This window comes from Phyllobacterium sp. 22552, assembly GCF_052044585.1.
Lineage (GTDB): Bacteria > Pseudomonadota > Alphaproteobacteria > Rhizobiales > Rhizobiaceae > Phyllobacterium > Phyllobacterium ifriqiyense.
On record NZ_JBQENG010000004.1, the window covers coordinates 342,679 to 399,029 of the forward strand.

Below are 56,351 nucleotides of genomic sequence, written 5' to 3' on the forward strand. Positions count from 1 at the left end.
AAATGCGGTGTCCGGTGGCGCATGATAATCGCCTCTGGCATGTCCAACTGCCGAAGAGTTGCCGCTTCAAACTGTATGGGGTCCTCTGGAGGGGTGCCATCGGCATGGAATGCCATATCAATCAAGGCAGACGACGTGAATTCGACCGTTTTGAAACCAGCATTAAAAGTATCCGCGGCCAATACCTTGTCGAGCAGAGCTTTCGGCATAGGCTCGCCAGTACGGTAATGGATTGCGTATTTTTCAAGGATTGCTGGCACAGTCAGCCAGTGCTCATAAAGCTGGGAGGGTAGCTCCACAAAGTCCCGTGACACTGATGTGCCTGAAACTGCAGGCCAGGTAACGTCTGACAGCAGCCCGTGCAAAGCATGGCCAAATTCGTGGAATAGGGTACGTGCGCCGTCAAGCGAAAGCAGGGCCGGCTCCCCTTTTGGCGGCTTGGCGAAGTTCATCACATTATAGATGATCGGCTTTTGCACGCTGCCAAGTTTGTGTTGTGACTGCAATGCACTCATCCATGCGCCGGAATGCTTTGACTGGCGGTTGAAGTAATCGCCAAGAAATACCCCGCATTCTGTTCCATCCGGATTGAAGACTTCCCAGACCCGCACATCCGGATGCCAGGCAGCTATGCCGGTTTTTTCCTTGAACGTAATACCGAACAGACGCGTTGCCACATCGAAACAGGCTTCAATAATTTTCTCGAGCTGCAAATATGGCTTCAACTCGGCTTCATCGAACGCAAAGCGTTCGCTGCGCAGCTTTTCCGTGTAAAACCGCCAGTCCCAGGGGGCTACCTTGTGGTTGCGGCCCTCATTGGAGATCAATTGTTGCACATCACTTTCTTCTTCGCTGGCACGTGTCTTTGCCTTTTGCCAAACGGGCTCCAGCAGATCCATAACTGCCTTTGGCGTTTTTGCCATGGTGTTGTCGAGCTTGTACGCGGCAAAGCTTTTATACCCGAGTAGCTTTGCCTTTTCAGATCTGAGAGCTACCGTCTGGGCAACTATGGCAACATTGTCCGTATCGCCGCCATTTTCGCCCCGTGCCGCCCAAGCCTGGAAGGCTTTTTCCCGCAAATCCCGGTTCTCGGCAAATGAGAGAAAGGGTTCGATGATTTCACGCGACAATGTAACGGCCCAGGTGCCTGTACGATTACGCTCCTCGGCAGCTCCTTGCATCGCATCGCGCACAAAATTCGGCAATCCTGCAAGATCTGCCTCGTCTGTGATGAACAAAGCCCAGTCCGACTCATCCTTGAGAACATTTTGATCAAACTGCGCACCGAGACTGGCGAGCGTCTCATTGATATCTGCAAGACGTGCCTTGCCCTTTTCATCCAGTCGCGCGCCGCTGCGCACAAAGCTTTTCCAGATCTTTTCCAGAACGCGGTCTGTTTCGGCATCAAGGCCGAGAAGATCACGCTGTTCGTAAAGTGAGTCTATGCGGGCAAACAGGTGCGGATCATCATGATGGACGATGAATGGCGCGACAGTTTTGGCGCAATGGACCGTTCTAATGCCTGTATCGCGTCGTTGGTATTTGCCCCGGCCAGCGTCCAGAAAATGGAAGACACCCGATCCAGCGACTCGCCGGAAAGCTGCAGCGCTTTGAGGGTATTTTCGATGGTGGGCGCTTCAGGATGGCCGATAATCGCATCAATGTCGGCAAGATCATCCGCTAGGGCCATATCAAATGCCGCGGGGAAATCCTGATCGCTAAAAGCTGTAAAGTCCGGCAGACCAAGAGGCCCTGTCCAGTTCGTCAATGCAGTGTTGATGGCCGGTTTGGCAGACGACATGGGAACTCCATCGTATGAATTGGGTCGTTAATATCTAAGATACCGATGCAAGGGTCACAAGCGGCGAAAATGAAAACGGCGGGACCAGCCCGCCGTTTATTGTCTTTAGCTGTTCCGTTTACGGGCAGCCAAGGTGCGTAACCGCAAGGCATTCAGGCGGATAAAGCCTGCCGCATCCTTCTGATCATATGCGCCACGATCATCTTCAAATGTTACGAGTGCGTCGGAATAAAGCGATTTTTTCGACTTACGGCCTGAAACCATGACATTGCCCTTATAGAGTTTCAGGCGAACAGTGCCTTCCACGTCCTCCTGGCTCTTGTCGATCATGGCCTGCAGCATTTCACGCTCTGGCGAATACCAGAAGCCATTATAGATCAGTTCGGCATAGCGCGGCATGAACTCATCCTTGAGATGAGCTGCGCCGCGATCAAGTGTGATCGATTCCATCGCCCGATGCGCGGCAAGCAGGATGGTGCCACCTGGTGTTTCGTAAACGCCACGCGATTTCATGCCAACGAAACGGTTCTCAACCAGATCAAGGCGTCCGATGCCATTGTCTCGGCCAAGATCATTAAGCGTCTTCAGCAGTGTCGCGGGTGAAAGAGGCTTGCCATTAATAGCGATTGCATCGCCCTTCTCGAAAGCGATCTCGATTTCTGTGACCTTATCGGGCGCATCCATTGGAGAGATTGTGCGCTGGTGCACATATTCGGGTGCTTCCTGCCATGGGTCTTCCAACACTTTGCCTTCCGAGGAAGAATGCAGGAGATTGGCGTCCACGGAGAAAGGCGCTTCGCCAAGTTTGTCTTTGGCGATTGGGATCTGGTGTTCGCGCGCAAATTCCAAAAGATCTGTGCGGGATTTAAAGGTCCAATCGCGCCAAGGCGCAATGACCTTGATGTCAGGATTGAGTGCGTAGGCGGAAAGCTCGAAACGAACCTGGTCGTTACCCTTGCCCGTTGCACCATGCGCAATTGCGTCAGCGCCGGTACGGGCAGCGATTTCGACGAGGTGCTTGGAAATGAGCGGGCGGGCTATCGATGTGCCGAGCAGGTAAACGCCTTCATAGACCGCATTGGCGCGGAACATCGGGAAGACAAAGTCGCGAACGAATTCTTCGCGGACATCTTCAATGTAGATTTCCTTGATGCCGAGCATTTCGGCCTTCTTGCGTGCGGGCTCGAGTTCCTCGCCTTGTCCAAGATCGGCAGTGAACGTGACGACTTCAGCGCCAAGTTCTGTCTGCAGCCATTTCAGGATGATCGATGTATCCAACCCGCCCGAATAGGCCAGCACGACTTTCTTGACGTCTTTCCATTTATTCATTGCATATGTCCTGTCTGTCGATCGCCGTCGCGATCCTGAAATTTCAGTTGGGGTCTTGTAGCATTTGCGCCGCTATTGGCAAGCACAGCAAAAACGAGATCAGGCGCAAATACGTATGGCGTGAAGCTGTTTTTCGCGTTAGCTTCCGGCAGTTTTTTCCGGAGCGCTGTGATGACCTTCATACCCGATTGGCCAATTATACTGCAATTCATCGTTGCCACTTTTGTCCTCTCGATTACCCCGGGGCCGGATATGACATTGTTTGTCGGACGCGCATTGTCCGAGGGCAAGGCTGCAGGTTTTGCCTGTCTGGCGGGTGCCTGCACTGGGATCGTCATACACACGACCATGGTGGCAATTGGCCTCTCGGCACTGATCGTTGCTTCGCCGTCTGCGTTTCTTGCGCTCAAGGTTGTGGGGGCCGGCTATCTGATGTGGCTTGCCTATCAGGCAATCCGCTATGGTTCGGCGTTCTCGCCGGAAAAAAAGACCGGCCAAGCCCATACATTGTTTCAGAACTGGCTGACGGGGCTGGGTATCAATCTTCTCAACCCAAAGATCATTCTGTTTTTCATGACATTCCTGCCGCAGTTCGTTTCTGCGGGCGATCCGCACGCTCCGGGTAAATTGTTTTTCCTTGGCGTACTTTTCATACCCCTGTCATTGCCAGTGGTCGCGCCAATGATCCTTGCTGCCGATAGATTTTCGATGCTGCTGAGGAAAAATCCGACAGTGACACGCATTACGGACTGGTTGTTTGCCGGGGTGTTCTCGGCATTTGCTGCCAAGATTTTGTTGGCGCAAGCGAAGTGATTCAGATCTGATTATTGGGGCTCGGCGGGATGATACCGGCGCTGCGTCCGGAAATCATCCAGTAGACAAAGCCGCCCACAACGCCCGTGGCGAGGATTGCAGCGAAGGTGCTGATATCCTCGGTTTGCGGGCGCCACTTCCAGACAATGATGACAACTGCTGTGGCAGCGCCGCCGAGCGCATAGAAAAGCCAGTCACGCCATGCGGTCAGTTCAGCGTAGATGATAATCAGCGCCGCCGGAACGAGTACGCTATGGCCTATCGCGGAAGCGAAGACAGGTATGGTCAAATACAAAAACGGACCTTCGCCTCCTAGCCATTCTGTGCTGCCGATAAGAAGCATGTTCAGAAACAGCGATGCCGCGAAGGTGGCGCAGACAAACCCGATAGTGATCAGCGCAAAGCGTATGAGATACAACACGTCGGTTCAGTCTTCGCCGTGACCGGCAATCATTGCCGCTTCAAATGCCAGACGCTCCGTTTTCTTCATGCGTTCCGACTCCGATTTTAGCTGTCCGCATGCGGCGAGAATATCGCGGCCGCGCGGTGTGCGGATAGGCGATGCATAGCCAGCGGCGTTTACATAGTCAGCAAATTTCTCGATCTGCTCCCAATCAGAACACTGATAGTTGACGCCTGGCCACGGGTTGAACGGGATCAGATTGATCTTTGCCGGAATGCCCTTGAGCATTCTTACCAGTTCCTTGGCATCAGCAAGCGAGTCATTGACGCCCTTGAGCATGACATATTCAAATGTAATGCGTTTCGAATTGGACAGGCTTGGATAGGCGCGGCACGCGGCAAGCAATTCCTTGAGAGGATATTTCTTGTTGATTGGCACCAGCATGTCACGCAGATCATCAGTCACCGCATGCAGGGAAATTGCCAGCATCACGCCGATTTCTTCGCCAGCGCGATAAATTTCCGGTACCACACCCGAGGTTGAAAGGGTGATGCGGCGGCGTGAAAGTGAAAGACCGGCATCGTCCGCTGCAATCAGCAGGGCCTTTTTGACGTTCTCGAAATTATAGAGCGGTTCACCCATGCCCATCATGACGATGTTGGACACTTTGCGGCCCTCTGCCGGAACCATGGTGCCATCCGGTGTGTTGCGATCGGGAAAATCACCAAGGCGATCGCGTGCAACCAGCAATTGGGACAGGATTTCTTCGGCGGTCAGATTGCGCACGAGCTTCTGCGTGCCTGTGTGGCAGAAGGAGCAGGTCAGCGTGCAGCCGACCTGGCTGGAGATACAAAGAGTACCTCGCCCTTCTTCGGGAATATAGACTGTCTCGATTTCTACAGGACGGCCGGCACCACGCGGTGGAAACCGGAACAGCCATTTGCGCGTGCCATCATTGGAAATCTGTTCTTCTACAATTTCAGGCCGGGCAATATCGAAGTTCTTATCCAGCAATTCGCGCATCTCGCGCGAAATGTTCTGCATATCGTCAAAGTTAGAAACGCCGCGCACATATAGCCAATGCCAAACTTGGGCTACGCGCATTTTAACTTGCCGTTCGGGCACGCCGACGGCCATCAGTGCCTCCGCAATTTCCGGGCGTGTCAGGCCGATCAGCGAGGGCTTTTCAGCCGCTGGGGCGCGAACGGCATCACGGGATTTATCCCGGGCAACAGGATGTGTCAGGTCAAGCGATACGGACATGGGTTTTTCTAACGTTCTTAACGGAAGCGCGGCTCATACCACGTTCCGGCGGCCACGTCACCTCTGCAAGCAAAAAGGCCCGGCAATTCGAGCCGGGCCATCGCGGGAGATTGGTATTTCGTTGATTATTTACAAGTGGAGATCGCTTTAAGAGCAGCTGAAACGCCCTTCAGCGAATAGGCGTAGCTGGTCTTTGTTCCACGTTTGGAAACAGCGTTGATGGTCATGTTCTTACCGCCCCGGAGAGCGGCAACAAGCTGCGGCTCTTCTGCGGCATTTTCCATCCAGCCGTGGCTGCCGCTGGTGAACATGGAGAAGGTACGCTCATCAATCTTGACCAGGACCTTTGAATTCTCCTGCAAATCATATCCGGCCTTGAACTGTGGCTCAAAGCTGACATTCTGGCCGGGCTTCTGGCTTACCATGAAGAAATTGTCACCATGATCGATTTTCGCAGGCTGTTTGTCGACTGGAACCGACAGAACGTAACAGACCTTGCCCTTGCCCTGCTGATAGCTATAGGCACCCCACGCGTTAAACTGGCTGATCTGACTCGGGGTCTGGGCAAAAGCTGTCCCCACCAGCCCAAGCATGAGCACAGAGGTTGCTACGATCGATTTTCCAAACATTTTACCTACCAGTTTTATTTGTTCACTTCATAACTCATGAACCGGCAATGGTCCGGAAGATAATCCGGGTGCCGCATTGTCCAGTTCGCTTGTCTTAATTTGGCTTAATCTGGGTTACCAAACGGTGAAGACAGGTCAAAAAAGCAATTTTTAGAGCTAGAAAGGTCACAGCCTCGTTCAAGTCCAATGCCGTAACACCAGCCAAACAAAAGCGGCGAGACTTTGGCGTTTGGGCACTTCACACTCTTGTGATGCCGGTCAATCTTTCTCGTCCGTGTCCAGATCGGCGATCGCCTGTCGCGCGGCAGCCCTGTGTGCAGGGGTGATATTGTTTCGGATAGCGCTCAGCGCCGCCATCATCACAGCCAGGTCGTCAGTAAAACCGAGACCAAGGAGGAAGTCTGGAATGATATCCAGCGGCAGGACAAAATAAGCCAGCGACGCCAGTAATATACCGCGCACCTTGGTCGGCGTGGCAGGATCGAGCGCGCAAAAGTAGCCCGCAACCACTTCGTCAAGAAACGGAATATTCTTTGCCGCCTTACGCACGGTTTTCCAGAAAGAAGCGCGAACACGTTCCTCGCGCGAGCGCTGCTGATGCGCGCTGCCCGGCTCCAGAATTTCGCCGATCTTGATCTCGTCCATTCCTTTTCCTTCGATTTGTTCGTTAAGAACATGGGAAGGAGTAGGGGGCGGTGCAAGAGTTTTGCTCACAATGATGTGAATTCTTTGGTAAGTGGGATCGTCAACGCTATCTTGCCTATTATGGTGCCGAAATGAAAACGTTGCCGCTTCGTTCCGTTCTTTTTGTTTGCCTTGGCAATATTTGCCGGTCGCCCTTGGCAGAAGGCGTATTCCGAGCCGTGTTGGAAGCAGAAGGCAAAGCCGGAGGAGCGTTGATCGATTCTGCCGGAACCAATGGCTATCACACCGGCGAAGCGCCGGATGCGAGATCGATCAAAATAGCGCGTCGTTATGGTATCGATATTTCCAACCAACAATGCAGGCAGCTGGTGGCCGATGATTTTCATCGCTTTGACCTGATTGTCGGCATGGACAGAATGAACATGGCTGCCATTGAAAAGCGCCGTCCTGTCGGTGCATCCGCGCAAACAGGACTATTTTATGGGGTTGCCCTCGGCGATGCCAAGCAAATTCCCGACCCTTATTACGGCACAGATTCTGATTTCGAAGCGATCTACCGGATGATCCTTGCGGCCTCAAAAGGCCTTTCCGCAAGGTTCTGATAGGACGACCGGCGCGACTCCAGAGGCCAGGCCTCCTCGACGATATAAGGCCCGCCACCGACTGAATCGCGTGATGACATCAGCACAAAACGCCCGACAGGAAAGGGTGCCGTGGAGAAATTGCCCCGCGACGAGAGATAATGGGCTATTTCCTCGTTGCGGACATTGCGTAGCCGGGCCAGCGAAACATGTGGCGTAAACTTCCGAGGATCGGGAGCAAGCATAAGTCTTTGGCAGATACGCTCTATCTCAGCTTGCAGTGCCTGAATATCGGGCGAGGGCGCTACAGAAGCAACCACGCTGTGCGGCTTCTTGGAACCAAAGGCGTTAACGCCAGAAAGACGGAGAGTAAATTCAGGACGTCGAATGCGATCAAGAGCGTTTGCCACTTCGTCGGCAACGTGACCTTCGACATCCCCGATGAAACGCAATGTGATGTGATAGTTTTCGACATCGATCCATCGGGCTCCTGGAAGCCCGCCGCGCAACAACGACAGCGAGAGTGCGGCGTCGCGCGGAATTTCGAGGGCAGTAAAGAGACGCGGCATAAGGCATCCTCCCCGAATCGAGTTGTGCACCTAGAGAATCATTGAACCCGTCCGGGGGCAAGCCATAAGTTCATATTCTTGCCCTGCGCGACAAATTGGTCACGGTATGTGTTCTACTGCGATATGTTGGAATTTGTGGCTTTGTTAGACGACGATGTATCGTCGGCGATGGTTTTTTCGATGACCGGCAAAAACCCTTCCACCATCTTAGCGACGCCTTGCGTATTTGGATGCATACCGTCTTCAAGTTGCAATGATTTCTGCGCGGCCACGCCTTCCATGAAGAAGGGATAGAGCGGGACGTCGTATTTCTGCGCCAATCTGGGGAAGATCGCGTTGAATTTGTCCTCGTAATCACCGCCCATATTCGGTGGCGCAAGCATTCCGGCCAAAATGACCTGAACTTTGCGCTTTTGCAGCTTTTCGATGATTTCCGCGAGGTTTTTTTCACTTATCTCCGGTGAAATGCCACGCAGTGCGTCATTGGCGCCAAATTCAAGAATAACCAGGCCCGTGCCTTCCGGTACAGACCAGTCCAACCTGCTCACCGCGTCAGTTGTTGTTTCACCCGCCACGCCCGCATTTGCGACTGTGACGTTTATCCCCTTGTCCTTCAATGCCTTTTCCAGCTGGGCTGGAAACGAGTCCTGAACGGGTAATTCAAATCCCGACATCAGGCTGTCACCGAAGCCCACAACCGACAGCGGTTGTCCGGACACGGTATTTTGATTGGCCAAAGCCGAAACAGGCAAGGCAACAAGACTTAGAAAAACAACAATTCTTATCAACGGTTTGAATATCATTTCGGGACACCCATATCAGATCAGCTGCGTTGCATGTTGTGTGGACCATATCGCAAAGGAAGTCTTTTCGTGACGAAATCCGTTATCAAACTCGATCACATTGAGTTGACACTTGGCACAGGCGCTTCGGCCGTGCATGTCCTCAAGGGTATTTCCCTCGATATTGATACGGGTCAATCCGTTGGGATTGTCGGTCCCTCAGGTTCCGGAAAATCCACGCTTTTGATGGTTTTGGCAGGACTTGAACATGTGGATTCCGGCTCGGTTCAAATATCAGGCACGAGGCTTGAAACGTTAAGCGAGGATACCACGGCAGCTTTTCGCGGCCGGAATATCGGCATTGTGTTTCAGTCATTTCATCTCATTCCGAACATGACAGCATTGGAAAATGTGGCCGTTCCCTTGGAGTTGGCCGGAAATTCCGATGCTTTTGCCATTGCAGAACGCATGCTTGCGGCCGTGGGTCTGGCAGATCGCGTCACCCATTACCCGGGCGAACTTTCAGGCGGTGAACAACAGCGCGTGGCTATTGCCAGAGCCCTTGCACCGTCGCCCAAGATACTGATTGCCGATGAGCCAACCGGAAACCTTGATACGGCGACAGGGCGACAAATCGCCGATCTCCTTTTTGAAAAACAGCGCGAACTGGGAATCACCTTGGTCCTTGTCACACATGACACCAGCTTGGCCGGTCGCTGCGACCGGGAAATTCGTGTGCGCTCGGGCCTGATCGAGTCGGATGAAGGCGCGCCGGCCTTGGCAAAAACCGCATGAGCAATTTGTCGTTTGGTTCGGGTCCAACATTGAAACTGGCTCTGCGATTTGCGCTGCGTGAAATGCGCGGCGGTCTTTCGGGATTCTATATATTTCTCGCCTGCATTGCGCTCGGTGTCGCCGCGATCGGCGGCGTCAACTCGGTGGCCAATTCGGTAACTTCGGGAATTTCCACCCAGGGCCAAAGCATTCTTGGCGGCGATATCCGCTTCCAGCTCAACCAGCGCGAAGTCACGGCAGAAGAGCGCGCCTTCCTTGAAAGCAAGGGCAAGTTGGCCGTGAGTGCCAATATGCGCTCCATGGCACGGCTTCCCGATGGCAGCGATCAATCATTAGTGGAGGTCAAGGCCGTCGATGGTTCTTATCCTTTGAATGGAAAACTCGAAACAACGCCAAAGCTTGATCACGGGGCGCTCTTTGATGAAAAAGAAGGCGCCTATGGTGCCGCGGTAGCTGAGATATTTCTGGAGCGTCTGCACTTGAAGCTTGGCGACCGCATTCTCCTCGGCTCGGCAAGTTTTGAGGTTCGTTCGGTTATTGTGAATGAGCCGGATGCACTTTCGGACGGCTTTGGTTTTGCACCACGCTTCATGGTGTCGCTTGAAGGACTCGGTGCCGCCGGACTTGTTCAGCCCGGCAGTCTCGTCGATCACAATTATAAAATTTCTCTTCCGGCGGCCTCCAGCGAGGAGACCATCACACGCATACGCGACGAAGCACAGGAAAAGTTTCCGCAAGCTGGTTGGACAATTCGCAGCCGCACCAATGCTGCGCCGTCACTTAGCGCCAATATTGAACGCTTCTCACAGTTCCTGACGCTGGTCGGATTGACGGCGCTTGTTGTTGGCGGCGTTGGTGTCGCCAATGCCGTTCGTTCCTATCTCGACGGCAAGCGCGGCGTTATCGCTACCTTCAAATCACTCGGCGCGCCGGGTTGGTTTGTTATTGCGGTCTATCTCTTTCAAATCGTCATTCTGGCCATTGTCGGCATTCTTGTAGGTTTGATTGCAGCTGCGGCCATTCCCTATCTTGCAGCCTACGCACTTCAAAACGTCCTCCCCATTGCGGGAGCAGGCGGTTTTTATCCCGGTGCATTGCTCTGGGCTGCCCTGTTCGGTCTTTTAACGACGCTGGCCTTTGCAATCCTGCCTTTAGGGCGGGCGCGCGACGTTCCGGCGACTGCCTTATTCCGCGAGCAGGGTTTCGATCAGCGCGGCTGGCCAAAACCCACTTACATCGGCATTGCCGTCGCGCTGATGGGAGCGCTTTGTCTCCTGGCGATCTATTTCGCTTATGACCGGCGCATTGCTATTGTATTCGTGGGCGCCGTTGCCGTTTCATTCATTATCCTGCGTGCAGTTTCCAGCCTGGTTCAATGGCTTGCGCGTCGTGCGCCCCGTGTCTCCTCGACAGCATTCCGTCTTGCTATCGGCAATATTCATCGGCCTGGCGCCTTGACACCCTCCGTGATTTTGTCGCTCGGCCTCGGTCTGACCCTGCTTGTTTCCCTAGCCTTGATTGATGGTAGCCTCAGGCAGCAATTGGCGGGCAATCTGCCGGAAAAGGCTCCGAATTTCTTCTTCGTGGATATTCAAAGCAGGGAAATAGATCAGTTCAAGGATCTGCTGCAAAAATCAGCGCCCAATGGAAAGATTGTAAGCGCGCCTATGCTGCGCGGCCGTATCGTTGCTTTCAACGGCACGGACATTACCAAGATGACTATTTCACCAGAGGGCGCATGGGTGCTGCGTGGTGACAGAGGCATTACTTACGCGAAAAACGTGCCGGAAAATTCAACCTTGACTGAAGGCAGCTGGTGGCCAGCCGACTATACGGGCGAACCATTGGTGTCCTTTTCAGCAGAAGAGGGCCGCAATCTCGGCCTAAAGCTTGGTGATACAGTCACCGTTAACGTGCTCGGCCGCAATATGACGGCGCGAATTGCCAACTTCCGCGAAGTGCAATGGGAATCACTTGCAATCAACTTCGTCATGGTTTTCTCGCCTAACACCTTTGCAGGCGCCCCACATGCATGGTTGGCAACGCTGTCAGATCCCACCGCGACCACGGCACAGGAAGCCAATGTGATGCGGGAGGTAACCAGCGTTTATCCTGCCGTCACGTCAGTTCGCGTCAAGGATGCCATCACCATTGCCAATGAACTGGTGGGGCAATTGGCAGTGGCCATTCGAGCCGCCGCGTCCGTTGCCTTGATCGCGTCGATACTGGTCTTGGGCGGCGCATTGGCGGCAGGGAACCGGGCACGTATTCACGATGCTGTGGTGCTGAAAACACTTGGGGCGACGCGGCGTACGCTCATCAAGGCCTTTACGCTGGAATATGTGCTGCTTGGGCTGTCGACGGCGGTGTTCGCGCTGCTGGCCGGAGGTTTGGCAGCTTGGTACGTGATCGTCAGGGTCATGTCCCTGCCAGCTTCATTCCAGCCGGAAGTTGCGGTCATGACTGTTGCAGTAGCCCTGGTTCTAACAGTGGGATTCGGCCTTGCAGGAACATGGCGCATATTGGGACAAAAGGCTGCGCCGGTGCTCAGAAACCTCTAAAATGATTAAAATCATGTAATATTTGACTATTTGAGCCCTATTTTGCGATTGCGCACGCAATCTTGAGTAAAACAGGACTTGTTATAGGGCGGGTTAATCACCATAATTCTTGTCAAGGCATGCTGGGGTCCCGCCAGCGGAGCCTGGGGATAGTCCCCGACACAAGGGCGGGACGAAGCAATGAGGAAAACCATGGCTGACTATCGCAACATCCAGGCCCAGAATACGGCCGGAGTGCGTGTGGACGCGGGGATCGATCAAGGTCTGCGCAGCTACATGCTGAAGGTCTATAATCTTATGGCGATCGGTCTCGCAGTGACCGGTCTTGCCGCCCTCGCAATCGTTTATATGACGACGACAAATGATCCGTCGCTTGCGGCTGCTACTTTGCCAAATGGCAAGATGCTGACCAGCTTCGGTGTTACGTTCTACGTATCGCCGCTGAAGTGGGTCGTCATGCTCGCGCCGCTGGCTGCAGTGTTCTTCCTGAGCTTCCGCATTAACTCGATGAGCGTTGCCGCAGCCCAGACGACCTTCTGGGTCTATGCCGCGCTCGTTGGCGCGTCGCTCTCGTCAATCTTCCTGGTCTATACTTCAGGAAGCATTGTGCAGACGTTCTTCATCACAGCGGCGTCGTTTGGCGCGCTTTCGCTCTATGGCTACATAACCAAGCGTGATCTTTCCGGTTTCGGCTCGTTCCTGTTCATGGGCGTAATCGGCATCCTGCTCGCTTCGGTGGTCAATATCTTCCTTCAGTCAAGCGCATTGCAGTTCGCTATTTCAGCGATTGGCGTGCTGGTGTTTGCAGGTCTTACCGCCTACGACACACAGCAGATCAAGGAAATGTACTATGAAGGCGACGATTCGGACTCCTATGGCCGCAAGGCAATCATGGGTGCACTTCGTCTCTATCTCGACTTCGTCAATATGTTCATGTTCCTGCTGCAGTTCCTGGGCAACCGCGAATAGTTTTGCGCAGGCAGTGATACTGAAAAGGGCAGCCGCAAGCTGCCCTTTTTTATGCCTTGAATATAGGTTTTTGATCCCGTTTGCGGTGTCAGCACCTTTAAGTTTGCACCAAATAGGTGCATGAAAGCTGTCAGTAATTATTCATCAAGCGAAGCCATGTCTGACATTCATATCCGCCCCGCGCAGCCTGCCGATCTCGAAACCATCACTGAAATCTACCGCGATGCCGTCCTTCACGGCACAGCTACGTACGAGATCGACGCGCCCGATCTTCAGGAAATGACGAAAAGGTTTCATTCGCTTGTTTCAGATGGCTTTCCCTATGTGGTGGCCGAGCAGGGCGGTAAGGTTATTGGTTATGCCTATGCCAGCTATTTCAGGTCACGCCCTGCCTATTGGTGGACAGTAGAAGACTCGATCTACATCGCCCCGGAAGCCAAAGGAAAGGGCTTGGGGAAAATCCTCATCCAGAGACTGATTGATGACTGCACTGCCCTGGGGTTCCGTCAGTTTATCGCGGTTATCGGCGACGGTCACGAAGGCTCTGCATCCGTAAAGCTTCATACCAAGGCAGGCTTCCGGCATTGCGGCAAGATAGAAGCCTCTGGCTTCAAGCATGGTCGCTGGCTGGATACGGTTTTGATGCAGCTTGATATGAATGGCGGGGCAGCAACGCTTCCAGATCAGCCACCGCTAAAGGCTTAAGGTTCTGCTTGGATAGAATCGTTCTGCCCGCTACAGAAGAGCTCTAAATCCTGGCGCCTGGCATTCGGGCAAGCTCAATATCAAAGTGCGGACGGCTCTCCGGCGTGATGCGGACAAAGTTGCCTTTAACCCGGAATACTTTTTCGATCAGGCCACTTTCGGCAAGGGCATTGGGCTCGCCATCGAATAGCAACTGACCTTTTTCCAGCAGCGAAATTCGGTCGCTGACGGAGATGGCCTGATTGATGTCATGAATGGCCATGATAATTGTCACGCCCCTTTCGCGGCTAAGACGATGAACCAGATTGAGGACTTCCACCTGAAAACCGATATCGAGAAACGATGTCGGTTCATCCAGCAGCAGGATCTGGGCTTCTTGTGCCAGAGCCGCTGATATCCAGGCGCGCTGCCGCTCGCCTCCCGAAAGCTCGAGCAGGCTTCGGTCAGCAAGAGCGGTCAGCCCTGTGCTTTCCAACGCCCATTCGATGGCCAGTTCATCATGGCTGTTGTAGCTGCGAAACAAGCCTACATGCGGATAGCGGCCCTGCCTGACGAGCTGTTCAACAGTCATCTCGTCGGGAGCCGAAGGTTGTTGCGGCAGGAAAGCCATCTGCTTGGCAATGGTTCGTCGCGACATTAGTTTGGCGGGTTTGCCGTTGATTTCAACGCGACCTTCCCGCGGCACGATCAAACCTGAGAGTGCCTGCAATGCAGTGCTCTTACCCGAGCCGTTGGGCCCGATGAGCGCCCGAACCTCTCCGGCCTTCAGGTCAATGTTGAAGCTGTTCAACGCTTTGCGCGATCCATAGAAAACCGACAATTGCGAGCAGGAGAGGGGCATTATGATCCTCAAGGTATCTTGCGAAGCAGGGCGATCAATACAGGCACCCCAAAGACCGCCGTGACCACCCCGATGGGGATTTCTTCGGCCTGTCCGAGGAGACGGCCAAGAAGATCGCCCAAGGTAACAATGAATGCGCCGAGAGCAACGGTAAAAGGCAGTACAAGCGCGAAACGTTTTCCTGCCAAAAAACGGGCAAGATGCGGAACGACAAGTCCCACAAAAATGATGGGGCCAACAGCACCCACGGCACTTGCCGCAAGCGCGCAAGACAACAGCAGAACAACCGACAATTGTTTGCGATAGGAGAGACCGAAGGATCGTGCAACCGGGGGATCGAACCGCAAAAGGTCTATGGAGCGCCGCAGGATCGGCAATACGGCGAGCCCTGCAACTGTAAAGGGCAAAAGGAAAAGCACATGATTCCAGCTGCGTGCGTAAAGACTGCCGGATAACCACTCCAGGAGGATTTCAATGCGCGCTGAACCCCATCCGGCAATCAATCCGATAGCGGCGGCGTGCAGGACGGCGCCGATTGCGATGCCGCACAAAGTGATCCTGAGCGGTCCCAGATCGAGTCTGAAGGCGAGGAAATAAATGATGCCACCCGCCATGATGCCGCCGACAGTGCCAATAGCTGGTAGCCATGCGACCGGCAGTACCGCGAGCGTATTGGAGCCGGGATCGTAAATATAGACGGCAAACAAAAGGAAAATTGTGACGGCCAGCGTTGCACCCTGCGAAATTCCCATGATCGAGGGATCGGCGAGTGGGTTTCGGGTGATGGTTTGCAACAAGAGTCCAGCGACGGCGAAATGAATACCTGCAAGTATTCCAGTAACAATACGCGGTAGCCGGATATCTAGAATGATTGATTTGGCTTGGTCAGAACCATGGCCCGCCATGACCGCTGCTACATCAGTCGCCGGAAGATCCGCAACGCCCAAGAACACCGCGGCCAAAAATACCAGCACCATTAATGCGAGCAAAGCGAATAATGGTGCAATGAGAGATGGGCGTTGGACCGGGGCGGACATTGTCATGTCAATGACCGCCTTTCAGCGAAAAACTTTGCGTTTGGACGAGATAGACAAAGAATGGGCCACCCAGCAATGCGGTGATAATTCCCACCGGAAGTTCGCGCGGCAGGGCAATGCTGCGGGCAATCACATCGGCAGTTACAACCATCAAAGCACCAATGGCGGTTGTCAAGGCAATTGACCATAGGGTGCTCTGCGGCTTGAGCAGTCGAGCAATATGGGGCGAGACAAGACCAACGAAAGCAACTGGCCCCGCGACCGGCGCGACACCGGCTACGGGCATAATAGCAAGCACAAGGAGTATCGGTTTCCACAAATTCATATTCAGGCCCATGCCGATGGATGCATGCTCGCTGAGTGCCAGCATGCCGATGACACGCTGGCAGGCAAAAGCGCCGACCACGGCAACAGCAACCCAAGGTGTCATGTACAGAAGCTGCGGCCATGATCTTCCCTGAAACCCGCCGGATAACCAGAAAAGGAGGGAAGGTGTTTGCGGTCCGCTGAGCAGCAGAACATAGGTGGTTATTGCTCCCAGAAAAAGTGAAACGCTGATGCCGCCAAGAGCAAGATGCAGCGGACGGCCCCTTCCGCCACGCGATATCCAAAGTGTCACCGAGGCAGCAGTCAGACCGCCAGCCAACCCGACAAATGGATGATAGACCGACGAAATCCACGGTAGAAATACAAAGCAGAATACGATGGGTGCTACGGCGCCCGATGCGACGCCGGTAATATCCGGACCAGCCAGAGGGTTGCGCGTTAGCGCCTGCAACAGATAGCCCGACACCGCCAACCCCGCGCCTGCCACAAGGGCCGAAAGGCTCCGGGGCAAGCGCAGTGTCCAAACAAGGATTGATTCAATCTTGCCATCGGGCGATACGAGAACCGATAGAACCTTGGACAATCCTAGCGGTTTGGAGCCGACGAGCAGGCCGGCAACCACAACCAGCAGGGCTGTTGCCACAATAAGGGCGGTCATAGTTGCTGATCGCCCCATCCCCGTTTTTTGCCGCTGCGCCAAGAAGTATAACTACTGAATGTCTGAAGGTATCAGCTTAGCGGCTTCCGCTCTGACATCGACCTTCGGGAAGGTGTCCGGATAAAGATAGTGCGCTGCTTCACGCAAAACGATTTCGCGGGCGATTGGACCGTTGGTTTCTACCCAATGATCGGCCACATAAAAAACACGGCCATTCTTGACTGCAGAAAGCTGCTGCCAGATCGGGTTATTCTCGTGGGGGCGGTCGGGGCCAGAATCATAGACAAAAATGACCTCGGGGTCTTTTTCCAGCATAGCCTCAAGACTGAGTTCTACCCCGAACGGTCCGCCGGGACGCATTGAACCTGCGATATTGTCACCGCCGAGAGCCGCCACAATCGAGGCCGTCGTATTCTCGGTATGGAAAGACCACGGGGTATCTCCAGCCCACATGATCTGAAAACGCGGATGCACATTTTTCGGCGCTTTGGCACTGTATTCGGCAAGGTGCTGGGAGAATGCCGCATTCAGTTCATCGCCACGCTCGGGCTTGCCGAGTATCTTTGCAAGTTGGGAGATCTCGCGATCGCTTTCGCTCAAAAGCTCCATATTGTACGCTACATAAGGCGCGATCTTCTGCAACTGTTCGGCATTGCCGATAGTGTAGCGGCGCATGGCAACGATAATGTCGGGTTTGGCTTCCGACAGCAATTCCAGATTTGGTTTAGCCCGCTGGCCGATTTGTTTGATCTGCTTTGTCATGCCCAGAAGAAAATCGGGGTCGCGACCGGCCGCCATGTAGGTGGTCGCCACTGGTTTGATGCCAAGCGCGAACGCAACATCCGTCGCGAAATAAGAAATGGCGGCTAAGCGTTTGGGTTCAACCGGCACTTGGACCGTCGTTCCCCGCTCATCAACGATGGATTGCGTCTTTGTGCTGTCAGCCGTAGCGGACCCCACTGTCAAAATACCAATCAAACCAATTGTACAAAGTGACTTAAGCCCATTGCCAAGCATAATAAGACCTTCTTGATTATGTGTAATAATATATCATCTAACATATAAATTGACTAAAACAATCATAATATCATACGGCTATCATCCGTATGCGGTGCTGTCAATAACAGCGCGCCGATCGCATCTACCGAGGCCTAAAAACCGGAAAATTTCACGCCATAAAAAAACAGCTTGTGAGAAGATAGGTTATGTTATTAAGTATCGATTTGCGTGAATTGAGTTTTGGAAATTTTTCTCCCCGCCGCGCCGATTAATTTTGCAGTTTGTATTAAAAGGATTGATTTTTTAATGACCTCTTTAATGAACGTCAGGTGCTTGCTCGCTACTGCAATTACAAGCATCTTTTTGGTTATTCCGCCTGCCTTGGCGGAAACATCGTCCCCTTCGGTCAACACCGTTATCATCATCGATGGAGATATGCTGGGCCGGTACAATCCAATCACTGGTCACGGCCGCAACGGCGACTCGCATATCTATCAAGGTCTTTATCGGATTGAGACAGGCGTTTTCAACAAGCAACCTGCCCTTACGCCAATCCTTGCTTCCGGTCCCAGTGTCGCAAGCGACAATAATCGCGTCTGGACGGTACCACTTCGCTCCGGTGTGCGTTTTTCCGACGGCACGATGTTTGGTCCCGAGGATGTCGTGGCCACCTTCAAGGCCCTGCTTGATCCCCGTTCCGCATCGTCGGAAATCTCTGCATGGGACAAAGTGGAAAAGGTCGAGGCGGAGGGTAGCGCAGTTAAGTTTACGCTCAAGGAACCCTTGGCGGAGTTTGGTCGCCGCTTGCTCAATTCAATCGCCCCTTCCGAAGCGTTCGATTTCGCCAATCTTGGTAAAGCGGAAAACTCTTCGCTTAATGACAAGCCTATTGGCACGGGTCCATATGTGCTGACCGAACTTCGGCCAGACCAGGCTATCATGAGTGCGCGTGCCGATTATTGGGACAACAAGCCACAGGTCGACAAGATCATCATCCGCCACACGGCCGATGAAAATGCCCGCGCTCAGCAACTGCGCGCCGGTGAGGGTGATGGCAGTATGCTGGCTGCCGAGCTGGCGCAAACATTTCAGGCTCCTGAGTTTGAAGTAATTTCCGTTCCTACTGCCGATTGGCGAGGCCTTACGCTCCCGGCTGGCGATCCGGTTGCCGGTGACGATGCGGTGCGCCTTGCTGTTAATCTCGCAGTGGATCGTGAGAGCATGGTCAAGCATGTGCTGAAAGGGCATGGCGTTGCGAATTCCACCTTTTTGGCTTCGTTTTATGGTGACAGCTATGACCCGGGCCAAGAGTTTCCATATGATCCCGAGCAGGCAAAGAAAATTCTCGACAATGCGGGGTGGGTCGTGGGGCCGGATGGCGTGCGCGCTCGGAACGGTCTGCGTGCGGCCTTCGACGTTATCTATTTCCCCAATCGTGATCGTGCGCGCAAGGATCTAAGTCTTGCTGCCGCCAGTGATCTTAAGAAAATTGGCATTGAGCTCAATCTGGTAGCGCAGGACTCCAAGTCAGTAACTGCGGAAGTTTACGCCCGCACGCCAGTCATGCTGGGCGGCGGCGGCATACCTTACTCGATTGATGGCCAGATTTATCATATTCTGCACTCAAAATATGCCAAGTCCGGAGTGGGAGCGAAATGGGACAATGGTTCTGATTACATCAATCCGACTGTCGATCGCTTGCTGGATGAAGCGCGCGTTCAACAGGATTCCGGTAAGCGGGTCGATCTATACCGGCAGATACAGCAGCAATATCGATTGAAGCCTGCCATGCTGCAACTGGCCTATCTCAATCATGTTTATGTGAAGCGGCAGCAAGGTTTCACAAGGGATGCTGCGATTCTGGAGCCTCATACGCATGGAGTGGGGTTTGGCCCATGGTATGCGATCGAAAATTGGCAGAGGCAATAGTGTGGGTATGTTGCATGAAAGGTGGCGCCGTCGGCGCCACGATATTCTTGTCATGGTTGCCAGACGCTTCGGATTTTTGATCCCACTTCTCGTCCTCGTCACCATTGGTGTCTTTGCGCTTGCGGCGGTGAGTCCTTATGATCCTCTTGATGCCTATATGGGCGGTCGTGCCGGAGAGCTCAGCATTGCGCAACAGGCAAAACTCGTCACAGAATTGCGTCTGGATACTCCCTGGTATCTGACATGGTGGGAGTGGATAAGCAGCCTGTGTCGCGGAGAACTCGGCATATCCCGATCGTACTATCAGCCGGTTGCGCAGGTTCTTCGGGACCGATTGCCATGGACCCTTCTATTGGGCGTAACAGGATTGATGATCAGTGTGGTTGTGTCGCTCCTGTTGGGCGCCATTGCCGGCTTTCGGCCGCAAAGCCTGATCAGTCGCTCGATCGGTGTTCTGACGATCATATTGCAGGCAACCCCTCCATTTGTCCTTGCGCTTTCCGCACTTGGTCTTTTTGCTTTGTCATTGCATTGGGCGCCGACTGGAGGGCTGACATATCCGGGGCAGCCAATAGGCTTTGCATCGACAGTGAGCCACCTTCTGGTTCCAGGCCTGGTTTTGGGCGTAACTCAGATACCATGGCTGGTTTTAAGCCTGAAGGATTCAATTGCCGAAGTGTTGACCTCTGATGCGGTGCGGGGCGCGCGTGTTCGCGGCATCCCGTACCCGATGATTTTGCGCCGACACGTCCTGCCGACTGCATTGCCACCTTTCATAGCGCTGGTGGGGGCGCGGTTACCGGAGCTTGTTGTCGGTTCTGTTCTCGTTGAAACAATTTTCGCCTGGCCGGGCTTGGGAAGCGCGCTCGTCAGAAGCGCGCAATCTCTGGACTTTCCTCTGCTGACCTTTCTCACGCTTGCCATAACAATGCTGGTGCTGATCGGAAATCTGCTGGCGGATGTGATCTATGTCGTTCTCGATCCGCGCGTGGACGCCGATGCTTGAGGTCTCGTGGAATCGACGATTGTGGCCCTCTCCAGCCGTATCAATAGCCTGGGCTGTACTTATGCTGATCGGCGGCTATGCATTTATTGTGCCTTGGGTAACCAATGTTGATCCCCTATCGGCTGACTTTGCGCGCAGCGGGCTTGCGCCTGGTGCAGGTGGTCTTTTCGGCACGGACTCTGCTGGCCATGATCTATTTATCAGAGTGGCGACCGGGCTGCGAATATCGTTGACGATTGCGCTGACGACGGCCGTCGGATCGAGCCTGTTTGGCATGCTGCTTGGAATTCTTGCGGGTATGACGGGCGGCTGGGTCGACCGAACCATTACGCGCCTTATGGATGGAATGAACGCGTTGCCACATGTTTTGCTCGGGGTGATCATCGTGTCCCTATTCCGAGGCTCACTGCTGGCAATTGTTGCCTCTCTTGTTCTAACGCATTGGATTCAGATTGCGCGCATCGTGAGAGCGCAGATATTGGGGCTTCGACATGCCGAATATGTCGAGGCGGCATGGCTTTCAGGGATGAGTCGCTGGCAGATCATTTGGTACCATCTTGTGCCTGCATCACTTGGTCAAAGCATGATCGGACTCGTACTCCTCATACCGCATGCAATCTGGCATGAATCGACTTTGTCGTTCCTTGGGATTGGACTCCCTGTGCACAAAGCATCGCTCGGCACGCTCCTTGCCGATGCGCAAGGGGCTTTGCTGCTTGGGCAATGGTGGCTGCTTGTATTTCCAAGCCTGTTTTTAATCGCGGTTACCTTGTCTATCGGGATTGTGGGTACGAACCTCACGGGCCGCATGAATGGCGTGCGGGGTTCTATTTGATGACTGTAATTATAGACGATCTCACCATCCGACTGCCACTTTTGAACGGCGGTGTCGTACATGCGGTTACACGGGTCAGTCTTACGCTGGAGCAGGGCCGCATTCATGCGGTGGTGGGCGAATCCGGTTGCGGAAAATCAATGATCGCGCAAGCTCTTACAGGGATGCTGCCACGCTCGGCCAAGGTCACAGGCAATATTACTTATGATGGGCAGAGCATTTTTGGGCGGGAACGTGAACTGGCGGGCCGCAATATTGCGCTTATACCGCAATCGGCAGCCACCTTCCTGACGCCGGTGCGCACCGTGGGATCGCAGCTCACTGAGACTGTCACTGTCCTTGGCGGCCCGCTTACGCCCAGCGAGCTGATGAGCCATGTTGATCTCAGCCCCACCGCGCTCAGCCTCTATCCGCATGAACTGTCCGGCGGAATGGCCCAGCGCGCCGCGGTTGCCTTCGCGTTGGCGGGAAATCCGCAAGTAATTATTGCTGACGAGCCGACGGCTTCTCTGGATCCCGATCTTACGGTGGGCCTCTTGCGCCTTTTACGCGGGACAGCAGATGCGGGCGCTGCCGTGATCCTCATCACGCATGATATAGCGGAGCTCATCGATAGCGGTGCTGCTGATACTGTCAGCGTCATGTATGCTTCCCGAATGGTAGAGAGCGGGCAGGCACGCGATATATTGGCTGGCGGAGCAAAGGAGCGTTACACCCGCGACCTGCTTGCCGCATTACCCCGCAATGGATTGCACATGATGCCGGGCGTGCCACCCGTGCTCACTGATTTGCCCGAAACCTATAATTACGCGGCACGGCTTTCAGCCGCCGGAGCGCTGTGATGGCTTGCTTGAAAGCAGAGAATGTAATTGTTGAATTCGGGCATTCCCAGTCTGGTCCCGTCCGGATTCTCGACAAGGTTTGCCTCACTGTTCATGCCGGGTCGATATTGGGTTTGACCGGGCCATCCGGGACAGGAAAAACAACCCTCGGGCGGGTGATGGCGGGCCTTATCCAACCATCATATGGACTGGTCACTTGTGATGGTTTTAGCGTCGGAAATGTCCGTGGCCGCTCCGGCCGAAACGGTGCAGGGCAGAATAGGCATGATGTTCCAGTCTCCCCGCCGTTCATGCAATCCAAAACTGACCTTGGGGAAAACCATCCGGCAGGTCGCCAAACCGCATGTTGATGTTGACGAACTCATTGCTTCTGTCGGATTGACACGCGACCTCTTAGAGCGATACCCCGCGCAGGTTTCCGACGGCCAGCTTCAACGCGCTGCCATGGCCAGAACCGTCGCGGCAAAGCCGAACTACATTATTCTCGACGAGATGAGTGCGATGCTTGATCCCGCCACGACCGCTACGGTTGTCAATGCGGTCCGCAGGTTTGTTGCAAATGGGGGCGGTGCTTTGCTGATCAGCCATGACCACGAGTTGGTTGGTGCGGTGGCAGATGAAGTGCGCAACCTCTAAAAGGAAGTCCCGAAAATACCGCCAGTCACCAAAATGTATTCGATACGTAATAGGGATGTAATAATGTTGCGAATAATGATCGTTGTATTTGAAATGCTCGTCCGATTTACAGTTCAATGAATTCCAGATTGCAAAGCGAGTAACCAGACGTTCCGTTCATATTGATCCCGTTTTCAGATCAACCTTCATGGAGGTACTTGGGAGTCCGGCCTCCCTCAATTTTGTTGGCACCACCCTTTTAAGCAACGTCTTCACCTGACCTGATTATTTTACATCGGCACAATCAATGCGCCGGCTATGCGTTACACAAGAAATTATTGCTGTTCATCGCGACAAGATCATTTGGAAAGAGATTAATTTTGACCAAATCCTATATGCACACACCTGCAATTCACATCCTTACCCGTTCCGATCTTGCCGACATTGAGCTGCCGCCAGCTGATATTATCCGGCTCGTGGAAGATGCTTACGCATTCTATGCAAATGGACAATCCCGTTGTCCGACAAAGCTTATGATGCCGCTACCACTCGAGCAGCGCGATGCCGTTGCCTATTCAATGCTTGGTTATGATGGCGCACTCCAACAGGCCGGGTTCAAAACCTCGTACCGTCAAGGAGCCGAGAGCGCGGAAAAATATTACACCACTATCAGCCTTTACGATGACACAACCGGTTTGCCATTTGCGTTGATGGACTGCCATCGCGTAGGCGGCCTGCGCACGCCTGCAACAACGGCACTTATTGCCAGGAGTTGCGCAAAAGAGAATGCCATTTCTGCATTGATGATTGGAACCGGAGCACAGGGCATCAATACGCTTCCTTTTCTTTTGACCGCTCTTCCAGATCTCGAAACGCTGCGGCTTTTCGGGACGCACCCGGACGGCATAGCTGCCAGCTTGGAAATGTTTGCACGCTATTTTCCGGGTCGTAGCATCGAGCTGGTAACGGATGTTCCCGCAGCAGTTGCCGAATCTGACATTGTGATCGCCGCCTCGGGTCGTGCCGCCCATCCCAAAGTTGAGACCAAATGGCTGAAACAGGGTGGATTGCTGATTTCGGTCGCAAGCAAGGGCGTCGCAGGCGGAGCGCTGGGAGATGCCGACTATGCCATTGCGACAAATGAAGGTCAGCTGGGCGTCACGGGAAAACGTCTTGCCGGACCCGATGGCATTGCCAGAATTGATGCAGAACTGCCTGATATCATTGTCGGCCGCAAAAGCGGACGCCGTTCACAGCAGGATCGCGTATTTGCTTTCAGCAGCGGCATGATCATCACAGACATTCCTGTTGCCCATGCACTTGCAACAAGAGCCATCGCCGCCGGACGCGGAAACAGGATTGAGCTATGGAAATAGGCCTCAACTCCGTACGCGCCTTGGAGCGCCCCTGGGCTCTGGCTGTAAGACAGGATTCCGCTCTTCTGCGCCAGATCAGCAACGCAATCGAGGGCCCGTTTCATCTCATTCACCCGGATAGTTTTGCCGCCAATCTCGAGGCATTCCAGACTATTCTCAAACAGCGCAATGTGAGCGGGCATGTCTATTTCGGCAAGAAGGCCAATAAAGCGGGAGCGTGGTTGCGCGAAGTGGCAAAACTGGACGGCTCAGTTGATGTTGCCAGTGTCCCGGAATTTGTCCACGCTCTGGCAAACGGTATTTGCGGCAGTAATATCGGTGTTACGGGAGCAGCAAAGAGTGATGATCTTCTCTGGCTGTCTTGCCGCCATAAAGCAACTGTCGCTATTGACGCCTTGGACGAACTGGAACGGGCAATCAGCATTGCCAAGTATTCTGTTCCATTGCAGATTTTGCTGCGGGTGCTGCCTCCCCATGCGCCCAATAGTCGTTTTGGGCTGAACCAGGCAGACCTGGATACTGCGCTGAAGCGTTGCGCCGAATCCCGTGAATACGTCATCATGAATGGCTATTCTTTCCACCTTGATGGCTATGCGGTCGCTCCGCGTGCTGAATTGGCATTGGCGCTCATTGATCGCTGCCTTGAAGCGCGCAAGCAAGGGTTTCCCAGTGCCGCTATCTCAATTGGCGGCGGCTTTGCCTGTCATTATATCGATGAGCAGGACTGGCATTCCTTTCTTGAAGCAATGGACCCGTCACAGTTTCACGCCGGGAAGACCTTTAACCACTTTTATCCATACTACCAGTCGCCAACCGGCGCCGCGATGCTGGATGCCGTACTCCAATCACCCGCCACGACTGGCACTTTGGCTTCGCGCCTCGCTGATGCGCAAATTCAGCTCTATCTGGAACCTGGAAGAGCTCTGCTGGATGGGGCGGGGATGACCGTCTTTCCGGTGCAGGGATATAAACAGAACGACAAACACGGGATCGTTACGGTTGCAGGGATCAGCATGAGCTTGTCCGAGCAATGGAAGAACAGTGAGTTTCTGCCTGCACCATTTCTTGTTCAACACGGAGAGGCTCGGCCACAGAACCCCGTCAGCGCGGCGATCGGTGGATCGAGCTGTATGGAATATGACGTCCTGACGTGGCGGAAAATCAATTTCCCTGCGCCACCTCGTTATGGCGACCACATCATCTACCCCAATACTGCCGGCTATCAGATGGATAAAAATGAAAGCGAGTTTCACCAACTTGCCTTGCCCCCCAAGATCGTCGTGACCGAGGACAATGAGCGTTTTACGTGGAGGATTGACCGATGAATGTGTATAGCAATCCTTCCTTTGAACGTATTAAAACCAAATCTTCCGAGCTGATTGGCGACACACCATTATTGGAGCTGTCGCGCACCGGTTCGGGCAGCCGGCTGCTGCTGAAATTGGAACAGTTTAATCCAACCGGCTCATGTAAAGTGCGGATGGCCCGGGAGATGATTCTTGCGGCCGAGCGCGATGGCAAGCTCAAACCAGGAGGACATATTGTTGAACCAACCTCGGGCAATACAGGAACCGGGCTTGCATTGATCGCTCTTGAGCGTGGTTATAAATTTACGGCCGTTGTGGATAATCATGCCTCGCGCGACAAACTGCGGGTCATGCAAGCGATGGGCGCCGAGCTTGTATTCGTGGAAAGCAATACCGAGGGTCCGAGCACGGTTGCCAGACGCCGTGTAGCTGGCGAGATTGTAAAGGCTACCGGCGCTTTCTGGCCGGATCAGCACTACAATCCGAGCAATAATGAAGGCTATACCGGGCTAGCCATGGAACTGCTTCGGGATGTTGGAACAGATATCGACTATCTGGTTGGCGCGGTGGGAACAGGGGGAACACTGTGTGGAACGGTCAAAGAACTGCATCGTCTCGGTTCTCATGTGACAAGCATTGGCGTGGAGCCTGCCGGATCGATTATTTTCGGCGGAGCCCCGGGCAAATACTGGCAGACCGGGGCCGGAGCGCCGGCCGGTTTTACGGTTGGACCCAATGTCGAGCACGAACTGATCGATGAGGGCCTTACAGTAAACGATATTGATGCATTCACGGCGGCACGTGTGGTGGCGCGCAGAACCGGCCTTCTCGTTGGCGGCACTGCAGGCGCTGCCATCCACGTTGCTCTCAAACGTTTGGCGCTCGTGGAGCCAAAGAGCATTATGGTCGTCCTGGTTTGTGATGCCGGAGAAAAATATCTCGACAGCGTTTTCAATGATGATTGGCTTAACGAGCGGCAGCTTCTGGACAAACCGGCGCATCGTCGCCTTGACCAGCTTTTTGACGCCTATATTGAATCGATAAGGTTGGCATCAGTGCCTCCGACGACGTTGTGGGCCTAAAGCGATGCCGATAAATTTCAGACAGTATAAAGAAATTCTGGATTTGGCTGCGCCCATTGCAGGTATCCAGTTTGCCCAGGTTGCCCTGACAAGCACCGATCTGCTGATGATGGGTTTCATCAGTGTTCAGGCCGTTGCAGCCGGGGGCCTTTCGCTGCTGCTTTATAACCAGCTGCGTACCATGTGCGTTGGTATGGTGACGGGGGTTGGCAATCTCATTGCTGCTTCGGTCGGACGCAGCGAGAAACGTACCGGAACATCTGCAATTGACGACGTCGCGACTGACGAAATACGCGATCTGCTGTGTGCCTCAATGTTGATTGCAACAATTGCGGCGACGATTGCCGGCGTCATATTGGTGATTTTCAGCCAAATCCTGACTTTCCTTGGCCAAGCGACTGCGGTGGCAACTTTGGCCAAGCCGATCATGCTGACCTTGGCCCCGGGCTTGCTGCCAATGCTGTGGCTAAACGTGTTGCGGCAGTTCGCGGTCGGCATGCGCCGCGCCGGTTCCTTATTGACCGTTACGATAATATCCATAGCCGTCAATGCTGGCCTGAACCTGATCTTCATCTATGGTTGGCTCGGGATACCTCCGCTTGGATTGGCTGGAATTGGCCTTGCCACCACCCTGGTTCAGGCATGGACATTTCTGGTCTATCTGAGAACCGTCCGGCGTGATGATGCGCTCAGGCCTCTGCTTGCGCTCGATGGATGGCGGGCACGCCCGGCAACATTGGCGATCATTACCCGGATGGGCCTGCCGATTACGCTGACATATGGTTCCGAAGCAGCGATCACTTCGATAGCAACGGTCTTCATGGGAACCTTCGGTCCGTTAGCATTGGCGGTTTCCAATATCGTCAATCAACTTGCCTATATTGTTTACCAGCTCAATATTGGCCTTTCGCAAGGTTCATCAATTCTTGTGAGCAGGACGGTCAGCAAGGGGCAGGCAGATCAAGTCAGCGCTATTGCACGACGAACATTCGCGATCAGCTTCAGTGCAATGGCAATTATCGGCCTTGTCTATGTGTTCCTGCCTGAAATAGTTTTGCTTCCATTTCTCGGTGGCCGGGCCGATCCATCCCTGTTCGGGGCGGCAGCCACATTATTATGGTTCGCCATTGCGCACCAATTCTTCAAAGGCTCACAGAATATCTGTGTCGGCTTGCTACGGGGGCTTGGAAAAACGAAGGTGGCCCTGTTCAATACACTTGTGGGCTACTGGCTTATCGGGATTCCCGCGATGGTGTTGTGCGCATACGGGTTCGGATGGGGCAGCTATGGCATCTGGTTCGGGTTGTGCCTTGGCTTTGGCAGTACAAGCATTCTGTTATGGTGGCGCTTTATTGCGGAGCTTAACACCGCCCGGCTGGCCATTTCTAAAAATCAGCAAGTTTTCCAGATAATATCGGGCTGATGCGCTTCAGAAAGATAAAGCCATGCGTGAGCAATGTTTCAAAGATCGCGCTTGGCAGATTTGGCATGCGCTATCGAGCGGCCTGTTCTAGCTGCGTACGATGCTCAGCGTCTTGTCAAAAATGCGCAAGACCCTGTCGAGTTCGTGCCCGCGTTTAAGAATAAGGCCGCTTGCGGCGATAACGCTATAGGCACCCTGTTTGCGTGACAGTTTCGGGTTCTTTTCAATGCGGAACATCGGGACTTCGCTGGTGCGCCGGAAAACCGAAAAGATTGCCCTGTCGGAAAGATGGTCAATGGCATAATCCCGCCATTCGCCAGCGGACACCATAAACCCATAAACACGCAAAATTTGATTGAGTTCGCGCCGGTCGAAGGTAATCGGCAAATCATTGTTTCGAACGAGGGGGATGAGTTTCGCCTGGCGCTGCGAATCGTCGCCACCTGCATTGCTTTCCATCAATCAACCGCCTTTGAATTTGTCGTGTGACACCTGGATGACAATAAGGTGACCCCATCTGGATAATTTTACAAGCTTGCAATTTTCTTGCCGCGCAAATTTTGTGAAAACAGTGCCTTCGTTTCCGCACCTCACGAACCAATACGGTGTGAAGCCAATGGTGATGATGCGACACATTCTCGCCATCTTCCTTACGCATTGCCGCCGAAATTCAAACCGAACATCCAGCTGTGTTGCCAGAGATGGTTTGATCAGGGCAGTTCGATTACCCAAGCCCCCCGCCCAAGCGGATTGTTCAGATCAGATCAATAATCTCAGTATATTTGGCAACATGCCCCAATAGCTCAGGCCGGATTTATCCGGCCTGTTTTTGTTTCAGCTATTTGGACGCCATGATTGACGCACCGATGATTGGCCCGGGCTTGCCGTCGCCAAGCATCTCTTGCAACAGCACCGCGCAACCTGAGGCCTTCTTGCTGGCAAGCTCACTCATTGGGATCTCGATCTTTTGAGCATTGCCATCCCACATGCCCACGGTTTCCATGGCACGAACGCTATTGGCATAACTCACCATACGTCCGGTATTTTCGCCGCCGGGGATAGAGACGATGCTCTCGCGATTGAAATATGCAAGGACGACACGGACAGGATTAGCCGTAACCGATCCTGAGCCTATATCAATAAGAAGCCGGTTTTTTGCAGCTTTCTCAATGGAAACCGACACTGTCAGCCCCATGGGTGTATTGCGCATATCGGCAATGCGGCGGCGAATCTTCGTTTCGTCCTGCCCATTCATATGCTCGCGTCCATTGACGATGACCTGCGGCGTATAAACGCCATTGAGACTCAAGGCTTTGCGATATTCGTTCTGGCGTTCGGTGTTTTCGGGCAAAGCAAGATTGTCGGTCCAGCCCCGATAGTCCCAGTAGTCGACATGGAAAGCCAGCGCCACAACCTTTCCTTCCCCCGCCAGTTCTTTGAGAATAGCATCGGCAGGGGGACATGAACCGCAACCTTGCGACGTATAAAGCTCGACGACGCCTTCCGGCTTGGTTCCCGCATCTTCTGCGCAGACCGGAACCACATAAGCAATCGCTGCCAAAACGGGCAGGCCGATCGCCAAGAGTTTTGAAGTGGTGCGCGTAAGCAAGATTGCGGGGCTTTCTTCGTGAAATTTATAAATCTTATCTGTCAGATTGGTTGCCAGAAGATTGATAGGAGTCCGTTCATTCAAGGGGAAGTCACTTTGAGGTGAATTCGATCACGAATACTGTACCATTCAACGATGAAGGGCCGCCGATCGCCCGGCGGCCCTTCAAAATCAATTATATGATGTCGAATCAGGCAGCCAGATCGCGCAGAACATATTGCAGGATGCCGCCATTCTTCAGATACTCCAGTTCATCGATAGTATCGATGCGGCAGATCAGAGGAACCTGCTTCACTTGACCATCAGCGAATGTCACTGTCGCAAATGTTTTCTGGCGGGGCTGGATCGTGGCAAGCCCCTCGATGGAGACAATTTCATCACCCTTCAGACCCAGTGACTGCCAGCTTGTACCTTCTTCAAGAACGAATGGGACAATGCCCATGCCGACAAGGTTCGAACGGTGGATACGCTCGAAAGACTGAGAAATAACCGCGCGAACACCGAGCAGATTTGTTCCCTTTGCCGCCCAGTCACGTGATGAGCCATTGCCATATTCCACGCCAGCGAAAATCACCAGCGGCACATTCTCGCGGCGATATTCCATTGCCGCATCATAGATCGGCATTTCTTCCTTGGTTGGATAATGGATGGTGTAACCACCTTCGCGGCCATTCTCACCCAGCATGTGATTGCGGATGCGGATATTGGCAAAAGTACCGCGCATCATCACTTCATGGTTGCCACGACGCGTGCCGTACTGGTTGAAGTCCAGCGGAGCCACGCCATGATCGGTCAGATACTGCCCGGCAGGTGAGGCGGCCTTGATGGAACCGGCCGGAGAAATATGATCGGTCGTGATCTTGTCGCCGAACAGGCCAAGAATGCGCGCACCCTTGATGTCGTTGACAATGCCCGGGGTTTTACCCATGCCGACAAAGTAAGGCGGGTTCTGCACATAGGTGGAATTGTCATCCCATGCATAGGTCTGACCGGCTGGCACTTTAACGTTCTGCCAATTTTCATCGCCCTTGAACACATCCGCATATTTTGCCGAAAAGAGCTTGCGGGTAACGTTCTTGGTGATGAATTCCTGGATTTCATGGCTGGAAGGCCAGATATCCTTGAGGAAGACAGGATTGCCATTCTGATCTTCGCCGAGCGGCTCGGTTGTCAGATCTTTGGTAACCGTTCCGGCCAAAGCGTAAGCGACAACCAGCGGCGGCGATGCAAGATAGTTAGCCTGCACGTCCGGAGATACGCGGCCTTCGAAGTTGCGGTTGCCGGAAAGAACAGCAGCAGCAATCAGACCCTTATCATTGATGGTCTTGGAGATCGGCGCAGGCAATGGACCGGAGTTGCCGATGCATGTGGTGCAACCGAAGCCGACAAGATTGAAGCCAAGCTTATCGAGTTCAACCTGCAGACCTGCGCTTTCCAGATAGGCGGCAACGACCTGCGAGCCGGGGGCGAGCGAAGTCTTGACCCAAGGCTTGGATTTCAAACCCTTGGCAACTGCGTTGCGGGCGAGGAGGCCAGCGGCAATCAGAACACTTGGATTTGACGTATTGGTGCAGGACGTGATGGCGGCAATGGCAACGTCGCCATGGCCCAGATCATAATTCTCGCCCTCGACCTGATAACGCGCATCGAGTTGTTCAGTCTTCTTGTATTCCTTCTGCAATGATTCGCGGAAGCCGGAAGCAATTCCTTCCAGCGCGATACGGCCTTCAGGACGCTTGGGACCAGCCATGGAAGGCACAACCGTGCCGAGATCCAGTTCCAGCGTATCGGTGAAGACCGGATCAGCAGAGCCCGCTTCACGCCACATGCCCTGAGCCTTTGAATAGGCTTCAACCAACGCCAGACGATCTTCGTCACGGCCAGACATATGCATATAGTTGATGGTTTCATTGTCGATCGGGAAGAAGCCGCATGTTGCGCCATATTCCGGACCCATATTGCCGATGGTGGCGCGGTCAGCCAATGTCATCGAATCAAGACCAGGGCCGAAGAACTCGACGAACTTGCCGACAACACCCTTCTTGCGCAGCATCTGAACAACGGTAAGAACCAGATCGGTTGCCGTAACGCCTTCCTTGACCTTGCCGGTCAGGCGGAAGCCGATGACTTCCGGAAGAAGCATGGAAACTGGCTGACCGAGCATGGAAGCCTCGGCTTCGATGCCGCCAACGCCCCAGCCAAGAACGCCAAGACCATTGACCATGGTGGTGTGCGAGTCCGTACCAACGCAGGTATCAGGATAAGCGACAGTCACGCCGTCTTCTTCCTTGGTCCAGACGCCTTGTGCCAGATATTCGAGGTTGACCTGATGGCAAATGCCCGTGCCGGGCGGAACAACGCGGAAGTTCTTGAATGCCTGTTGGCCCCATTTCAGGAAGCGGTAACGCTCGCCATTGCGCTCATATTCCAGATCCACATTGCGCTTGAAGGCTTGTGGATTGCCGAATTCATCGACGATGACGGAATGGTCGATAACCAGATCGACCGGGACGAGCGGATTGATCTTTTCAGGGTCACCACCAAGATTGACCATTGCATCACGCATGGCGGCAAGATCGACGACTGCTGGAACGCCGGTGAAATCCTGCATGAGAACGCGGGCAGGGCGGTAAGCAATTTCTGCCCCGGCAGAACCGCGATCAACAAGCCACTTGGCGACATTCTCAATATCTTTCTTGAAAACCGAGCGGTTGTCTTCAAAGCGAAGCAGGTTTTCAAGCAGGACTTTCATGGAGAATGGAAGGGCGGAAATGCCTTCCAGGCCGTTCTTTTCGGCTTCGGTCAAACTGAAATAAACATATTCCTTATCCCCTACGGTGAGGGTTTTACGGCATTTAAAACTATCGATCTGAGACATTTTGCGTTCGTCCTTATGCTGCGGCCTAACCCGGGACGAACGCCTTTGCCGCGTTTCAAGGACGCGCTAAGGTGCGGGTGCAGTCATTTCCGCTGTCCGTCCCAGCAAATACCGGGAAGTATTCGCTTGAGATCGGCCAAAATTGTTTCCATGCCGACCGCTGGCATGGTTGACTGGTATATAGAGTTTTTCCGCGATTTGTGCCAGACCGTAAGGCGCAAAAATACGGGCTGCGGCGAAATGGTCATTTGGTTGCGCTCAAAACAGAAAAAGCGGGTTTTTCATGCAGTTAGTGGCCAAAGGGTTGGGCGGAGAGCGGGGCGGGGAAATCTTGTTTTCTGACCTCAACTTTACCATTCAGGCTGGCGAAGCCCTACTCATCACCGGGCCAAATGGCGTCGGCAAATCGACCTTGTTGCGAATCGCGGCAGGATTGTTGCGGCCAACCGAGGGAGAAATAGTGCTGCAGAATAATCGTGAGCAATTCGAAACGTTGGGCGCGGCATGTCATTTTGTCGGGCATATGAATGCGATGAAACCCGCGCTGACGCTGGACGAAAATTTGCGGTTTTGGCAATCCTTTTATGGCGGCGGAGCGCGGCATGTGTCCGAAGCGCTTGAAATGGTGGGATTGGCCGATATCAGCCATTTGCCCTTTGGCTATCTTTCCACCGGCCAAAAACGACGCGCCAGCATAGCGCGGCTTCTTTCCAGTGACAGGCCCGTATGGCTTTTGGATGAGCCGACCGCTGGACTGGATAAGTCATCCGAAACACAGTTTTCGGCGTTGATGCAGGCTCATCTTGGCAATGGCGGTATCATCGTGGCGGCCACGCATCTGCCTCTCGGATTGCCGCATTCGCAAGAACTGACACTCGAGGCTGTTCACTGATGGGCGCATTGTTCGTGCGAGATGCCCGCCTTGGTTTACGGGCGGGCGGCGGCGCACTGGTCGGGATATTGTTTTTTCTGGCTGTGATTGCTGTCGTGCCTTTCGGCGTCGGGCCCGATCTCAAGCTCCTCGCGCGCATTGGCGCGGCCATGCTGTGGATCGGCGCACTGCTTGCAACTCTCCTTGGCCTCGACCGGCTGTTTCAGGCAGATCGTGATGATGGCTCGCTTGATCTTCTCATCATGAACTCCGAACGCCGCATGCTGGCGATCACGGTGCTGGTGAAATGCCTCGCCCATTGGACAGTGAGCGTTTTGCCGTTGGTTATTGCCGCGCCCTTGCTGGGCCTGTTCATGAACATGGAGCCGCTGGCAATTGGTGCAGTCACATTGACCCTTCTGATAGGAACGCCGGCCATCACGCTTATAGGGGCTGTCGGTGCGGCTGTTGCAGTCTCGCTGCCGCGTGGTGGACTGCTTGTTTCGGTGATTGTTCTGCCTCTTACCATTCCGGTGCTCATCTTCGGTGTATCTGCGTCCTATGGCGCAATTGAAGATCCGGCCCCATTTCTGGCACCTTTGCTTATTCTAGGTGCGATTACATTGTTCTTTGCGGTTATCGGCCCGTGGGCGGCGGCAGCTGCACTTAAATCATCCGCCGACTGACAGACTGGTGAATTGCGCAACGAAATATGAAAAGCTAAGAGATATTTATGAGCAATGTGGCATCCAAATCTGGGCGGTGGACCGATCTGGCGAACCCGACAAGGTTTTTGAACCTTGCGAGTAGCGTCTTGCCTTGGCTTGCCGGGGCAACGCTGATCACGCTTGCGATCGGTTTCTGGATGTCGATGATGGCGCCGGATGATTATCAGCAGGGCATAACCGTCAAGATCATGTTCATCCATGTGCCTTTCGCCTGGCTTTCCATGATGTGCTACACGATCATGTCGATTGCAGCGCTTGGCACGCTTGTCTGGCGTCATCCTCTGGCCGATGTTGCGGCAAAGGCAGCGGCCCCCATCGGCGCTGTTTTTACAGCTCTCGCCCTCATGACAGGTTCGCTCTGGGGCAAGCCCATGTGGGGAACATGGTGGGTTTGGGATGCGCGCCTGACTTCGGTGTTTGTGTTGTTTCTTATGTATCTTGGTGTGATTGCGCTGACGCGCGCCATGGATGATCCGGCGAGATCCGCAAGGGTCACTGCCATCCTCACGCTTGTGGGCTTCGTCAATATCCCGATCATCAAGTTTTCCGTCGATTGGTGGAATACACTTCATCAGCCAGCGTCGGTTATTCGCATGGGCGGCTCGACAATAGACCCTTCCTTGCTCTGGCCATTATTGGTTATGGCAATCGGTTTTACGCTGCTGTTCTTCACATTGCACATCATGGTCATGCGCAATGAGATATGGCGTCGCCGGGTCACTGCCATGCGGCGTATCGCAGCGCGCAGCGCAGAACGAAAGGCCCCATGATGAGCAATCATATGGCTTTCGTACTCGCTTCCTATCTTTCCGCAGGCATAGCCCTGTCAGGTTTGATCGCTTGGATTCTCCTCGACCAGCGCAACCAACTCAAAGCACTGCGCGACCTCGAAGCGCGTGGTGTCCGCCGTCGTTCAGGTTTCGGCAAAGATGGCGCATCATGAGCGAGGACGTTCAAAGGCAATCGATGCCTCGCAAGCGCAACCCAATCTTCGTTTTTCTGCCCTTGATCCTGTTTATCATTCTTGCGGCTATCTTTGCTTTGCAGCTTGCTTCGGGCCGCGATGAATCTGTCATCCCTTCCGCATTGTTAGGCAAGCCAGCACCGAATGTTTCGCTGCCAGCGGTTGCGGGACTCATGAAGGATGGCCAAGCTGTTCCAGGCCTTGATCCGTCCAAGTTCAAAGGTCAGGTCACGCTGGTCAATATATTCGGCTCGTGGTGTCTGCCCTGCCGTCAGGAGCACCCGCTGTTGATGAAGCTGGCACAGGACAAGCGGATTGTGCTGACTGGCCTCAATTATAAAGACAAGCCGGAAAACGCAGTCGGATTTCTTGAGGATCTCGGTAATCCCTATGGGGCAATTGGTGCCGATCTCAATGGCCGCGCGGCAATCGAGTGGGGCGTGTACGGTGTGCCGGAGACATTCCTGGTCGGACGCGACGGGGTCATTGCCTACAAGCATGTCGGACCATTTTCTGAAGAGACGATCCGTACAGATTTGATGCCTGCTATAGAGGCCGCGCTAAAGTCGAATTAGAGCGAGGCGTAGTGCCTTGCCCAATCCACCGCACGGCCTGCCGCCGTAGCAGTGCCTTCGACCGCCTCAATCAAAGGTACTCTGATCAGTCGGTAGCCTAAAGAGCGCTTTTCAATAAGGACGGGCTCTTCGACTGATGTTCCCATGGCAATGATTTCAACAGGGCGGTCAAGGATCGGCGCTGGCACTTTGAACGAATGGCCCGCGATCATCGGGCTTTGCTGCGCTGAAGCAGCACAGGTCGCCGTAATCAACGGGTAATCAACCTTGCCCGCCTTTCGGATCTGTGCCTCCAGATCAGCGCGGCAAGTCTCCATGTTGCTCCAGCCCGTATCTGCTGTCTTGATATATTCGCAGACCTTGGCATCGCAGTCGCAACCCATCAGAGTCATGACGATGAGGGCGGTTTTCATGGAGGTTGTCTTTCTCAAGAATCATTGATGATTGGTGATTCTTGAGCTTTGATAGCGGCGGGATTTCGTCGCGATCAGGCGGAAATTGTGACCGTTTGTGGCGTCATGTTTTCTTGTTGGCCGCCTTTTCATTGGTTAGCGATTCGGTCGAATATTTCATGATCAGCGGCATTTGCGCGAAGGTGAAAAGCAGGGTGATCGGCATTGTGCCCCATACCTTGAACGCCACCCAGAAATCTGTCGAAAAGCTGCGCCAAACCACTTCGTTCAGCACTGCAAGAAAGAGAAAGAAAATACCCCAGCGTAGAGTCAGTTTACGCCAGCCTTCAGCATTGAGTTTGAAGGCACTGTCAAAAACATAGCCCAAAAGCGCTTTACCGAAATATAACCCGCCAAGCAGAATGATGCCAAACAGAGCATTGACGATTGTCGGCTTCATTTTGATGAAAGTCTCATTGTGCAACCAGAGCGTCAGCGCGCCAAATATCAATACGACGATGCCGGAAATGAGTGGCATGATCGGCAGGCTTCGGGTCAGGACCCAGGATACTCCGAGGGCAATAAAGGTTGCAGCCATGAATAGGGCAGTGGCGACGAAGATCGGTTCGCCAATATTTGACAAGACCGGAAACCGCTCCAACAGCCATTCACCTTTTGCATTGGCAAAAAAGAAGATCATCAGCGGGCCCATTTCCAGCGCCAGTTTCAGCAATGGATTGACCTGTTTGTGTGCGGGATCGGATGGATCGCGCTCGAAAATCGGTTCGTTCATCATGCAACTCCAGCAATGGCTTTGGCAAAATCGCTTGCCGCAAATGGCTCAAGGTCATCGACCTGCTCGCCTACGCCAATAAAATAGACCGGCAATTTATGCTTTGCCGAGATGGCGACAAGAATGCCGCCGCGTGCCGTGCCATCAAGCTTGGTCATGACCAATCCGTTGACACCCGCGATGTTCCGGAAAATTTCAACCTGGTTAAGCGCATTCTGGCCGGTCGTCGCATCGAGTGTCTGCAGAACCGTGTGCGGCGCTTCAGGATCATGCTTGCCGAGAACGCGCACGATTTTGGCCAGTTCTTCCATCAGTTCTACGCGGTTTTGCAAACGACCGGCGGTGTCGATGATCAGAACATCACTTCCCGCTTCCTTGGCCTGCTTCCACGCGTCAAAGGCAAGTCCGGCAGCGTCGGCACCAAGCTTGCTGGAGACGACCGGCGCGCCAGTGCGCTTGCCCCAAATATGCAATTGTTCGATTGCTGCCGCTCGGAACGTGTCGCCTGCAGCCAGCATGACATTCAGACCACCGGCTGTCAGCTTTGCGGCGAGCTTGCCGATTGTCGTGGTCTTGCCGGTGCCATTGACACCGACAACCAAAATGACGTGCGGCTTGTGCGAAAGATCCAGTTCCAGCGGTTTTGCAACTGGTCCAAGCACCCTCTCGATTTCCGTTGCCATGATACTACGCACTTCATCAGTGCTGATATCCTTGCCGTAGCGTGTGGCGCTCAAAGCACCTGTAATCCTGATCGCCGTTTCCATCCCGAGATCGGCCTGGATCAGGACGTCTTCAAGGTCTTGCAACGTATCTTCATCGAGCTTGCGCCTTGTGAAGATACCACCAATAGAATCGCCAAGTTGTTGCGAGGAACGCGATAGCCCTTTGCGAAGGCGTTCAAACCAGCTGATGCGTTTTTCCGGTTCTACCGGTTGTGGTTCTTCGTCCTGCTTTTCCTGAACAGTCTTTGACACCGTAACTTTCTTGACCAGCGGCTTGGGTGTCGCGGGCATGTCTTCGGGTGCCACGACAACGGGCGTTTCAATTACCGCTTCCGGCTCAGAAATAATCTCCGGCGCTGTTTCGGGAGCAAACTCGGGTTCAGGCTGAAGCTCCGGTTCTGGTTCAATCTGCTCTTCCTGCAGTACTTTGATCTCAACCGGAGCAACGGTTTCGATGATCGCCTGTTCGAGAGGTTCCGTTGACTCGATATCTGCTTGCGGGATGATCTCGGGCTCAGGTTCCGACAGAATTTCAGGTTCGGGCAGGGTGTCTTCAACAAGCGCCGCAGACTCTACGGGCGCATCAGACTCTTCAACCTCGATGACAGAAGTCTCTTCTCCAACAGGCAATGTTTCCTGCGCAGCAGTATCTTCATAGGTCTGCTCAACCGTTTCGGTCTTATCCGACTCAATAAGAGGAATATCGACAGGGGTTTCCTCAACCTCCTTCTTGCCGAATGAAAATATTTTCTTGATAAAACCCAGAGCCATGAATGCTGCTTTACTTTTTATGCCGCGTGGCGATTGCTGCCATTGTCACTGGCGTTGGCCAACAGTTTGTCACCATCATGCCCTGTTATAGTCCGCTCGATGATGGTTCCTGCCGCATCGGCATCAACACCGACAAGTGTAAAACCTTCCGTGCGGCCAATACCTTCGCGTTCAACGAGAATTTTCTGACGCGTTCCAACAAGGCTGTTCAGATGTTTATCATAAGCCGCATTCCCGGCAGCCCTTAGCCGCGCAGCACGGTCCTTGATTATCTTGCGATTCATTTGTGGCATGCGCGCGGCAGGTGTTCCTTCGCGCGGGCTGAAAGGAAAGACATGAAGATTTGTCAGGCCGCATTCTTCAACGATGCGGATCGAGTTTTCGAACATCTCTTCTGTTTCCGTCGGGAAACCCGCGATGATATCGGCGCCAAACACGATATCCGGCCTGATACTGCGCACAGTTTCGCAGAACGTGATGGAATTTTCGCGCGAATGCCGACGCTTCATCCGCTTCAGGATCATATTATCACCGGATTGAAGCGAGAGATGCAGATGCGGCATCAACCGGCTTTCTGTGGCCAATGCTTCCATCAAATCCTCATCGGCCTCGATGGAATCAATGGAAGAAAGGCGCAGGCGCTGCAAATCCGGCACCTCCTTCAGGACGGTCTTTACCAGCTTGCCAAGGCGCAGATTGCCGGGAAGATCCGGGCCATAGCTGGTCATGTCGACGCCGGTCAGGACCACTTCATGATAGCCATTGCCGACAAGCCGCTTGACTTGTTCGATCACACCGCCCATCGGTACTGATCGAGAATTGCCCCGGCCATAGGGAATAATGCAGAAGGTGCAGCGATGGTCACAGCCATTTTGCACTTGTACAAAGGCCCGTGCGCGCCCTTCAATGGCATCAACCATGTGTGACGCGGTTTCGCGCACTTCCATGATGTCGTTAACCCGCACTTTTTCAAACTGGTTGACGCCAAAATCAGGCAGCATGCGATATGAGTTAGATTTGAGCTTTTCCTCATTGCCGAGGACGAGATCAACCTCATCCATGGCGGCGAAATCATCGGCCCCGGTTTGCGCCGCGCAACCCGTCACGATGATCCGGGCAGCCGGGTTGTCGCGCCGTGCCTTGCGGATTGCCTGCCGCGCCTGCCGCACCGCTTCGCTGGTTACGGCACAGGTGTTGAAAATAATCGCGCCATTTTCAAGCGTACCAAGACCGGCAGCATCGGCTTCCCGCTTCATCACCTCGGATTCATAGGTGTTAAGACGACAGCCGAAGGTAACGACGTCCACAGCCATCAGGCCGCTCCCTGTGCGTCTTCGCTACGTGCCCAGTTGCCATTTTGAGGATCGAGAGAGCCTGAAAATTCCCACTCGGCTGGCCCTGTCATCAGGACATGATCGTTTTCCAGCCACTCAATAACCAACGGGCCGCCTGGCACAGTTACAGTTACGGCACGGTCTGTCCGGTCGGTGCGCGCCGCCGATACACCGGCGGCACATGCGGCAGAACCGCAGGCGCGTGTAATGCCCGCACCACGCTCCCATGTGCGCAGCGTTATTGCGTTACGGCTCGTTACGTGAGCGATCGAAATATTGGCCCGTTCCGGAAACATGGGGTGGTTTTCGAGCATTGGACCAAAGCGTTCCAGATCATAATTCCAGACATCCTGATCGACCCAGAAAATGGCATGTGGATTGCCCATGCTGACAACGGAAGGCGAATGCAAGACCGGCGCATCGATAGGCCCGATCTGCAATTCGATCTTACGCGTGTCGTGGAAGGGTTCGGAGAGCGGGATTTCTTGCCATTCAAAGTGCGGCCTTCCCATATCGACGGAAATCTGGCCGTCCGGGTGCTCGCTTGCGGTCAGAATTCCCGCGATTGTCTCGAAGGAGAATTCGCGCTTGCCCGTCTGGGCGCTGAGCGCCTGCACGACGCAGCGCATACCATTGCCGCAGGTTTGTGCATGAGTACCATCAGAATTGATGATCTCGACATAAGCATCCGTGCCATCGCTGTGGGGAGAATGGATCGCCATGATTTGATCGAACTTGGTTGCAGGATCGCGATCAAGCGCTATCGCCGCTTGCGGTGTAATTCTGTCCGCACGTCCACGCATGTCGGCAACGATAATTTCATTGCCAAGCCCGTTCATCTTCGCGAAGGGTGCGCGCGTGATCATGCCGTCTGGTCCTGCCATCAGTTTTCGTGTCTATCGGGTCTATATGGCGGAAAAGGTGAAGAAATGCCAGTCCCTGCAAGCATTGGCGGCGCGCATCATTTGCTCAATCTGTCACATGGATAACCAGTTTTCCGAAATTGTGCCCCTGAAGCAGTCCCATAAAGGCTTCTGGCGCATTGGCGAGGCCCTCGACAATATCCTCGCGATACTTCACCTCACCGCTCTGCAGCCACTTTCCCATATCTTCAGTGAAGGCTGGGCGCTGATCCACGAACTCCCGCTGTATGAAACCGCGTATCAGGAGGCTCTTCTTCAGGACATCGCGCATGAGATGGGGGAGACGGTCCTTACCGGACGTATCAAGGCCATCATATTGGGCGATGAGGCCGCAAACCGGTATGCGAGCAAACGTATTCAGCAGCGGAAAGACAGCGTCCCAGACAGCGCCGCCGACATTCTCGAAATAGACGTCAATTCCATCCGGGCATGCCAGCTTTAACTGTTCGGAAAAGTCAGGCGAGTGGTGGTCTATTGCTGCTTCGAAGCCAAGTTCATCCCTGATGAAAGCGCATTTTTCTGGGCCACCTGCAATGCCTATGGCACGCGCTCCTTTTAGCCTTGCAATCTGGCCGACAGTGGAGCCGACCGGACCACTGGCAGCCGCAACGACAACGGTTTCGCCGGGTTTCGGCTGGCCAATCGTGAGTAAGCCCGTATAAGCCGTAAAGCCCGGCATGCCGAGGATGCCAACGGCGGTTGAAAGTGGTGCGACTTCAGGGTCGAGCTTACGCAAACCGCTGCCGTCGGAAATCGCATAGCTTTGCCAGCCAGAATGCGAAAGAACAAAATCTCCATTTTTATAGCCGGGATGCCTGCTTTCAATAACCTCCGCTACGGTGCCGCCCTCCATCACAGCATCTATCGCGACAGGGGCTGCATAGGATTTTGCATCATCCATCCGGCCGCGCATATAAGGATCGAGCGACAGATAGAGGATTTTGAGTAGCACTTCGCCATCACGGGGCGTTGGGATCGCGGCTTCTTCTATCCGGAAGTTCCCAGGTTTGACCCGCCCCTCAGGGCGAGAGGCGAGAACGATACGGGTATTCGTTGGCTGTGACATGACTGCTCCCATGAGTTGCAGACGAGCCTAACTGACCCGTTTCAACGTCGCAACGTCAAGAGATCAATGCGGCTCGTGCGCGTCTGCAACGCCGCGCAGCCAATAGCCCGCTGCTTTTACCCATTCGCCGTTCAGGCCACGATGCTCAACCAGATATTGGCGTATTGCTTTTGAAGCGATGCTTTCGCTGGCTATGAAAGCATAGCAATCGCCGCTTGGCAGATCGAGCGTCTCAATTTTCCGTAGCAGTAGATCATTATTCCCGGCTTCAGCGCCATTGCGATGAACCCAGATGATCTCGGCATTTGCGTCGGTGTTGATCGATTGCTCTTCTTCCTTACCGGCCACTTCTATGACTGCGATGGCACGGGATGAAGCAGGGAGTTCTTCCAACCGGCGGCTGATTGCAGGGAGCGCAGTCTCGTCTCCCGCCAGAAAATACCAGTCGAAGGCATCGGAAACAATCATCGAGCCTCGGGGCCCGCCGATCACGAGCTTCTGTCCAATAGCAGCCTGGGCAGCCCAGCTTGAGGCTGGCCCATCCCCATGCAGGACGAAATCGACATCAAGCGTGTTGGTGGCGGGGTGATAATTGCGCGGTGTATAATCGCGCATTTGCGGTCGTGGTTTGCCTTCCGGGAAGGTAACGCCATCGGGGCCAAGTGTCGGCAATACAGGCTCTTCACCAGGCGGCGAAAAGAAAATCTTGATGTGATCGCCATATCCGGGGCTGGTAAAACCTTCGAGTTGATCTCCAGCAAGGGTGACGCGCAACATGAGCGGCGTCAAATGCCTCACAGCTTGAACCTCAAGCACGCGAAGGCGGGTTTCGTGACGAATTCTCTGGGGTGTTTTATTTATGACTGACATTGTCAAGAAATACGTCGGCACTTGTGGAAGTTCAATGGGTTTGGGCTTTAAATTTTGGTCGCAGCTTCGCACGACATAATAAGACTTTATTCACCTTGAAATGCTTAAACTGGGTAATGCGACTCAACTGACCGAAAGGCTGGCGCGGTCATGTGTGGCGATATTGTCATTCCGGCCAGCTTTTGGGTGCATTTGCCAATGGAAATGCCGTTGAACGGTGGTTTTTTTGGTATTTGGGTTGAGAATTTCGGCCAGATGGCCATTGTATCATGGTTAATCACAGGGGAATGGGTTGGTATTCCCGAATCAGATTATGCAGATGGAGAACTGAGGTTATGGGAACTTTGAAGGTCAATTTGCTGACCGTTGCCGCTGTTGGCATGGTGTTGGCCGGATGCCAGAGTTCGCGGATGGAACCGATGGATTCGGGACCAGCACCGTTGCAAGCGGCTCCTTCCGGCTCTGTCAGGCAGAGCCAGCTTCCACCGCCCGGCGGCAATCAGTTTCCGACGGCGCCAACCACTGCTGGCGCGGCTCCAAGCGCTCAACCCAATACGCAAGTGGCATCGTTGCCGCCTGAAAACGCGCCTGACCTTACCGCTGGCAGCGTGGCCGGTGTATGGAATGCGAGTATGGGCGGTCAGAGCTGCAAGATTGCGACTCCGCAGACAAAATTTGGCCAGGGTTATCGCGCCGGTCCGCTTCGTTGCCCCGGCGAGCTAGCAACGCTGTCCTCGTGGGCAGTCAGTGGCAAGCAGCTTACCCTGTATGATGCAGCAGGCGGTACTGTGGCGCGGCTTTATTCGTCAGGTGGGTCAAAGTTTGACGGTCAGACATCCGGTGGACAGAACCTGACGCTCTCGCGCTAAAAACAAGGCGCGGCCTTGAGAGACTGCTTCCCGCATGTCGCATGATAATCTGAAAGTGTTTCCCTCGGTGAACGAGCGCTACCAGGCGCTCGTTCAGTCGGGGGAGCTTGATATGGACCCCGCGCAACAGCAGCTGGCCTTGCGTTTCGACCGGCTTATCCGCGATGTCGCAACGAAGCGTCTTGCGACGAAATCCAGTGCCCTGGGTTGGCTTTTCAGTCGGAAATCCCCGCGCAACGAGATCGTCAAGGGCCTTTATATTTACGGTGAAGTTGGACGGGGCAAAACCATGCTCATGGACATGTTTCATCAACTTGTCCCGGTAAAACGCAAGCGCCGTGCCCATTTTCTCGATTTTATGGCCGATGTTCACGAGCGTATCAATGCGCATCGCAAGGCTCTCAAGAACGGCGAAACAAAACAGGAGGATCCGATACCGCCTGTTGCCGACGCTCTGGCTGAACAATCATGGGTGCTCTGTTTCGATGAGTTCACGGTTACGGATATTGCCGATGCCATGATCCTGTCGCGCCTGTTTCGAGCCTTGTTCGAACGCGGCGTTGTCCTTGTTGCCACCTCTAACGTTTTGCCCGATAACCTTTATCGCGACGGGCTCAATCGCCAGCTGTTCCTGCCGTTCATTGATTTGCTAAAAACCCATGTGGACGTCATCAATCTGGATGCGCGCACCGATTACCGGCTGGAGAAGCTTAATCGCATGCCGGTTTATCTTTCCCCTCTGAACGATGAATCGAATCGTTTGATGGATGAGGCATGGCACGCAGCCACCGAAGGCGCGACAGTCGCGTCCGACAGCGTGACGGTAAAGGGCCGCTCGGTGGTTATACCGAAGGCCGGCAGCAACGCGGCACGATTTACCTTTGCTGATCTCTGCTCCAAACCGCTCGGGGCGGCGGACTACGTAGCCATCATCCAACGATACAAGACGATTTTCATCGACGCGGTGCCTGTGCTCGATCACGCGCGCAGGAATGAGGCCAAGCGTTTCATTATCCTTATCGATATTCTCTATGACAATCACGTGCACATCGTGATCTCAGCCGCCGCTTCTCCCGATAAACTTTATGTCGCCAACCGCGGAACTGAGGCTTTTGAATTTGACCGCACCGCATCACGGCTGTTCGAAATGCAAAGCGAAGAGTATCTTGAAGGTGCCGCCCGCCCAACGGCCGCAGCTTCATGAGACTGATACTTTTGGCGTGTAAAGAGACTCTCGAAATAGCTCAAAATGCTAAATCTGATTGACGTTTACGTAAGTCCCATCAAATCTAAACGATTGAATTCATTGAGGGGAAAATTTTAAGTTGAGTTATTTTTGAAAGAGGAATATTCGAACCACCCAACGCAGAGGCATATGGCGACAGATTGCCGACAAGCATTTCTGATAATCGTTATTTTGGTCTTTGACGTCGGTTAAGGCATTAAGTTCAGGCAAAACTTCAGATCAGGGAAGTATCCAGCATGGCACGTAACAAAATCGCCCTCATCGGCTCAGGTATGATCGGTGGAACGCTTGCACATCTGATCGGGCTCAAAGAGCTCGGCGACATCGTTCTTTTCGACATCGCAGAAGGGACGCCTCAGGGCAAAGGTCTCGACATTGCTCAGTCCTCCCCGGTTGATGATTTCGACGCCAAGCTTACCGGCGCCAACGACTATGCAGCCATTGAAGGCGCAGATGTTGTCATTGTCACCGCCGGTGTGCCCCGCAAGCCGGGCATGAGCCGCGACGATCTTCTCGGCATCAATCTAAAGGTCATGGAGCAGGTCGGCGCGGGCATCAAGAAATACGCCCCCGGCGCTTTCGTGATCTGCATCACCAACCCGCTCGACGCAATGGTCTGGGCGCTGCAGAAATTTTCCGGTCTGCCAAAAAACATGGTTGTCGGCATGGCCGGCATTCTGGACAGCGCACGCTTCCGCTATTTCCTTGCCGATGAATTCAAGGTTTCGGTTGAAGATGTCACCGCTTTCGTTCTCGGTGGCCATGGCGACTCCATGGTTCCGCTCGCGCGCTATTCGACTGTTGCCGGTATCCCGCTGCCGGACCTGGTGAAGATGGGCTGGACCAGCCAGGAAAAGCTCGATCAGATCATCCAGCGTACCCGCGACGGCGGTGCCGAAATCGTTGGTCTGCTCAAGACCGGCTCTGCCTTCTACGCGCCTGCTTCCTCGGCCGTTCAGATGGCTGAGGCCTTCCTCAAGGACAAAAAGCGTGTTCTTCCTGTCGCTGCGCATCTTTCCGGCCAGTATGGCGTTAAGGATATGTATGTGGGCGTGCCGGTCATTATCGGCGCAGGCGGTGTCGAGCGCGTTATCGAAATCGACTTGAACAAGGCAGAAGAAAAGCAGTTTGAAGCTTCGGTGGCTTCGGTTGCCGGGCTTTGTGAAGCTTGCATCAATATCGCACCGAACCTCAAGTAATTTGGTTCACGAAACAATTCTGAAACGATCCTGAGCTACGGCTCAGGATTATTCGTAGAGGAAATATCATATGAATATTCATGAATATCAGGCCAAGCGTCTGCTGCACACATTTGGTGCGCCAATTGCCAATGGTGTTGCCGTTTACTCGGTCGAGCAGGCGGAAGAATGGGCAAAGACACTGCCCGGTCCGCTTTATGTGGTGAAGAGCCAGATTCATGCCGGTGGGCGCGGTAAAGGCAAGTTCAAGGAACTCGGTCCGGATGCAAAGGGCGGTGTGCGCCTCTCCAAGTCCGTCGAGGAAGTTGTTGCAAATGCCAAGGAAATGCTCGGCAACACATTGGTTACCAAGCAGACCGGTCCCGCTGGTAAGCAGGTCAATCGCCTCTACATCGAAGATGGCGCTGATATTGATCGCGAACTTTATCTGTCGATCCTGGTCGACCGTGCTGTTGGCCGTCCCGCATTCGTGGTTTCCACGGAAGGCGGCATGGATATTGAAGCTGTTGCTCACGATACGCCTGAAAAGATCATCACTGTTGCAATCGACCCTGAAAAAGGCGTTACGGCAGAAGATATCGCGACGATTAGCGATGCTTATGGTTTGAGCGGCGAAGCACGCGCCGATGGCGAAAAGCTTTTCCCGATTCTCTACAAGGCTTTCACCGAGAAGGACATGAGCCTGCTCGAAGTGAACCCGCTGATCGTCATGAAAGACGGTCGTCTGCGTGTTCTGGATGCCAAGGTTTCATTTGATGGCAATGCTCTCTTCCGTCATCCGGATGTGGTCGAGCTGCGCGACACCACCGAAGAAGACGAGAAGGAAATCGAGGCATCCAAATATGACCTCGCCTATGTCGCTCTTGATGGCAATATTGGCTGCATGGTCAATGGTGCAGGTCTTGCCATGGCAACGATGGATATCATCAAGCTCTATGGCGCGGAGCCAGCAAACTTCCTCGATGTTGGCGGTGGTGCCAGCAAGGAGAAGGTAACGGCTGCGTTCAAGATCATCACTGCTGATCCAGCTGTAAAAGGTATTCTGATCAATATCTTCGGCGGCATCATGAAATGCGACATCATCGCAGAAGGTGTTATCGCTGCGGTCAAGGAAGTTGGCCTCAAGGTGCCGCTGGTTGTTCGCCTCGAAGGCACCAATGCTGAACTCGGCAAGAAGATCATCAATGAAAGTGGTCTGAATGTCGTCTCCGCCGATGATCTGGATGATGCGGCGCAGAAAATCGTCAAGGCTGTGAAGGGAAACTAAGGCATGTCTATTCTTGTTAACAAAGACACCAAGGTTCTCGTTCAGGGCCTGACCGGTAAGACCGGCACATTCCACACCGAACAGGCTCTTGCCTATTACGGTACACAGATGGTTGGCGGCATTCACCCGAAGAAGGGTGGCGAGACCTGGGAAGGCAATCTGCCTACCGGTTCGAGCGCGCAGTTGCCGATTTTTGCTTCGGTTGCCGAAGGCAAAGACCGGACCGGCGCAAATGCTTCCGTGATCTACGTTCCGCCTGCAGGCGCTGCGGAAGCCATTCTGGAAGCCATTGAAGCAGAGATTCCTTTGATCATCTGCATCACCGAAGGCATTCCGGTCATGGATATGGTTCGTGTCAAGGCTCGCCTTGACCGTTCGTCGTCACGCCTGATCGGACCGAACTGCCCGGGTGTTCTCACCCCTGAAGAATGCAAGATCGGCATCATGCCGGGCAATATCTTCAAGAAGGGTTCGGTGGGTGTTGTATCGCGCTCCGGCACGCTTACTTATGAAGCAGTGTTCCAGACGACCAATGAAGGCCTTGGCCAGACAACAGCTGTCGGTATCGGCGGTGATCCTGTAAAGGGCACCGAGTTCATCGACGTCTTGGAAATGTTCCTAGCTGACGAAGAAACCAAGTCGATCATCATGATCGGTGAAATCGGCGGCTCGGCGGAAGAAGACGCAGCGCAGTTTATTGCTGATGAAGCAAAGCGCGGCCGCAAGAAGCCAATGGCCGGTTTCATCGCCGGACGTACGGCTCCTCCCGGACGTACCATGGGTCATGCCGGCGCAGTTATTTCCGGCGGCAAGGGCGGCGCTGAAGACAAGATCGCAGCAATGGAAGCAGCGGGTATCCGCGTTTCGCCATCGCCTGCGCAGCTTGGAAAGACATTGGTCGAAGTCCTTAAGGGATAAGACCTTAAAGGAGGCGAACTTTCGCCTTTATCAGAGCTAAGAAGGATCGGGGCAGTTGCTGCCCTGATCAATCCGCGGGGACGCTCATAGCTTGAGCGAGCCTCACCCAGGGTGGCACCGGAAGGCCGGTGCGCTCTTATCAAGGGAGACGGGGCACAGCTCCGGTCACGAATATGGCACGTCAAGAACAGGCCAACGATCTTTTTGCCCTCACTTCATTTCTCTATGGTGGCAATGCCCATTATATCGAGGAACTTCACGCACAATACGAGAAAGACCCGGCATCGGTGGATGCTGAATGGCAGGAATTCTTTGCCAATCTCGGCGATAATAAAGACGATATCCAGAAAAACGCCAAGGGTGCGTCCTGGGAAAAGCCAAATTGGCCAATCGCGGGTAATGGCGAGCTGGTTTCTGCTCTTGATGGCAATTGGGGCGAAGTCGAAAAGCACATTACGGACAAGCTGAAGTCGAAAGGCACCAACGGCGCAGCGGCAACAAACGGCGCTGCCGGAGCGAAGGCATCTGACTCCGACATCATTCATGCGGCGCGCGATTCTGTTCGCGCCATCATGATGATCCGGGCTTACCGCATGCGTGGTCATCTACATGCCAAGCTTGATCCGCTGGGATTGGCCGAGGTCAAGGAAGACTATAACGAGCTGTCGCCAGAGAGCTACGGTTTCTCACCAGCCGATTATGATCGCAAGATCTTCATCGATAATGTGCTGGGTCTTGAATATGCGACCATTCCGCAGATGCTCGATATCCTGCAGCGCACCTATTGCTCGACGATCGGTGTGGAGTTCATGCACATTTCCGATCCGGTGGAAAAGTCATGGATTCAGGAACGCATAGAAGGCCCGGATAAAGGCGTTGCCTTTACCGCAGAAGGCAAGAAGGCGATCCTTTCCAAGCTGGTCGAGGCTGAAGGCTTTGAACAGTTCATTGATGTCAAATATAAAGGCACCAAGCGCTTCGGTCTTGATGGTGCGGAATCGCTGATTCCGGCGCTGGAACAGATTGTCAAGCGTGGCGGCTCGATGGGCCTCAAGGAAATCGTCCTTGGCATGGCTCACCGTGGACGCCTCAACGTGCTTAGCCAGTTCATGCGCAAGCCGCATCGCGCCATTTTCCACGAGTTCAAGGGCGGTTCTTACGCACCGGATGACGTGGAAGGTTCGGGTGACGTAAAATATCATCTTGGTGCTTCGTCGGATCGCGAATTTGACGGCAACAAGGTGCATCTGTCACTGACAGCCAATCCCTCGCACCTGGAAATTGTAAATCCGGTTGTCATGGGTAAGGCCCGTGCCAAGCAGGATCTGCTCGCCGGCCGCGACCGTGATGAAGTTGTGCCGCTTTCCGAGCGTGCCAAGATCATGCCGCTGCTGCTGCATGGCGATGCGGCATTTGCTGGTCAGGGCGTTGTTGCCGAGTGTCTTGGCCTTTCCGGTCTGCGCGGTCATCGCGTCGGCGGTACGGTGCATTTCATCATCAATAACCAGATCGGCTTTACCACCAATCCGCGTTTCTCGCGTTCCTCGCCCTATCCATCCGATGTGGCGAAGATGATTGAGGCGCCGATTTTCCACGTCAATGGTGACGATCCGGAAGCCGTTGTTTATGTGGCGAAGATTGCCACCGAATATCGCATGACCTTCCACAAGCCGGTCGTCATTGATATGTTCTGCTATCGCCGCTTCGGCCATAATGAGGGCGATGAGCCTGCATTCACGCAGCCGCTGATGTACAAGACCATTCGCGGCCAGAAAACGACTGTACAGCTCTATTCCTCCAAGCTGATCGAAGAAGGCCTGATTACTGAAGCCGATCTTGAAAAGCTGCGCGCCACATGGCGCGAAAACCTCGAGCAGGAATTTGAGGCCGGTCAACACTACAAGCCCAACAAGGCCGATTGGCTGGATGGCGCCTGGAGCGGCTTGCGCACAGCAGACAATGCTGATGAGCAGCGCCGTGGCAAAACCGGGCTTCCGCTGAAGACCATAAAGGAAATCGGCAAGAAGCTGGCAGAAGTGCCAGCGGGCTTCAATGTTCACCGCACCATTCAGCGCTTTCAGGATAATCGCGCCAAGATGGTCGAGACCGGCGAAGGTTTCGATTGGGCGACGGCAGAAGCACTGGCATTCGGCTCACTGGCAATTGAGGGGCATCCCGTTCGCCTGTCAGGTCAGGACGTCGAGCGCGGTACATTCAGCCAGCGGCATTCGGTGCTCTATGATCAGGACACGGAACAACGCTACATTCCGCTGAACAATCTTCAAAAAGGTCAGGCTATTTACGAAGTCATCAATTCGATGCTTTCGGAAGAGGCTGTCCTTGGGTTTGAGTATGGCTATTCGCTGTCCGATCCGCGCGCGCTTACCCTTTGGGAAGCTCAGTTTGGTGACTTTGCCAATGGCGCGCAGGTCATATTTGACCAGTTCATCTCATCGGGTGAGCGTAAATGGCTGCGTATGTCGGGCCTGGTTTGCCTGCTGCCACACGGCTATGAAGGTCAGGGTCCGGAGCACTCTTCAGCTCGTCTTGAGCGCTATTTGCAGCTTTGTGCGGAAGACAATATGCAGGTTGCAAATTGCACAACACCTGCAAATTACTTCCATATTCTGCGCCGCCAGATGAAACGCGACTTCCGCAAGCCGCTGATCCTGATGACGCCGAAATCTCTGCTGCGTCATAAGCGTGCGGTATCGTCGATCAGCGATTTCACCGGCGATTCCTCCTTCCACCGTCTGTTGTGGGATGATGCGCAGCTGCTGAAGGATCAGCCGATCAAGCTGCAGAAGGATTCGAAAATCCGCCGTGTGGTTCTCTGCTCCGGCAAGGTCTATTACGATCTTTACGAAGAGCGGGAAAAGCGCGGTATCGATGATGTTTATCTGCTGCGCGTCGAACAGCTTTACCCGTTCCCGGCCAAGGCGCTGATCACGGAACTCTCGCGTTTCCGCAATGCGGAGATGGTCTGGTGTCAGGAAGAGCCCAAGAATATGGGTGCCTGGGCCTTTATCGATCCTTATCTGGAATGGGTGTTGGCGCATATTGATGCCAAGCATCAGCGGGTCCGTTACACCGGACGTCCTGCCGCAGCCTCAACGGCGACCGGCCTGATGTCCAAGCACCTTGCACAACTTGAAGCATTCCTTGAAGATGCTCTGGGTTCATAAGTAAACAAAGAAAGAGCGACGTGACGTCGCTTTGAGCAGTTAAAATAGATCAACGAGAGCTGAGAATATGGCAACCGAAATCCGCGTCCCAACACTGGGCGAATCCGTTTCCGAAGCAACAATCGGCAAATGGTTCAAGAAGGTCGGCGAAGCTATTGCTGTCGACGAACCGCTGGTCGAGCTTGAGACCGACAAAGTGACCATTGAAGTGCCCGCTGCGGCGGCTGGTTCGCTTGCCGAAATTACCGCCAAGGAAGGCGATACGGTTGAAGTTGGCGCCTTGCTTGGCATGATCGGCTCCGGCGAGGGCGCGGCCGCTGCACCTGCCAAGAAAGAAGAAGCCAAGCCTGACGCGGTAGCACAGGCATCCGGCCCAGGTTCAGCGGCAACCACAGGTGAGGCAGAAAACAAGGCTGCTCAGGTTGCAGGCAATACGCCTATTTCCGAGCGCAAGCCCAGTGAAATGCCAGCTTCCCCGGCTGCTTCAAAGCTGTTGAGCGAAAAAGGTGTATCTGTTTCGCAGGTCGAAGGTTCCGGCAAGCGAGGCCAGGTTCTCAAGGGTGATGTTCTTGATGCCGTTGCCAAGGGCTTTACGTCGCAACCGGCTGCTGCCGAAGCACCGAAGGCCGTTGCCCGTCCGGCTTCCGCTCCAGATGATGCTTCGCGCGAAGAGCGCGTGAAGATGACACGGTTGCGCCAGACCATTGCGCGCCGACTCAAGGATGCGCAGAGCACGGCTGCCATGCTTACCACCTATAACGAGGTGGATATGTCTGCGGTCATGGACCTTCGTAACCGCTACAAGGAAATTTTCGAGAAGAAGCATGGTGTCAAACTCGGCTTCATGGGTTTCTTCACCAAGGCTGTCACCCATGCCTTGAAGGAAATTCCTGCGGTTAATGCCGAGATTGACGGCACCGACATCATCTACAAGAATTTTGCCCATGTCGGCGTTGCCGTCGGCACGGATAAGGGCCTTGTCGTTCCGGTCGTGCGTAATGCCGACCAGATGTCCATTGCGGAAATCGAGAAGGATATTGGCCGTCTGGGTAAAGCTGCACGCGATGGCGCGCTGTCGATGGCGGACATGCAGGGCGGCACATTCACCATTTCCAATGGTGGCGTCTATGGCTCGCTCATGTCTTCGCCGATCCTTAACGCACCGCAGTCCGGTATTCTTGGAATGCACAAGATTCAGGATCGTCCGGTTGTGGTTGGCGGCCAGATTGTCATCCGCCCGATGATGTATCTGGCTTTGAGCTATGACCATCGTATTGTTGACGGCAAGGAAGCAGTTACCTTCCTCGTTCGCGTCAAGGAAAGCCTTGAAGATCCGGAGCGTCTCGTTCTCGATCTCTAGAGCAATTCCAGGAAAAGTGTGTAGCGGTTTTCCGTCCGGAATTGCGTAAAAATAAAGGTTTAGAGCGTCGTTTTGAATCTCAAAACGCAAAACGCTCTAAGCAATAAAACTGTGCCGGTTGCTCTCGGGTCGGGAGCAGACCGGCACCAGTATGTCGTCTCTGGAGAATAAGCATGTCGCACTACATGTACGAATTCCTTGGTCTGATGGCGGTCTTTTCGATCATGATCGTCTCGCCCGGAGCTGACTTTGCCATTGTTGTCCGGCAGAGCATCGTGCATGGCCGCCGTAGCGCTATCATGACGAGCCTCGGCATTGGCTCTTCACTGCTTTTCCACATTAGCTACACTGTGCTCGGGCTTGGTCTGCTTGTATCAAAATCGCTGCTTCTGTTTGGCTTGCTGAAGTGGGCGGGTGCGGCCTATCTCGTTTATCTCGGGATCAAGGCCCTGCGTGCACCTGCCATGGAAGCACCGGCGGATGTCGTCGAGAATGTTCCGCAGAAGAAGATTTCCGATGGGCGTTCTTTCCTCATGGGTTTCGTGACAAACGCGCTGAATCCGAAAGCCGTCCTGTTCTTCCTGTCATTGTTTTCGGCGCTGGTCAGTCATGAAACACCGGTTTTGATTCAGGCTAGCTATGGCGTGTTCATGGCGCTTGCGCTGGTTGCATGGTTCGTTGCGGTTTCCACCTTCTTTACGATCCAGTCAGTGCGGGATCGCTTTGTATCCTGGGGCAAGTGGTTCAATCGCGTAACCGGCATGGTTTTTATCGGGCTCGGTATCAAGCTCGCGACCAGCCAGGCAAGCTAGAGAGCTATGACTGTTTTTTTCCCCAACGCCAGAAAACAAGGTCTTGCTGCCATATCGGCGCTCGGAGTTCTGTTTGCCTCTTCGGCCTATGCCGCATGTACGCAGGATCGGGCTGTCTATACCGACCGCGACGATGACTACACGCTGACATTCAAGCACTTTCCCGAAGATCAGCCTGTTGCAACATCAAACGAGTTTGTCCTGCAGCGCAATGACGCGGATTTGAAGCTTCAAGGTGTTGTCATGCGTGACGAAGCTGCAAGGCCGAATGCGCTGATTATGTATAATTGCCCAAGCGGCGATGCGACAGGTGATGAACTGGCGGCTTGTACAGTGTGGGAGGGCGTGCCTTATGCGCTGAAAGACGGCGCACAAGCCGACTATCTTCCACAAGCCAAAGAGCCGGCAGCGCAAGCTCTGCTGATGCCCAATCTCTCCGGCGCAATGAGCAATTTCAACTTCAAGCTGGAAAAGCCGATCGAAACGTTTCCGTGGGAAGTGTTCCGCTTCAAAGAATGCGTTCCCCAACAATAATTATGTGAGTTAAAACAAAGGAATCAATCATGGCATATGATGTCGTCGTCATCGGATCAGGCCCCGGTGGCTATGTGTGCGCAATCAAGGCAGCACAACTCGGGCTAAAAACCGCCGTTATTGAAAAGCGCGCAACCTTTGGCGGCACTTGCCTGAACATTGGCTGCATTCCCTCAAAGGCCTTGCTCCACGCTTCTGAGGTTTTCCACGAGGCTGGGCATTCTCACGCAACGCTTGGCGTTGATGTGGGTACGCCAAAGCTCAATCTACCGGCCATGCTTGCCCATAAGCAGGCGACAGTGGATGCCAATGTGAATGGCGTTGCCTTTCTGTTCAAGAAAAACAAGATCGACACGTTCATTGGTACCGGTAAGGTCCTTGCTGCTGGCAAAGTGTCGGTAACCGGTGAAGATGGTAAGGTTCAGGAAGTCGAAGCAAAGAATATCGTGATTGCCACCGGCTCCGATGTTGCAGGCATTCCGGGCGTTGATGTGGCTTTTGATGAGAAGGTCATCATTTCTTCAACGGGCGCTTTGGAGCTTGAGGCTGTTCCGGACCATCTTGTTGTCGTTGGCGGTGGTGTTATCGGTCTGGAACTTGGCTCGGTTTGGGCGCGCCTTGGCGCCAAGGTGACAGTGGTCGAATTCCTTGACAAGATTCTCGGACCAATGGATGGCGAAGTCTCGAAGCAGTTCCAGCGCATGCTCGAAAAGCAGGGCATTGAATTCAAACTCTCCGCCAAGGTGACCGCTGTCGAGAAATCCGGCAAGGGCGCAAAGATTACGTTCGAGCCGGTCAAAGGCGGCGATGCCCAGACAATCGAGGCCAATGTTGTTCTCGTATCCACAGGTCGCAGACCCTACACAGACGGTCTCGGTCTTAAAGAAGCAGGTGTCGAGGTGGATGATCGCGGCCGCGTTGCCATCAACGATCATTGGCAGACCAATGTCTCCGGCATTTATGCCATAGGTGATGTGGTCAAGGGTCCCATGCTGGCGCACAAGGCGGAAGACGAAGGTATCGCGGTTGCCGAAATTCTCGCCGGACAGGCTGGTCATGTCAATTTTGATGCCATTCCAAGCGTTGTTTATACGCAGCCGGAAGTTGCTTCTGTTGGCAAAACAGAAGAAGAACTCAAGGCGGCTGGTATCGAATATAAGTCGGGTAAATTTCCGTTCACTGCCAATGGCCGCGCCCGTGCCATGCTGCATACAGACGGTTTCGTTAAAATTCTTGCTGACAAGGCCACAGATCGCGTTCTGGGCGTTCATATTCTTGGCTATGGTGCCGGAGAGATGATTCACGAGGCAACGGTTCTCATGGAATTTGGCGGCTCATCTGAGGATCTGGCGCGTACAACGCATGCGCATCCGACAATGTCGGAAGCCGTGCGCGAAGCCGCATTGGCCACATTCGCCAAGCCTATCCATATGTAACTTTGGCAAAAAACTGCACAAAAAAAGGCCCGAACATTCGGGCCTTTTTATTATGGTTCACCGCATTAATTAGCAGGGGCTGGTGCAGGCGCCGGGGCTGGTGCGGGCTCGGGCTCGGCGGGAGCTGGCGCAGGAGCAGGTTCGGCAGGAGCCGGTGCAGTTGATGCCGGAGGTTCAGCCGGCGCCGGTGCTGGCGGCGTTGTGGTATCGGTGGCTGGCGCTGTCGGCGCCGGAGCGTTCATTTCGGTATTCCCGTTCAGGAAGTAATAACCGCCGATAACGATTGCAGCGATAATGATGGCAGCAACCAGATAGGTTCCGCCACTACCGGACTTATTGTTGATAACTGTAGAAGGCCGATCTGTTTTGGCCGGGTCCAACGGATCATTTGCCGGTCGTTGCACATTTGGATCGTAGGTCATGTTCTATCCTCCATGGCATTCAAGCGATGCCGATGAATGGATAACGGATGGCATGCTGTAAAGTTCCAGAACCCTTTATGCCTGTTCCGCGCTCTACTGCGCTGTCACTGTATAGTTTTGCTCTTTGAGAAGAGATACCAAGCCGTGTTCGCCGGGAAGATGCAAAGCACCGACAGCTATAAATGCGTTTCCTTTGGCAATTATTGGTTCTGCACGCTCCGCCATGGTTCGATTGCGTGCGCTGACCATTTTTTCTTCAAATTCCGCATAATTTTGGCCGCTGACTGTGCCGTCGGGCGACACTGATCGCATGAGCGGAAATATCATGCCAATATCACCCTGTACATAAAGAACGGTCATTGTCTCGAATATGTCTTTCATCTTCGGTCCAAGCGCCAGCATTTCAACCACGCCATCAATATGAAATTTTGCAGGCAGCGACGCCATGGCCCCTAACTGGTCGCGGATCGTTTCCAGTCCGG

54 protein-coding genes and 2 pseudogenes (2 of these 56 only partly in view) are annotated in these 56,351 nt (G+C 53.9%); 32 read left to right on the top strand and 24 right to left on the bottom strand.

The window, feature by feature from the left end; genetic code table 11:
* Both ACTJI9_RS11860 and ACTJI9_RS11865 read right to left on the bottom strand, forming a co-directional pair.
* Window positions 1-1,801: pseudogene (locus tag ACTJI9_RS11860) on the bottom strand (M3 family metallopeptidase); it reaches 247 nt to the left of the window's first position.
* Between the two features lie 105 nt (window positions 1,802-1,906).
* Window positions 1,907-3,130 carry an argininosuccinate synthase gene (locus ACTJI9_RS11865; protein ID WP_440808185.1) on the bottom strand — a complete coding sequence of 408 codons (1,224 nt, stop codon included), beginning with the start codon at window positions 3,128-3,130 and terminating at the stop codon, window positions 1,907-1,909.
* Between the two features lie 171 nt (window positions 3,131-3,301).
* On the opposite strand from ACTJI9_RS11865, the gene ACTJI9_RS11870 reads away from it, so the two are divergent.
* Window positions 3,302-3,943: a LysE family translocator gene (locus tag ACTJI9_RS11870; protein ID WP_115054475.1), complete on the top strand. Its 642-nt coding sequence runs from the start codon at window positions 3,302-3,304 to the stop codon at window positions 3,941-3,943.
* 1 nt (window position 3,944) lies between these two features.
* On the opposite strand, the gene ACTJI9_RS11875 is transcribed toward ACTJI9_RS11870, so the two are convergent.
* The 4 genes from ACTJI9_RS11875 to ACTJI9_RS11890 all read right to left on the bottom strand — a co-directional run bounded on the left by ACTJI9_RS11875 (window position 3,945) and on the right by ACTJI9_RS11890 (window position 6,883).
* Window positions 3,945-4,364 (bottom strand): hypothetical protein, encoded by a 420-nt coding sequence (locus ACTJI9_RS11875; RefSeq protein ID WP_162802599.1) that lies wholly within the window; start codon window positions 4,362-4,364, stop codon window positions 3,945-3,947.
* A gap of 6 nt (window positions 4,365-4,370) precedes the next feature.
* A complete protein-coding gene (gene rlmN / locus ACTJI9_RS11880) occupies window positions 4,371-5,609 on the bottom strand; it encodes a 23S rRNA (adenine(2503)-C(2))-methyltransferase RlmN (RefSeq protein ID WP_115054473.1) in 1,239 nt (412 codons plus the stop codon).
* A gap of 125 nt (window positions 5,610-5,734) precedes the next feature.
* Window positions 5,735-6,238 (bottom strand): invasion associated locus B family protein, encoded by a 504-nt coding sequence (locus ACTJI9_RS11885; RefSeq protein ID WP_115054472.1) that lies wholly within the window; start codon window positions 6,236-6,238, stop codon window positions 5,735-5,737.
* Window positions 6,239-6,496: 258 nt separating this feature from the next.
* Window positions 6,497-6,883: a YkvA family protein gene (locus ACTJI9_RS11890; protein WP_440808189.1), complete on the bottom strand. Its 387-nt coding sequence runs from the start codon at window positions 6,881-6,883 to the stop codon at window positions 6,497-6,499.
* A gap of 131 nt (window positions 6,884-7,014) precedes the next feature.
* On the opposite strand from ACTJI9_RS11890, the gene ACTJI9_RS11895 reads away from it, so the two are divergent.
* Entirely contained in the window at window positions 7,015-7,485 is a 471-nt protein-coding gene (locus ACTJI9_RS11895; protein ID WP_440808191.1) for a low molecular weight protein-tyrosine-phosphatase, read from the top strand.
* Here ACTJI9_RS11895 and thpR read toward each other — a convergent pair.
* Window positions 7,437-8,033: an RNA 2',3'-cyclic phosphodiesterase gene (gene thpR, locus ACTJI9_RS11900; protein ID WP_115054469.1), complete on the bottom strand. Its 597-nt coding sequence runs from the start codon at window positions 8,031-8,033 to the stop codon at window positions 7,437-7,439. The two genes, ACTJI9_RS11895 and thpR, sit on opposite strands and share 49 nt — an antisense overlap.
* A gap of 113 nt (window positions 8,034-8,146) precedes the next feature.
* Window positions 8,147-8,836: an arylesterase gene (locus ACTJI9_RS11905; protein ID WP_307281405.1), complete on the bottom strand. Its 690-nt coding sequence runs from the start codon at window positions 8,834-8,836 to the stop codon at window positions 8,147-8,149.
* A gap of 69 nt (window positions 8,837-8,905) precedes the next feature.
* Here ACTJI9_RS11905 and ACTJI9_RS11910 point away from each other — a divergent pair, with 69 nt between their 5' ends.
* The 4 genes from ACTJI9_RS11910 to ACTJI9_RS11925 all read left to right on the top strand — a co-directional run bounded on the left by ACTJI9_RS11910 (window position 8,906) and on the right by ACTJI9_RS11925 (window position 13,845).
* On the top strand, window positions 8,906-9,610 hold the full coding sequence (locus tag ACTJI9_RS11910; protein WP_440808194.1) for an ABC transporter ATP-binding protein: 705 nt from the start codon (window positions 8,906-8,908) through the stop codon (window positions 9,608-9,610).
* Complete coding sequence (locus ACTJI9_RS11915) at window positions 9,607-12,171, top strand: ABC transporter permease (RefSeq protein ID WP_440808197.1); 2,565 nt, start codon at window positions 9,607-9,609, stop codon at window positions 12,169-12,171. Before ACTJI9_RS11910 ends, ACTJI9_RS11915 begins: the two co-directional genes overlap by 4 nt.
* Before the next feature lie 192 nt (window positions 12,172-12,363).
* The gene (locus tag ACTJI9_RS11920; RefSeq protein WP_440808199.1) at window positions 12,364-13,140 is read left to right on the top strand and encodes a Bax inhibitor-1/YccA family protein; all 777 of its coding nucleotides are present in this window, start codon (window positions 12,364-12,366) and stop codon (window positions 13,138-13,140) included.
* A 156-nt stretch (window positions 13,141-13,296) separates the two neighbouring features.
* Entirely contained in the window at window positions 13,297-13,845 is a 549-nt protein-coding gene (locus ACTJI9_RS11925; RefSeq protein WP_307281393.1) for a GNAT family N-acetyltransferase, read from the top strand.
* 43 nt (window positions 13,846-13,888) lie between these two features.
* Here ACTJI9_RS11925 and ACTJI9_RS11930 read toward each other — a convergent pair whose 3' ends face one another.
* From ACTJI9_RS11930 to ACTJI9_RS11945, 4 genes are read right to left on the bottom strand one after another with little or no spacing between them, the layout of a single operon-like run.
* Window positions 13,889-14,686, bottom strand: coding sequence for an ABC transporter ATP-binding protein (locus ACTJI9_RS11930; protein WP_307281390.1), 798 nt, complete (start codon window positions 14,684-14,686; stop codon window positions 13,889-13,891).
* A gap of 8 nt (window positions 14,687-14,694) precedes the next feature.
* The gene (locus ACTJI9_RS11935) at window positions 14,695-15,729 is read right to left on the bottom strand and encodes a FecCD family ABC transporter permease (protein ID WP_440808204.1); all 1,035 of its coding nucleotides are present in this window, start codon (window positions 15,727-15,729) and stop codon (window positions 14,695-14,697) included.
* Window position 15,730: 1 nt separating this feature from the next.
* On the bottom strand, window positions 15,731-16,708 hold the full coding sequence (locus ACTJI9_RS11940) for a FecCD family ABC transporter permease (protein WP_440808207.1): 978 nt from the start codon (window positions 16,706-16,708) through the stop codon (window positions 15,731-15,733).
* Between the two features lie 51 nt (window positions 16,709-16,759).
* Window positions 16,760-17,725, bottom strand: a complete 966-nt coding sequence (locus ACTJI9_RS11945) for an ABC transporter substrate-binding protein (protein WP_440808211.1) — start codon at window positions 17,723-17,725, stop codon at window positions 16,760-16,762.
* Between the two features lie 417 nt (window positions 17,726-18,142).
* Here ACTJI9_RS11945 and ACTJI9_RS11950 point away from each other — a divergent pair, with 417 nt between their 5' ends.
* From ACTJI9_RS11950 to ACTJI9_RS11995, 10 genes and pseudogenes are all read left to right on the top strand, one after another.
* On the top strand, window positions 18,143-19,636 hold the full coding sequence (locus tag ACTJI9_RS11950; RefSeq protein ID WP_440808478.1) for an ABC transporter substrate-binding protein: 1,494 nt from the start codon (window positions 18,143-18,145) through the stop codon (window positions 19,634-19,636).
* Window positions 19,637-19,688: 52 nt separating this feature from the next.
* Complete coding sequence (locus ACTJI9_RS11955) at window positions 19,689-20,642, top strand: ABC transporter permease (protein ID WP_440808213.1); 954 nt, start codon at window positions 19,689-19,691, stop codon at window positions 20,640-20,642.
* Between the two features lie 19 nt (window positions 20,643-20,661).
* Entirely contained in the window at window positions 20,662-21,477 is an 816-nt protein-coding gene (locus ACTJI9_RS11960; RefSeq protein ID WP_440808216.1) for an ABC transporter permease, read from the top strand.
* Window positions 21,477-22,319 (top strand): ATP-binding cassette domain-containing protein, encoded by an 843-nt coding sequence (locus tag ACTJI9_RS11965; protein WP_440808220.1) that lies wholly within the window; start codon window positions 21,477-21,479, stop codon window positions 22,317-22,319. The genes ACTJI9_RS11960 and ACTJI9_RS11965 overlap by 1 nt, the downstream gene beginning before the upstream one ends.
* Window positions 22,319-22,486: pseudogene (locus ACTJI9_RS11970) on the top strand (ATP-binding cassette domain-containing protein); the annotation flags it as partial. The gene ACTJI9_RS11965 and the pseudogene ACTJI9_RS11970, both read left to right, overlap by 1 nt.
* Before the next feature lie 58 nt (window positions 22,487-22,544).
* Window positions 22,545-22,955 (top strand): ATP-binding cassette domain-containing protein, encoded by a 411-nt coding sequence (locus tag ACTJI9_RS11975; protein ID WP_440808222.1) that lies wholly within the window; start codon window positions 22,545-22,547, stop codon window positions 22,953-22,955.
* A 359-nt stretch (window positions 22,956-23,314) separates the two neighbouring features.
* On the top strand, window positions 23,315-24,310 hold the full coding sequence (locus ACTJI9_RS11980) for an ornithine cyclodeaminase (RefSeq protein ID WP_336440348.1): 996 nt from the start codon (window positions 23,315-23,317) through the stop codon (window positions 24,308-24,310).
* Window positions 24,301-25,635 carry a Y4yA family PLP-dependent enzyme gene (locus tag ACTJI9_RS11985; RefSeq protein WP_115054458.1) on the top strand — a complete coding sequence of 445 codons (1,335 nt, stop codon included), beginning with the start codon at window positions 24,301-24,303 and terminating at the stop codon, window positions 25,633-25,635. The genes ACTJI9_RS11980 and ACTJI9_RS11985 overlap by 10 nt, the downstream gene beginning before the upstream one ends.
* Window positions 25,632-26,699: a PLP-dependent cysteine synthase family protein gene (locus tag ACTJI9_RS11990; protein WP_336440349.1), complete on the top strand. Its 1,068-nt coding sequence runs from the start codon at window positions 25,632-25,634 to the stop codon at window positions 26,697-26,699. Before ACTJI9_RS11985 ends, ACTJI9_RS11990 begins: the two co-directional genes overlap by 4 nt.
* A 4-nt stretch (window positions 26,700-26,703) precedes the next feature.
* A complete protein-coding gene (locus ACTJI9_RS11995) occupies window positions 26,704-28,122 on the top strand; it encodes an MATE family efflux transporter (protein WP_440808226.1) in 1,419 nt (472 codons plus the stop codon).
* Window positions 28,123-28,209: 87 nt separating this feature from the next.
* Here the strand turns inward: ACTJI9_RS11995 and ACTJI9_RS12000 are convergent, their stop codons facing one another.
* The 3 genes from ACTJI9_RS12000 to acnA all read right to left on the bottom strand — a co-directional run bounded on the left by ACTJI9_RS12000 (window position 28,210) and on the right by acnA (window position 32,609).
* Window positions 28,210-28,581 carry a DUF2794 domain-containing protein gene (locus ACTJI9_RS12000; protein ID WP_115054455.1) on the bottom strand — a complete coding sequence of 124 codons (372 nt, stop codon included), beginning with the start codon at window positions 28,579-28,581 and terminating at the stop codon, window positions 28,210-28,212.
* Window positions 28,582-28,960: 379 nt separating this feature from the next.
* Window positions 28,961-29,815, bottom strand: a complete 855-nt coding sequence (locus tag ACTJI9_RS12005) for a DUF1223 domain-containing protein (protein WP_307281356.1) — start codon at window positions 29,813-29,815, stop codon at window positions 28,961-28,963.
* Window positions 29,816-29,921: 106 nt separating this feature from the next.
* Window positions 29,922-32,609, bottom strand: coding sequence for an aconitate hydratase AcnA (gene acnA / locus ACTJI9_RS12010; RefSeq protein WP_115054454.1), 2,688 nt, complete (start codon window positions 32,607-32,609; stop codon window positions 29,922-29,924).
* A gap of 283 nt (window positions 32,610-32,892) precedes the next feature.
* On the opposite strand from acnA, the gene ccmA reads away from it, so the two are divergent.
* Genes ccmA through ACTJI9_RS12035 form a run of 5 tightly spaced genes read left to right on the top strand, consistent with a single transcriptional unit; the run spans window position 32,893 to window position 35,747 of the window.
* Window positions 32,893-33,501 (top strand): heme ABC exporter ATP-binding protein CcmA, encoded by a 609-nt coding sequence (gene ccmA, locus ACTJI9_RS12015; RefSeq protein WP_440808231.1) that lies wholly within the window; start codon window positions 32,893-32,895, stop codon window positions 33,499-33,501.
* A complete protein-coding gene (gene ccmB, locus ACTJI9_RS12020; RefSeq protein ID WP_307281353.1) occupies window positions 33,501-34,166 on the top strand; it encodes a heme exporter protein CcmB in 666 nt (221 codons plus the stop codon). Before ccmA ends, ccmB begins: the two co-directional genes overlap by 1 nt.
* A 47-nt stretch (window positions 34,167-34,213) precedes the next feature.
* On the top strand, window positions 34,214-34,978 hold the full coding sequence (locus tag ACTJI9_RS12025) for a heme ABC transporter permease (protein WP_336440351.1): 765 nt from the start codon (window positions 34,214-34,216) through the stop codon (window positions 34,976-34,978).
* Window positions 34,975-35,151, top strand: coding sequence for a heme exporter protein CcmD (gene ccmD / locus ACTJI9_RS12030; RefSeq protein WP_307281349.1), 177 nt, complete (start codon window positions 34,975-34,977; stop codon window positions 35,149-35,151). Before ACTJI9_RS12025 ends, ccmD begins: the two co-directional genes overlap by 4 nt.
* Window positions 35,148-35,747: a DsbE family thiol:disulfide interchange protein gene (locus ACTJI9_RS12035; protein ID WP_336440352.1), complete on the top strand. Its 600-nt coding sequence runs from the start codon at window positions 35,148-35,150 to the stop codon at window positions 35,745-35,747. The genes ccmD and ACTJI9_RS12035 overlap by 4 nt, the downstream gene beginning before the upstream one ends.
* Here the strand turns inward: ACTJI9_RS12035 and ACTJI9_RS12040 are convergent.
* The 7 genes from ACTJI9_RS12040 to ACTJI9_RS12070 all read right to left on the bottom strand — a co-directional run bounded on the left by ACTJI9_RS12040 (window position 35,744) and on the right by ACTJI9_RS12070 (window position 42,621).
* Window positions 35,744-36,160, bottom strand: coding sequence for a hypothetical protein (locus ACTJI9_RS12040; RefSeq protein ID WP_337354177.1), 417 nt, complete (start codon window positions 36,158-36,160; stop codon window positions 35,744-35,746). The genes ACTJI9_RS12035 and ACTJI9_RS12040 overlap by 4 nt on opposite strands.
* 103 nt (window positions 36,161-36,263) lie before the next feature.
* Window positions 36,264-36,932 (bottom strand): septation protein A, encoded by a 669-nt coding sequence (locus tag ACTJI9_RS12045; RefSeq protein ID WP_336440354.1) that lies wholly within the window; start codon window positions 36,930-36,932, stop codon window positions 36,264-36,266.
* Window positions 36,932-38,428 (bottom strand): signal recognition particle-docking protein FtsY, encoded by a 1,497-nt coding sequence (gene ftsY, locus ACTJI9_RS12050; RefSeq protein ID WP_440808237.1) that lies wholly within the window; start codon window positions 38,426-38,428, stop codon window positions 36,932-36,934. The genes ACTJI9_RS12045 and ftsY overlap by 1 nt, the downstream gene beginning before the upstream one ends.
* A 17-nt stretch (window positions 38,429-38,445) precedes the next feature.
* Window positions 38,446-39,741: a tRNA (N(6)-L-threonylcarbamoyladenosine(37)-C(2))-methylthiotransferase MtaB gene (gene mtaB / locus ACTJI9_RS12055; RefSeq protein ID WP_440808239.1), complete on the bottom strand. Its 1,296-nt coding sequence runs from the start codon at window positions 39,739-39,741 to the stop codon at window positions 38,446-38,448.
* Window positions 39,741-40,628, bottom strand: coding sequence for a diaminopimelate epimerase (gene dapF / locus ACTJI9_RS12060; protein ID WP_115054782.1), 888 nt, complete (start codon window positions 40,626-40,628; stop codon window positions 39,741-39,743). The genes mtaB and dapF overlap by 1 nt, the downstream gene beginning before the upstream one ends.
* A 103-nt stretch (window positions 40,629-40,731) precedes the next feature.
* Window positions 40,732-41,751 carry an NADP-dependent oxidoreductase gene (locus ACTJI9_RS12065; RefSeq protein ID WP_440808242.1) on the bottom strand — a complete coding sequence of 340 codons (1,020 nt, stop codon included), beginning with the start codon at window positions 41,749-41,751 and terminating at the stop codon, window positions 40,732-40,734.
* A gap of 63 nt (window positions 41,752-41,814) precedes the next feature.
* Window positions 41,815-42,621 carry a siderophore-interacting protein gene (locus ACTJI9_RS12070; RefSeq protein ID WP_440808245.1) on the bottom strand — a complete coding sequence of 269 codons (807 nt, stop codon included), beginning with the start codon at window positions 42,619-42,621 and terminating at the stop codon, window positions 41,815-41,817.
* 150 nt (window positions 42,622-42,771) lie between these two features.
* Between ACTJI9_RS12070 and ACTJI9_RS12075 the strand changes: the two genes are divergently transcribed.
* The 11 genes from ACTJI9_RS12075 to lpdA all read left to right on the top strand — a co-directional run bounded on the left by ACTJI9_RS12075 (window position 42,772) and on the right by lpdA (window position 55,447).
* Window positions 42,772-42,969, top strand: coding sequence for a hypothetical protein (locus tag ACTJI9_RS12075; protein ID WP_307281329.1), 198 nt, complete (start codon window positions 42,772-42,774; stop codon window positions 42,967-42,969).
* Complete coding sequence (locus ACTJI9_RS12080; RefSeq protein ID WP_115054442.1) at window positions 42,957-43,490, top strand: protease inhibitor Inh/omp19 family protein; 534 nt, start codon at window positions 42,957-42,959, stop codon at window positions 43,488-43,490. The genes ACTJI9_RS12075 and ACTJI9_RS12080 overlap by 13 nt, the downstream gene beginning before the upstream one ends.
* Window positions 43,491-43,524: 34 nt before the next feature.
* A complete protein-coding gene (zapE, locus tag ACTJI9_RS12085) occupies window positions 43,525-44,694 on the top strand; it encodes a cell division protein ZapE (protein WP_336440357.1) in 1,170 nt (389 codons plus the stop codon).
* Window positions 44,695-44,972: 278 nt separating this feature from the next.
* On the top strand, window positions 44,973-45,935 hold the full coding sequence (gene mdh / locus ACTJI9_RS12090) for a malate dehydrogenase (RefSeq protein WP_115054440.1): 963 nt from the start codon (window positions 44,973-44,975) through the stop codon (window positions 45,933-45,935).
* A gap of 70 nt (window positions 45,936-46,005) precedes the next feature.
* On the top strand, window positions 46,006-47,202 hold the full coding sequence (sucC, locus tag ACTJI9_RS12095; protein ID WP_307281321.1) for an ADP-forming succinate--CoA ligase subunit beta: 1,197 nt from the start codon (window positions 46,006-46,008) through the stop codon (window positions 47,200-47,202).
* Window positions 47,203-47,205: 3 nt separating this feature from the next.
* Window positions 47,206-48,120: a succinate--CoA ligase subunit alpha gene (gene sucD / locus ACTJI9_RS12100; protein WP_115054438.1), complete on the top strand. Its 915-nt coding sequence runs from the start codon at window positions 47,206-47,208 to the stop codon at window positions 48,118-48,120.
* Window positions 48,121-48,293: 173 nt separating this feature from the next.
* The gene (locus ACTJI9_RS12105) at window positions 48,294-51,305 is read left to right on the top strand and encodes a 2-oxoglutarate dehydrogenase E1 component (RefSeq protein ID WP_115054437.1); all 3,012 of its coding nucleotides are present in this window, start codon (window positions 48,294-48,296) and stop codon (window positions 51,303-51,305) included.
* Window positions 51,306-51,372: 67 nt separating this feature from the next.
* Window positions 51,373-52,665 (top strand): 2-oxoglutarate dehydrogenase complex dihydrolipoyllysine-residue succinyltransferase, encoded by a 1,293-nt coding sequence (gene odhB / locus ACTJI9_RS12110; RefSeq protein WP_115054436.1) that lies wholly within the window; start codon window positions 51,373-51,375, stop codon window positions 52,663-52,665.
* Window positions 52,666-52,838: 173 nt separating this feature from the next.
* On the top strand, window positions 52,839-53,477 hold the full coding sequence (locus ACTJI9_RS12115) for a LysE family translocator (RefSeq protein ID WP_337354184.1): 639 nt from the start codon (window positions 52,839-52,841) through the stop codon (window positions 53,475-53,477).
* A gap of 6 nt (window positions 53,478-53,483) precedes the next feature.
* Complete coding sequence (locus ACTJI9_RS12120; RefSeq protein ID WP_440808251.1) at window positions 53,484-54,011, top strand: hypothetical protein; 528 nt, start codon at window positions 53,484-53,486, stop codon at window positions 54,009-54,011.
* A gap of 29 nt (window positions 54,012-54,040) precedes the next feature.
* Entirely contained in the window at window positions 54,041-55,447 is a 1,407-nt protein-coding gene (gene lpdA / locus ACTJI9_RS12125) for a dihydrolipoyl dehydrogenase (RefSeq protein ID WP_440808253.1), read from the top strand.
* A gap of 65 nt (window positions 55,448-55,512) precedes the next feature.
* Here lpdA and ACTJI9_RS12130 read toward each other — a convergent pair whose 3' ends face one another.
* Entirely contained in the window at window positions 55,513-55,869 is a 357-nt protein-coding gene (locus ACTJI9_RS12130) for a hypothetical protein (protein ID WP_440808255.1), read from the bottom strand.
* A 93-nt stretch (window positions 55,870-55,962) separates the two neighbouring features.
* Window positions 55,963-56,351, bottom strand: the end of a protein-coding gene (locus ACTJI9_RS12135; RefSeq protein ID WP_440808257.1) for a TraB/GumN family protein. Its footprint extends 673 nt past the window's final position; 389 of the gene's 1,062 nt are visible here — the last part of the coding sequence; its start codon lies off the right edge, out of view — the gene reads right to left on this strand; its stop codon occupies window positions 55,963-55,965.

What these genes read in the sequence shown, in the direction of transcription:
- ACTJI9_RS11865 (WP_440808185.1), bottom strand. Translation starts at nt 3,130, where the DNA reads ATGAATAAATGGAAAGACGTCAAGAAAGTCGTGCTGGCCTATTCGGGC.
- ACTJI9_RS11870 (WP_115054475.1), top strand. Translation starts at nt 3,302, where the DNA reads ATGACCTTCATACCCGATTGGCCAATTATACTGCAATTCATCGTTGCC.
- rlmN (WP_115054473.1), bottom strand. Translation starts at nt 5,609, where the DNA reads ATGTCCGTATCGCTTGACCTGACACATCCTGTTGCCCGGGATAAATCC.
- ACTJI9_RS11885 (WP_115054472.1), bottom strand. Translation starts at nt 6,238, where the DNA reads ATGTTTGGAAAATCGATCGTAGCAACCTCTGTGCTCATGCTTGGGCTG.
- ACTJI9_RS11890 (WP_440808189.1), bottom strand. Translation starts at nt 6,883, where the DNA reads ATGGACGAGATCAAGATCGGCGAAATTCTGGAGCCGGGCAGCGCGCAT.
- ACTJI9_RS11895 (WP_440808191.1), top strand. Translation starts at nt 7,015, where the DNA reads ATGAAAACGTTGCCGCTTCGTTCCGTTCTTTTTGTTTGCCTTGGCAAT.
- thpR (WP_115054469.1), bottom strand. Translation starts at nt 8,033, where the DNA reads ATGCCGCGTCTCTTTACTGCCCTCGAAATTCCGCGCGACGCCGCACTC.
- ACTJI9_RS11905 (WP_307281405.1), bottom strand. Translation starts at nt 8,836, where the DNA reads ATGATATTCAAACCGTTGATAAGAATTGTTGTTTTTCTAAGTCTTGTT.
- ACTJI9_RS11915 (WP_440808197.1), top strand. Translation starts at nt 9,607, where the DNA reads ATGAGCAATTTGTCGTTTGGTTCGGGTCCAACATTGAAACTGGCTCTG.
- ACTJI9_RS11920 (WP_440808199.1), top strand. Translation starts at nt 12,364, where the DNA reads ATGGCTGACTATCGCAACATCCAGGCCCAGAATACGGCCGGAGTGCGT.
- ACTJI9_RS11925 (WP_307281393.1), top strand. Translation starts at nt 13,297, where the DNA reads ATGTCTGACATTCATATCCGCCCCGCGCAGCCTGCCGATCTCGAAACC.
- ACTJI9_RS11930 (WP_307281390.1), bottom strand. Translation starts at nt 14,686, where the DNA reads ATGCCCCTCTCCTGCTCGCAATTGTCGGTTTTCTATGGATCGCGCAAA.
- ACTJI9_RS11935 (WP_440808204.1), bottom strand. Translation starts at nt 15,729, where the DNA reads ATGACAATGTCCGCCCCGGTCCAACGCCCATCTCTCATTGCACCATTA.
- ACTJI9_RS11940 (WP_440808207.1), bottom strand. Translation starts at nt 16,708, where the DNA reads ATGACCGCCCTTATTGTGGCAACAGCCCTGCTGGTTGTGGTTGCCGGC.
- ACTJI9_RS11945 (WP_440808211.1), bottom strand. Translation starts at nt 17,725, where the DNA reads ATGCTTGGCAATGGGCTTAAGTCACTTTGTACAATTGGTTTGATTGGT.
- ACTJI9_RS11950 (WP_440808478.1), top strand. Translation starts at nt 18,143, where the DNA reads ATGCTGGGCCGGTACAATCCAATCACTGGTCACGGCCGCAACGGCGAC.
- ACTJI9_RS11955 (WP_440808213.1), top strand. Translation starts at nt 19,689, where the DNA reads ATGGTTGCCAGACGCTTCGGATTTTTGATCCCACTTCTCGTCCTCGTC.
- ACTJI9_RS11965 (WP_440808220.1), top strand. Translation starts at nt 21,477, where the DNA reads ATGACTGTAATTATAGACGATCTCACCATCCGACTGCCACTTTTGAAC.
- ACTJI9_RS11985 (WP_115054458.1), top strand. Translation starts at nt 24,301, where the DNA reads ATGGAAATAGGCCTCAACTCCGTACGCGCCTTGGAGCGCCCCTGGGCT.
- ACTJI9_RS11990 (WP_336440349.1), top strand. Translation starts at nt 25,632, where the DNA reads ATGAATGTGTATAGCAATCCTTCCTTTGAACGTATTAAAACCAAATCT.
- ACTJI9_RS11995 (WP_440808226.1), top strand. Translation starts at nt 26,704, where the DNA reads ATGCCGATAAATTTCAGACAGTATAAAGAAATTCTGGATTTGGCTGCG.
- ACTJI9_RS12000 (WP_115054455.1), bottom strand. Translation starts at nt 28,581, where the DNA reads ATGGAAAGCAATGCAGGTGGCGACGATTCGCAGCGCCAGGCGAAACTC.
- acnA (WP_115054454.1), bottom strand. Translation starts at nt 32,609, where the DNA reads ATGTCTCAGATCGATAGTTTTAAATGCCGTAAAACCCTCACCGTAGGG.
- ccmA (WP_440808231.1), top strand. Translation starts at nt 32,893, where the DNA reads ATGCAGTTAGTGGCCAAAGGGTTGGGCGGAGAGCGGGGCGGGGAAATC.
- ccmB (WP_307281353.1), top strand. Translation starts at nt 33,501, where the DNA reads ATGGGCGCATTGTTCGTGCGAGATGCCCGCCTTGGTTTACGGGCGGGC.
- ACTJI9_RS12025 (WP_336440351.1), top strand. Translation starts at nt 34,214, where the DNA reads ATGAGCAATGTGGCATCCAAATCTGGGCGGTGGACCGATCTGGCGAAC.
- ccmD (WP_307281349.1), top strand. Translation starts at nt 34,975, where the DNA reads ATGATGAGCAATCATATGGCTTTCGTACTCGCTTCCTATCTTTCCGCA.
- ACTJI9_RS12035 (WP_336440352.1), top strand. Translation starts at nt 35,148, where the DNA reads ATGAGCGAGGACGTTCAAAGGCAATCGATGCCTCGCAAGCGCAACCCA.
- ACTJI9_RS12040 (WP_337354177.1), bottom strand. Translation starts at nt 36,160, where the DNA reads ATGAAAACCGCCCTCATCGTCATGACTCTGATGGGTTGCGACTGCGAT.
- ACTJI9_RS12045 (WP_336440354.1), bottom strand. Translation starts at nt 36,932, where the DNA reads ATGAACGAACCGATTTTCGAGCGCGATCCATCCGATCCCGCACACAAA.
- ftsY (WP_440808237.1), bottom strand. Translation starts at nt 38,428, where the DNA reads ATGGCTCTGGGTTTTATCAAGAAAATATTTTCATTCGGCAAGAAGGAG.
- mtaB (WP_440808239.1), bottom strand. Translation starts at nt 39,741, where the DNA reads ATGGCTGTGGACGTCGTTACCTTCGGCTGTCGTCTTAACACCTATGAA.
- dapF (WP_115054782.1), bottom strand. Translation starts at nt 40,628, where the DNA reads ATGATCACGCGCGCACCCTTCGCGAAGATGAACGGGCTTGGCAATGAA.
- ACTJI9_RS12065 (WP_440808242.1), bottom strand. Translation starts at nt 41,751, where the DNA reads ATGTCACAGCCAACGAATACCCGTATCGTTCTCGCCTCTCGCCCTGAG.
- ACTJI9_RS12070 (WP_440808245.1), bottom strand. Translation starts at nt 42,621, where the DNA reads ATGTCAGTCATAAATAAAACACCCCAGAGAATTCGTCACGAAACCCGC.
- ACTJI9_RS12075 (WP_307281329.1), top strand. Translation starts at nt 42,772, where the DNA reads ATGTGTGGCGATATTGTCATTCCGGCCAGCTTTTGGGTGCATTTGCCA.
- ACTJI9_RS12080 (WP_115054442.1), top strand. Translation starts at nt 42,957, where the DNA reads ATGGGAACTTTGAAGGTCAATTTGCTGACCGTTGCCGCTGTTGGCATG.
- zapE (WP_336440357.1), top strand. Translation starts at nt 43,525, where the DNA reads ATGTCGCATGATAATCTGAAAGTGTTTCCCTCGGTGAACGAGCGCTAC.
- mdh (WP_115054440.1), top strand. Translation starts at nt 44,973, where the DNA reads ATGGCACGTAACAAAATCGCCCTCATCGGCTCAGGTATGATCGGTGGA.
- sucC (WP_307281321.1), top strand. Translation starts at nt 46,006, where the DNA reads ATGAATATTCATGAATATCAGGCCAAGCGTCTGCTGCACACATTTGGT.
- sucD (WP_115054438.1), top strand. Translation starts at nt 47,206, where the DNA reads ATGTCTATTCTTGTTAACAAAGACACCAAGGTTCTCGTTCAGGGCCTG.
- ACTJI9_RS12105 (WP_115054437.1), top strand. Translation starts at nt 48,294, where the DNA reads ATGGCACGTCAAGAACAGGCCAACGATCTTTTTGCCCTCACTTCATTT.
- odhB (WP_115054436.1), top strand. Translation starts at nt 51,373, where the DNA reads ATGGCAACCGAAATCCGCGTCCCAACACTGGGCGAATCCGTTTCCGAA.
- ACTJI9_RS12115 (WP_337354184.1), top strand. Translation starts at nt 52,839, where the DNA reads ATGTCGCACTACATGTACGAATTCCTTGGTCTGATGGCGGTCTTTTCG.
- ACTJI9_RS12120 (WP_440808251.1), top strand. Translation starts at nt 53,484, where the DNA reads ATGACTGTTTTTTTCCCCAACGCCAGAAAACAAGGTCTTGCTGCCATA.
- lpdA (WP_440808253.1), top strand. Translation starts at nt 54,041, where the DNA reads ATGGCATATGATGTCGTCGTCATCGGATCAGGCCCCGGTGGCTATGTG.
- ACTJI9_RS12130 (WP_440808255.1), bottom strand. Translation starts at nt 55,869, where the DNA reads ATGACCTACGATCCAAATGTGCAACGACCGGCAAATGATCCGTTGGAC.